Here is a 57,671-nt window from a genome sequence, read left to right as displayed (position 1 = left end):
GTAACCCGCGCCCCTATTGGCGAATTTTACAGTTACTTTTGATTTTCCCTCTATCAATTTTGCCGGAATTTCATACCTTACATCATAAAATTGATCAGGGGTTTTAGCTGCTATCGTTTCTTCCTTAATTAGGTTACCGTCAACATATACGTTAAAAGCTCTTCCTTTATCACCGCTATAGTATCTAGTGGAAATAAAGTTAGTAACGGAAGGATTAACAGCCATGTCATAACTTAGCCAAGCGCCTCCCGCTGACCCACTCCAAGCTTGACGATACTGTTCCCCGCCATAGGAGCCTCCTCCCGTATTTCCTTGGAGGTTATGAGCCAATTCGTGCTGGTCATTCGTGATTTGCACTTCGTCGATCTTGGCAATCGCCTTTTTAGCCGCAGTCTTTCTACCTAGAATATTTTTCTGGAAATTCGGAGAATCCAGTGCGGATAAATAGAAGTAAATCCCGTATCTTTCCTTGTACAAGGAGTAATATGGCGTAAACTTCAAATGATGATCCTCATCCGTTTTCCGCAGCGTGAATTCGAGCTTTCCTTCCGTCTTAACCAAATTGTTTTTGACATTATTGATCCAGTCCTTCACATTCCCATCTTTTATAAGGATATAATCCTTATAGGTAATGCCCGAAGGCAAGTTTGCTTTCTGTGAAGCAAGATGCGGAATCGCGACCATTTGCTCTGTTCCAAGGCCTGCGCTTAGAACAAGTGGGCCATAACTAAATGCTGCCGCTTCAGGATTATCTTGAAGGGTTGTTACCTGTACTTCCAAGGGGAGCGTCAATTCAACAACATCGCCAGTCTTCCACACTCGATTTATGTCTATATATCCGTTAGCTTCCCTTACATTCAAGGATTCCCCGTTGATCGCCACAGCTACTTTTTGGCCCTGTGCAACCCACTCCGGTGATCTGAATTTAATATTAACGGCCTCGGAAGGTGCCGCGTTAATGGTAAACTTGGCTTTATCGCTTTCAGGGATATCAGTCTGCTGTGTTAATTGAAGGCCCTCTTCGGTCCAGTTCACGTTTGAGCTCAAGTACATGTTGACATAGAGATCTTGATCGGTGTGGAAATAGATACTGTCATCGAGCTTACTAAAGCTCTCCATACCACTTCCAGTATCACACCAGAAACTATCGAAGAATGTGGAGAATACTTTAAAATACCCTGTACCCATCGGCTTAAAATACGTACTCATACCGGTTTCCGGATTAATAGAGGCCAAGATCTCATTTTGCAATGTTTTCTCATAGTAATTTGCGTATTTAATATCTCCGGTAAGTCTGAACAACTCTCTGGTGAGCTTTAACATGTTGTAGGAATTACACGTTTCATCGTTTATGTTGTTCCTGTAATTATCCAATTGCCCTGGTTCTCTAAATTGCTCATTCTCGCTGTTCCCACCTGTAATATAGGTATGGTCGTTGACCACCATCTCCCAGAATTTCTCCGCTGCTTTAAGATAGAACGACTCTGCTTCACCTAAGGTCCGATACCGGTTCAAAGCGCCAATAAATTTTGGAATTTGTGTGTTTGCATGCTTATTTGCCAGTATGTCTTGACCCTTAACGATGGGAGTAAACAGGGAATCTTCATCAAACATATGGGCTGCCGTTAAATGATTCGCATTGTTGGTGTATTTATACAGTTCATACAAGGCGTCATTTATACCGCCATATTCTACATTCAGTACTCTTGTATGCGTGGCATCATCCCATGTTTGAGTTCTGTTGTATGTCCAATCTCCGAGCTTACTCGCAATCTGCAAGGCGTCTCCATTTCCTTCGTATTTATAAATATCCACAAGCCCTGCCACAATTTTGTGCATGGTATACCAGGGTACCCAGCTTTGACCTTCGATCTTTCCTTCAATCACATCAAAATGAGTTTCCGGTGTTGCAAAGATATAATCATTTTTGCTTGCATTCTGGCATGCTTTTAATTCACTGATGATGTAATCTATTTTGCTTTTTATTTGGGTGTTCAGCGTTTGATTACCTTTTGTTTGTTTGTATGCCTGTGATAGCGCTGTCATGTAATGCCCCAATGTATGCCCTCTAAGGTAGCTCCAGTTGCCTTCCCAGCCGTTGTAAAGCTCAGCCTTCTTAGGGAGACCAGCTACCGTTCTGAACCCGGACAATAGACGATCCGGATCAAGTTTTAATAAATAATCAACATCTTTATTGAGAGCATTAACATAATAAGGGTCTGTAACCTCTACCTGCTCCAAGTCAAAATTTTTGATTTTTGAAAAATCACCTGAGTATTTATTCGTTTTTACAACCACAGAAAATTCTTTGGTTAAAGTTACTGAGCCGTAAGTGATAGAGGCTCGTACTGTAACCGGAGTATCGGCCCCTGGATCTGTAACCACTCCTGTGTTTGAAATAACATTTGGATTTGAAGTACTCCATGAGATTGTGCTTCCATTTATACCTCGTGTCGGGAAAGTCAGATTTCCTCTCGTTGTCTCAGGCAGAACGATTGCATCTTTGTCTTGCTGTGCAATGACCTTCTCGTCAATTACACCACCTTCCGATTTATAGACATCCCGGACAGCTTCATCTGTCGCAGCAACACTGTAAATCTTGAATTCATCCAGGTTCAGCTTAGAATAGGCCCCGCCATATAAGGGTGAGTTAAAACCTAAATACTTATGATCCGTACTATTTCCCGCAATGCTTCCGCCTTGTTTATTATAGGAAACCTTTTGAGCGAAACCGTTACGGTAAATGACCACATTTTTTGTTGCATTGTCATAGGTGACTGCGATATGAGTCCATTCCCCTACTGGGAAGAATTTGCTCCGATCTCCGGTAACATATGATTCCTGTACGCCAGATCCTGTGGAAAGCTTCAATGGAACGGTATCACTCAGAATGCTTAAATACCATCCTTCTCCCATCCAGTTACCATTTGGCTTGTTCCACATAATCATATGCTCGCCTTGTAACGTAGCATCGGGCTTCACCCAGAAAGACACAGTCAGATTCTGCGGCTGTAATGCCGAAGACGTCCCTAAATCAATATAATTATCCGTTCCGTTAAGTTGTAGAGCTTTACCAACCTTCCCGTCCACATATTTTGCGGTGCCATTTAGTCTCCCTTGAATCCCATTACTGGAGGAATCCGTAATATTATTTTCAAACTTTAAATCCAGTTGCTTTGAAACATCCAACGCTGCTGCATATGCCGGAATTGCGAAAACGGAAAAACCGGACACAGCCGTGGAAACCAATGTTAAGGATATGATATGAGGTGCTGTCCTCCTCATTGCTCTGGTTATACCTTTTAACAGTTTCATTTACATTTCTCCCTCTTTATAAAATATCAAGCAAAATCCGAATAAGCTTGTGTCACAAAGCGATTGAGGATTGCATCTATTTTAGGAAAGCTAGAGATCTGAAATATTCAACTTAATATGCCCTATCCCAATGATGGACTGCTATATCTCGGGATAGGGCATAATTAGAGTTCAGTTGTTCATGCTGCTATATAAGTTGAACTAATAACTTACATGCTAGTCAGCCGTATGAAATGTTCCTACGATCGCTGTTGTTCTCAGACTTCTTAATTGAATTTTTATAGGTAGAAGTCTAATCACAAAGGCGAACGCTCCGCTTCTCCGGAATCATTTCACACTCTTGCCTATAAGTAATTCTTAAATTCAACTTATATAATAACTTATTCGAGAATTTTGGAGGCAACATACGCAAGATCCGTGATATCAATCTTGTTATCGCTGTTCATATCCGCAATCTTCGCCGCTGCCCAGTCTGCGCCAGTGGAATCTTTGCCATAGTGGTAAGCTACAATTGCAAGGTCGCCAACATTGACTTTTCCATCCTTGTTCAGGTCTGCGGACACTTCCTTAATTACCGTTGCCTTGAAGGCATCTACTGCAGTGCCCAGCGCTGCCGTTGCACTGTCCACTTCAGACTGCGTCGCACTTCCTTTGCCTTGGACCGTTTTGGCTGCACTTATGGCATCACCCAAGGCATCCTTGGCTTGCTGCGGATACTGGCCTGGCAATGTGCCTACCACTGCTGCATCATACAGGCTTTGTGCTTTCGTGATCGCGGCGTTCAATGCAGTCTTGTCTACAACCGGCTGCTCCTCACCGCTGACCGAAATGCTCTTGCTGTCAACCGCCGCCTGAATGACGGTTCCCTCCGGAGCCACACCCAGCTTCGCCCCGGTGACTGCGATCGTTCCGGTCGCATTACTTACACCGGCCTTGACCTTGAAGGTCAGCTTCAATACCGGCGTGCTGGCTCCGGTCACTCCTCCAATATTCGCCGTGAACAGCCTTACCTTCCCGGCCGCTTCTTTGTCCTCCTTGACGATCTGGATATTGCTGTCTGAACCTGCCGCGCTCACATAGTCAAATACCTTGGAATCATAAGACAAGGTAATATCCTGGGCGTACACACTTTGTTCCAGGTTGTTCAAGCTGACATCCACCGTAAAGCTGCTTCCAGGCTTCACACTGCTGTCTGCGGAAAGCACCGCTGCGGGTCCTTTAGGTTCAGGTTCAGTGGATGGCCAGACGGGATCTGCCGTGGAGCTGCTGGTGGTTAGATAGATCCGGTCGATGATCAGCCCGGATTCTCTTCCCCAGAAGTTCAGCTCATGCTCGCCCGCTGTAATGTTGAGCGGTGATCCCCCAGGCACTGCCGGCGCGCCGTTGCTGAGATTGACCCATCTGAACTGGCCGCCGCTCACGCCTTCAATCCCGTTGGATGTGAATTGATACTGTTTATCCAATCCCAGGTGCAAGGAGTCCGTTTGGAAGCTATGGCTCTTGGCCAGGACCCAAACGTTATAAGCTCCTGATGTCTTAACGTTGATTTTGTAATTCAGACTGGAGCCGGCGGCAAGGCTGGCCGGATCGGTATTTGGGGTAACATTAGTACCGTCGTCCGGCAGGAACTGCATGGCTTTCGTAGTCTCACCGTCAACCAGCGACCATACATGACCGTTCGCGGTTCCAGATACATAGGCACGGTCTGAGTTCTCTGCCGCGGTCTCCGCCTCAATGGCCACAAAGACAGGGGCATTAACAATTACACTGATTTGCGCAGTTACCGCGTCACCAGATCCTCCCTTATAACTTACCGTTACATTGGTTGTTCCACTGGCTTTGGCGGTTATCGTACCGTTCAATACTTCTGCAATATTCGGATTCGAATTGCTATAGGTTGCTGTTTTGGTTACATCTTCGGTATGTCCGTCAACAAACTCCGCTGTAACTTTAAATGCTGCCGTTTTTCCAGTATCCAGAGCAACTGAAGGCGTGTCTACGGTAAGCTTCTTCACCGTCAGTTCACTGTTCAAGTCTTTTACCTGAAGATGAACTGTATCTGTTTTTCCGCCATAGCTGATCTCGATACTTGTAGTGCCATATCCGACACCGGTTACTACTCCGTTCTTCACACTTACGATACCGCTTTGTGCAGGTGTTGCAACGGCTTGATCCGTAACATCCTTGCTTGTTCCATCTGCATAAATAGCCGTAACCTTGATGTTGGCCGTGTTCGTTCCACCTACGATATCAATCTTTTGTTTATCGATGGAGGCATTGATTGCTGTGAGCTCTTGAGCCGCACTCTTAGGCTCGAACTGCCAATAATCCACCTTAAAGAGATTACCAGTTGATGCTCCTCTGTACACCATGTATAGATCATGGACTCCCGCAGCACCGGAGATAATTGTAGTTTTTGTCTTCCAGCTATTGTCTCCGCCCGTGCCTGAAATCGGAAGTGTCCCAATCAATGTGCCGTCAGCACGGTCAAGACGCAGTTCTATGGTTCCGCCGCTTGAACCGCTTGCCACATTAGCTTTAAACGTTCCGGCGCCTTTATCGCCAAAATCAACTTTGGATACGGCTGTCCAGTCTCCATCATTGATGCTGCTGACATTCAGATTTATGCTGCTTGCCATAGCTCCCGGCTCAGTACTGCTTTCCGTGCTGATTCCTCCGCTCCAGCCTATGGTTTCAGCCTCAACCCTTGTATAAGGATTAAAATTCTTCAATTGCGGAATACCTGCGTAATCACCGGTAATATCCTGAATGACTCCTTTTGCATCAAAGCTTACCTTGTTGATGTGTGCGTTACGGTATCCATGCGGCTGCCCTTTCAATTGTGGAACAGCCCCACTCTCTGCCATTGCTTTTGCCAAGGTCTGGGCGTGGTATGTCATGTACCATTCCCCGTTGAACTCGAACATGGCATGGTGGTTGTTACCTCCTACGCCGAAGAAAGCAGCAGGGTTGGGCAGGATAGTCTTGGCATAGGTGAAGGGACCCATCGGATTGTCGCTTACCATGTAGGCAATCGTTCCAGTAGGTATGTCGGCCGGATGCTGACCGGAGAAGTTCGTACAATAGGAGTAATAGTATTTCCCGTTATATTTGTTGATCCCTGAGTCCTCGAACAGGAATGGTGGATTGATAGGTTTAGCCTTTCCGCCACTAGCGGCCAGATCCAGACTAGTCATATCCGCCCCAAGCTTTGCCACACGCGCTGTACCCGGATCAGCGTCCTTCCCTGCCGGAACACCGCCGCCAAAATATAAATAGCCGCTTCCGTCATCATCAATCAGCACAGCAGGGTCAAACAGCCACGTAACATCGGCTACCCCTGGAGTATTTCTGCTAACGAGAGCTTTTCCAATCGGATCTGTGAACGGTCCGATCGGGCTGTCCGCCGTAAGCACGCCAATGCCGCTTGCGCTATCCGCAAAATAAAGGAAGAATTTCTCCTTGCCATTTACAGTTTTATGTGCAGCTGCCGGCGCCCAGGAATTGTTTGCCCATTTCGCTGCGCCATTTGGTCCGGCTACAGGTATTTCTCCGTGGTCTGTCCAGTTCACCATATCATCGGACGAAACCACTGTAATTTTATTGATCTTGCTATATCCGTTGTCTTTAATTGACCCGTCGGCATTGTACTCAAATATATCATTTGTCATGTACACATAAACTCTGCCATTATAGACCATTGCATAAGGGTCGGCGCCAAACTTCTGCGTAAACAGCGGATTGCCTTTCCCAGGCGTTTTAGCTAGTGCCGGAGTGAGCTCAGCTGCTGCAGCCTCTGCCCTATTTGTAATCGGGCCCGGTATGAATGCACAAGCTAGAGTTAAAGCCATTGTCATTGAAATCGTTAATAGTTTTTTCCACTTCTTCACTGAACAATCTCCACCTTTCATGAATAATTGATAGTAGAACTTGGTTCCAATTGAGAAAGACCGCCACCCTTCACTACTCATCCAGCAAAGACCTCACTTATGACTCTACTTGTTCAAAAGCCTATAGATAATAACTGCGGCTTGAGCTCTTACCGCGGTATCTTTAGGATTGATCTTTCCGCTGTAGCCAAGAATGATCTCTTTCTTGATCAGCTGAGCCAATGGGTTCACTGCATAAGCTGCTACTTCACTAGCATCACTGAAGCGGCTTAAATCGGAGTCTGACTCATCCAGCGCTTTTCCAGCGATCTTCATGGCTCGCGCCGCGACCACCATCATATCCTGTCTGGATATGCTTTTCTTAGGCTCGAACTGGTTATTACCTTTGCCCTGGGCGATGCCTAACTTTTTGGCTATTCCTACCTCCTTGTAATAGTAGTCAGACGGCCCCACATCATTGAAATTGCCGTCTACTTCTGCATCAAGCTTTAATGCCCTGACCAACAAACTGGTAAAATCCGCCCTGCTGACGTTAGCTCCCGGACTAAAGGTAGTTTCTGACGTACCCTTGATGATTCCCGATGAAGCAAGGGCTTCTATCTCCATTTGGGCCCATTCATAGCCTGGAAGATCGTCGAAAGTAGTTTTATAATTGTAGACAGTTGACGTCAACTTCGGGTCCAGCGCCTTCACGGATACCAGCTTAATATTAGCGTTGCCCTGAGCTACCCCCTTGAAGGAAATGGTGCTTAGAGCGGTATTTCCAGACTCCCCTTTCTCCTTTCCTATTTTTGTAAATGCTATAGTCATCTTTCCCTTCTCCACCTTTGGGGGTATAAAAAAACCCTTCAATTTCGTTTCCGCCTTATCCAGCTCAACAATATCTGGATCGAATGTAATCAGAGCTTCATAGGCATAGAGATCCTTCAAGTTGTTGCCATTCACTGTAACTTCCAAGTTCTGGCCCGGGGAAGCGCTTCCTTTATTGTCAGTTAAAGTGAAGCCCGTCTTCTCTTCCGCATAGCCGAAACCAGGAGTCCAGGCAGTCAGGATCAGCGCAATTAGACATGTTACAACCAACATTTTTCCTTTTCTCATCATAATCCTTCTCCTTATAAGCCGGGTTAGCTGATCTAATCATTCCTTCGTTTGCAGACCACGATATATCATTTCTTAGTAAGCCCTATCCGTTAGCGGGATAGGGCTCTTACCTGAACTCAGCTTGTTACGCAGCTCATGGACGAACTAGCAGCATCTTCGCAAGCGAACGAATTGTTCACTTATTCAAGGATCTTGGAGGCAATATACGCAAGATCCGTAATATCAATCTTGTTATCGCTGTTCATATCCGCAATCTTCGCGGCTGCCCAGTCTGCGCCAGTGGAATCTTTGCCATAGTGGTAAGCTACAATTGCAAGGTCGCCAACATTGACTTTTCCATCCTTGTTCAGGTCTGCGGACACTTCCTTAATTACCGCTGCCTTGAAGGCATCTACCGCAGTGCCCAGCGCTGCCGTCGCACTGTCCACTTCAGACTGCGTCGCACTTCCTTTGCCTTGGACTGTTTTGGCTGCACTTATGGCATCACCCAAGGCATCCTTGGCTTGCTGCGGATACTGGCCTGGCAATGCGCCCACGACAGCTGCATCATACAGGCTCTGTGCATTCGTAATCGCGGCTGTCAGCGCTGCCTTGTCTACACCCGGCTGCCCCTGATCGCCTACCGCGATGCTCTTGCTGTCAACCGCCGCCTGGATGACGGTTCCCTCCGGAGCTACACCCAGCTTCGCCCCGGTGACTGCGATCGTTCCGGTCGTATTACTCACACCAGCCTTGACCTTGAAGGTCAGCTTCAATACCGGCGTACTAGCTCCCGACACCCCTCCAATATTCGCCGTGAACAGCCTTACCTTCCCGGCCGCTTCTTTGTCCTCCTTGACGATCTGGATATTGCTGTCCGAACCTGCCGCGCTCACATAGTCAAATACGTTGGAATCATAAGACAACGTAAGGTCTTGAGCATAAACACTTTGTTCCAGGTTGTTCAAGCTGACATCCACCGTAAAGCTGCTTCCAGGCTTCACAAGGCTGTCTGCGGAGAGCACCGCTGCGGGCACTTTAGGCTCAGGCTCAGCGGGTGGCCAGACAGGATCTGCCGTGGAGCTGCTGGTGGTTAGATAGATCCGGTCTATGATAAGTCCGGATTCTCTCCCCCAGAAGTTTAGCTCATGCTCGCCCGCCGTCATGTTCAGCGGTGCGCCCCCAGGCACAGCCGGACCGCCATTGCTGAGGTTGACCCATCTGAACTGGCCGCCGCTCACGCCCTCAATCCCGTTGGATGTGAATTGATACTGATTATCCAGTCCTACGTGCACCGAGTCCGTTTGGTAACTATGACTCTTGGCCAGGACCCAAACGTTATAAGCTCCTGGTGTCTTAACGTTGATTTTGTAATTCAGACTGGAGCCGGCGGCAAGGCTGGCCGGATCGGTATTTGGGGTAACATTAGTACCGTCGTCCGGCAGGAACTGCATGGCTTTCGTAGTCTCACCGTCAACCAGCGACCATACATGACCGTTCGCGGTTCCACGTACATAGGCACGATCTGAGTTCTCTGCCGCTGCCTCCGCCTCAATGGCCACTGCGGCAGAAGTAACAAAATTAATCGTATAAATGACCGTTTGTAAGCCGTCTCTGCTTACAGTTACTGTGGCTTTTCCGGGTACTGACGCCGCTTGGGTTATCGAAATATTCGCCCCAGGATCATTTGGAACCGCTGTCACTTTCGGTGGAGCCGATCCGGCAGGAACATCAAGGGAATAGGTATACGTATTTGGACTGAACCCGTTTACTTGTTTACCGTCTACCTGAAGGCTCTTTAAATTCGTATCAAAATTAGATCCGGTCAACTTGTCATCCAGCTTGAAGTAATCGAAGTCAACATAACCTCCGGTTGTCTTCGTTGCAAAATTGAATAAGGCAAAACGGTACCCCATGAAATGCGGCAATGTGTAGGACATCTGAAGGGTGTTTCCTATAGATGCCCAGTGTTCTCCGTCAAGGCTGTAATAGAACTTAGCCTTATCCGTCCTATTCTTGTAATCCAGCTCAGTCTTTAGGTAGATAATGTTCTGATTCACAGGGATGCTTGCTGCTTCCACTGCCGAGCCTGAGCTGCCATTCACCATAACAACAGATTTCGCTGTGCCGGACATTGTAACCCCGACAAATCCGTAGTTCTTCTGGAATGCGGCAATTCCGGCATAATCCCCGTCCTTCATATGACTGATATCTATTGCGGTTATTCCCGAGCTTTCCGGGCCGAAGGTCCGCTGTGTCAGCGTATTTCTGGCATCAAGAATACTGGTGCTCGTTCTTCCGGTAGTGAGTCTTAAATACCCTGGTCGATCGGTCAGGGACCAGAATCTATTGTCTGGATTATGGTTCCACTGCCATACCAATCCGAGATTGGAGCCGTTGTAGCCCGCTTCCCCGCTTGCATTCTCTGCATGATACGCCCTGGATCTCTCAGCCCGTTGATCGAAATTATCTGATGAGACCCACGATCTGGAAAGCTTGGCGGCGATCCCTGTATCATTGACGTCTCCAAATACAGGCCAACCATCCTGACTCCAGGTTACCGGTATAATGTAGGGAATGCGTCCCACGGCCCCGTAATCCTGGAACAGCATACCGTACCATTGTCCATCGGAGGCCTGAACGATCCCCCCTTGCGCTACCCCGGCGCTGTTTGAATTGCTGCCTGACTTTAAAGCAATCTTCCCTTCATAAGGGCCATCAATCGCATCAGCCCGGTGTACCAATTCTGTTCGAATGCCTCCCGCGGGCCAGGAGATATTGAAGATATAATACTTGCCATTTATTTTATGGATGTGTGAGCCCTCAGCTCCGAGGCCGCCGGAGCCGCCGGGAGCGCTTGCATCTTGAATGATCGTTTTGTTCATTCCGCCTGCTTTGATGGCCGTGGCATCTGAAGTTATCTCAATAACCTTGATAGCTCCGCCACCGTAAACCAGATATACACGTCCGTCATCATCAAACAGCAGTGACATATCATGATAAACGCCACCCGCAAGCTCATACTTTTCCCATGGGCCCTTTTCTATGTCGGTAGTTTGAAAGATATACGTTTTGCCAATATCATTGGAGGCAAACACCACATAATACTTGCCGTTATGGTATCTAATACTGCTGGCCCAGGAGCCTTGCCCATATATGTTTTGCCCATTTGAAAGGGTTTGTTTGTCGGTCTCCGCGAGTCTGTCATATACATAATTGACGATTTCCCAATTCACGAGATCCTTGGATTTCATAATAGGAACACCAGGGTTCATATGCATGGTTGTGCTGGTCATATAATACGTATCCTTCACCCTGATCACATCCACATCAGGTACATCCGCCCATATAAAGGGGTTCTTGGCGGTGTTGACGTCAGCATACGCGGATGTGATTGGCAGAATACTAATTACTAATGCAAACACCAATACAATTGAACATAGCCTTTTATGCATGGATTTGAACTCCTCCCGTTGCTGCTTGATCGCGATAATATAGGCTTTGTTGACCTTCAAGGCGTGTAGACCGATTGTGGCCGCTTCAATAAGAATCCCAGACCTGAATCCTACCGAAATGAAATCTATAAATTCTTCCGCTTAAGCTATTGTTGGAATAGAGAGAAGACGACTTACCTGTAAAACAAACGTTTTGTTGGAAATATTAAGAGAAGAACAGGCTCTAGAACAAGAAAGCCAGTGTATAGTTGAAATGTAGTAAACCGGGGTGAAATATACCGTCAAGACACACAAGAGCATTTCCAAACTAATGGCCGCTAGTTAAGCGGCAGGGGCGAGCTTCTATACCTCCTCTCAAAATTCAAGTACTGGGATCGCTAACACAATCATCCTCAAAGATCCTTTTCTTTACGGATATTGTAGCACTCAGCTAACTGGGTAACGATGTAATTTCTTCTTGGAAAAGTTGCGTTTTTTTACGATAGTACCCACTAACTCATATGGTTCTGCGGGCAAAATTAAACGGCCTTTAATCCCGGGGAACTCAGGACCAAGGCCGTTTAAGACTTTCTTTATGATGCTGTCAGCTTGAGGGGTTCTAATACTTTCGGTTTTCAATTTCCCGTGCGGCTGTCCCCTTCGTAAATACACTCTCGCGGGTCACAATCCGTTTGGGCAGAGTATGACCTGCCATTACCTCCTTCGCGGCCTGAATAAGCTGTGGCCCTAACAGCGGATTACATTCCACCGTACAGTTGAGTTTCCCTAGAAGCATAGCTTGAAAAGCTTCCCTTCCACCATCGACAGATACGATCACGATATCTTCGCCAGGTTTTAGGCCAGCCTCCTCGATTGCCTCAATGGCCCCAAATGCCATATCATCATTGTGAGAATACAGCACCTGTATGTCTTTGCCGTATTTCTGCAAGTATCGGGTCATAATAGCCTTTCCAGACTCGCGTGTGAAATCTCCCGTATCGGAAGCGACAATGTTCATCTCCGGATTTCTTAGTATCATCTCTTCGAAGCCTTTCTTCCGATCAATGGCAGGTGCGGAATTGAGCGTCCCCTGGATCTCAGCAATGTGAATCGGGCCACGAACCAACCGCATCTTATCGAGTACGTATTTGCCGGCTTTACGGCCTTCCTCTGTAAAATTAGAGCCAATAAGGGTCAAGTATAGCGAGGAATCCGTAACATCTACGGAGCGATCCGTAATAATGACGGGGATACCGGCCTCCTTCGCTTCCTTTAGAATCTCATCCCAGCCACTCTCTACAACGGGTGAGAACCCGATCACATCCACCTTACGAGAGATAAAAGAACGAATCGCTTGAATCTGATTCTCCTGCTTCTGCTGCGCATCTTCAAACAGCAATTCCACGTTAGCATGCTTAGCCGCTTCCTTGATCGACTTCGTATTGGCCGCGCGCCATGCGCTCTCCGAACCAACCTGGGAGAAGCCGATAACCAGCGGACGTCCTTGATCCTGTGGAAGCTCCACGGATTCCTGCCCATTTAGCGCAGGCAGAATACTTGCTTCTTCTGTCGCCACCTCCATACTCTGCTCTGACCGGCAACCGCTGATGAACACTAAGACGATAAACAGAAAGCTGATCCGCCTCATCTTCAAAGCTACCTCCCCAAGTACGATCTAAACACTTTCTTACTTGCCTCCAGGTGCATTCAAATTGTCCCTCGTCAGAATCTTTACATCTAATCGGTTAGTGACAGGAAGAGTCTGACCTGAACATGCCGCGGTCAATTGCTGAAGAATAAGATTGCCCCAGGTATCTTCCGATTGGTCGATCGTCGCTGTGATTTGATCATTGCGGATGCCGCTAACTATAGCGGGCGTATTGTTGAACGTGACGGCGAATTGACGTAATCCCTTGGCCTTCCATACAAGAATGGCCGAGGAGCTTGCCTGTGAATCGAAACCAACAAACGCATCAAAATGGGGATGAGCTTCAATCATGTCTTCAATATTTGCAATAGACTGATCCGCATGATCCCCATCTGTGCGCAGCTCCAGCAATTGGACCCCAGAAGACTTGGCTAGGTAATCTTTAAATCCGGCAACCCGCTGACGTATATTGTTGAAACCCATCATCCCGGTTTCCGCAATGACCATACCCTCGCCGCCAAGCAGGTTATCCACGTATTCAGCTATACTCCTTCCGGCTTCATAGTTATCAATGCCGAAATAGGTAAGCCTCTTACTATGTGGTGCGTCATTATCAAAGCAGATGACTTTAATTCCCGCCTCAACCGCTTTGTCGATATAAGGTGTCATGGCATCGGAGTCCACTGGGCTGATCGCGATACCGTCAACCTTCTGTCTAATCAAATTCTCGATGATTCTAATTTGCTGTTCCAGATTCGCCTCATTGGGCGCTTTCACAATCAGTTGTATACCCGCCTCACTTGCGGCCGCTTTAGCACTTTTAGTTACCTGTTTGTATACTGGGTCCGCTGTTGCAAAAATAATAGCCATTGTTAGCCCCGGAACCCTGGTACTGCTGCTTTGCAATTTGATTGTTTGCTTGATTGGTTGCGTACTTGGGACATTCGGGGAGCTGCAGCTGCTTAAACCCAGGGAACACAGAACAGTGAATACCAGTAGATAGCATATTCGGCTATAAGCTGGGCGCATGCGTACAACATCCTTCCTACAAGCAGATTCGAGCCTCTTGATTCCTGTATACCTTGGTAGTCACACCTGTTATTTTTTTGAATACGGAGTTGAAATAATGCGGATCGTTATACCCCACCATAGTCGCGATCTCATAGGATTTGGCACTTGTGGTCTTAAGCAGCTTCATGGCTCTCTTAATCCGTGTCCGAATTAAATAATCAATAAAAGTCTGACCGACCGCATTCGAGAAGATGCTGCTGAAGTGATTTGGACTTACATTAACATACGCGGCAACGGACTGAAGTGAAATATCCGGATTATCAAAATGATTATCAATGTAATCCTTCGCTTTACTGATGATATCACTGTATTTATTCTTGATCCGGTCCCGATATTGAAACACGAGCCTCAGAATGAAAGAGGCCGTTCTCCGCATTTCTTCAAGACTGAAGAGCTCCTGCAGACTTTCCTCCACAGACTCCAATTCCGATATAAACGCATTCACATCACCGCCTGACTCATGAATAAACTGGGTAACAGATATGATCATATCCATGATCATATAATGAGAGTACAACGTATTATGACTATGCCCCTCATCCTGCATATAGCTTAATACGAACTCTTCGATCTTAGAGGAATCACCGCCTTCAAGAAAATCATTCAACTTGCTGCGCTTATAGGAGATTATTCCCTGCAATTCCTTACTATTAATGGGCCGTTTCCGTAAGAAATGCTGGTAGCTTTTCTTCTGATCAGCCTCCGAGAAAGAAATGGAAATCTCCTGAACACGGCTCTTCACTGAACCAATACCAGTATAGATCGTACAGCTCAGCTTCTCCTCCAGCTGCTTTATGTCGCGGATCAGCTTCTCTGCCAGCGATTCAAGCTGTGCCGGGTTGTCTCCTTTAAGAATCCATGCGTGCTGCTTCTTATTCCGCTTTACATGAAGATGATCGGAATACTCTAAGCTGATACTCTGGAATAACGGATCGTGCTCTATGTTAAATATCGAGGAGCTGTCCTCCTCATGTTTGGCTTCAAACTCGAGTAGTGTCACCAGGTAGAAACCGGATATCAGAGGTATTCCAAATTCCTCCGCCATCTGAATCGCATCCGCCGTCGGGATAGAACCTGTACACAGATCAATGAGCATTTGTTCCCGCATAAAATCTATGTTGACGCTAGCTCTAAGCTGAAGCTCTTCGAGCTTACGCTTGTCTCTGCGCTCGCTATCGATCTTATACGATACCCTGTGCAGACTTGTGAGCAGTTCCGCTGAACTTAGGGGCTTCAGGCAGTATTCCTCCACTCCAATTCGCAATGCTTCCCGAGCGTAAGTGAATTCATCATGCCCGCTAAGAATAATAATTTTAACCGCAGGCATCCGCTCCTTCAAGATCTTACTCAGCTGTATACCATCCATGAAGGGCATTTTAATGTCTGTTACTACAATATCTGGAGCAATTCTTTCGATCAACGGCAGTGCCATTTCCCCGTCCGGAGCATCCCCACTAAATACAAAACCTTCGCTTTCCCAGTCAATACGGTCCCTTATTCCTTCTCTTACAAGGATCTCATCGTCCACCAGGAAGACTTTCTTCATCAAATTCCCTCCTTATGGGTATATTCACAATGACCGTGGTACCAACACCCAGCTCACTTTCCAGCTGAAGTCCATAAAGTTCACCGTGATAAAGACGCAGCCTTTGGTGTACGTTGTTAAATCCAAATCCTCCGTCTTGCTTGAGTTCATCCTCGACTTTCTGGTCCAGGTTAGCCTGCAGCTCCTTTAATCGCTCCTGCGTCATTCCCGCTCCGTTATCATGAATGAAGATCCGAATTGCGTCACTTGATATGAAAGAACCGCTGATCCTGATCATGCCTTTGCCTCGTTTGTTCTTGATGCCGTGATACAATGCGTTCTCCACGAGAGGTTGGAGTGTCATCTTCAGGATCAGGCAGTTCAAAATGTCTTCGTCGATCTGAATCTCATAATCGAGAATATCCCTGTAGCGCATTTTTTGAATCGTTAAATAGTTGCCAATATGTTCGATCTCATCCTTGATTGTAATCAAGTCGCGTCCTCTACTGAGGCTGATTCGGAAAAATGTCGTCAGTGCGCGCACAATCTCTATCACTTCTTCACTCTTTCTATTCTCAGCCAACCAAATGATCGAATCCAGCGTATTATATAAAAAGTGTGGATTAATCTGTGCCTGCAGAGTGCGAAGCTCGGCGATTTTAATCAACTCCTGTTCCTTTATACTGTTCTCTATCAAAATTTTGATTTTATCAAGCATCGTATTAAAGCTTAAGCCGAGGTCAGCGATTTCATCCCTTCCCATTTGGCGGACCTTAGCATCAAGAAAGCCCGAAGCAGCCTGACGCATCTTCTTCTTAAGGAAACGAATTGGATGGATTAATTTAGATGAGATGAAGAAATATAAAGTGATTGTAAATACAATGGTGAAGATGACAATGACCCCAATTAATCTTTCAATCCGATAGGCATCCTTCAACACTTCTGAAAGCGGCACTTCCCCGATAATCTTCCAACCCGTCTGTTCAGATGAAGTATACGCAACGAAATGATCCACACCATCCACAACACGGGTGAAATTGCCCACGTCACCTGTCATTAGCTTTGTTTCGTCATCGTCAAAGATCGTGACCTTCCCAGAACGTTCCGGGATGATTATGGGCTGCCCCTTCTCATTCGCTATATAAAAATATCCGTTCTGACCAATTTGCATGTTATTACAAAAATTAGAAATCACCGAAGCATCAAGAGTGATCACCATATACCCAATCACCTCATCGGTGATCTCCTGCTTGACTGTTGATACGATAGAGACAGTAAATTGACCATCATCACTGGAATGATCGAAATAGTCCGGTCTTTGGGACGAGAGAGGAGGGATGATTAATACCTTGTCCGGGTGTTTCATAAGCTCGACAAATACGGGATACGCCGAAAGATCCTGATCGAGCTCGAAGATCCCTTTTCTCTCGCTAATTCCCTTGCCATATAGATTAAACAGCATCATATTGCTGATTCGGTCAGATAACCTGTACGTATCCCGGTATAAACTAAACGTGTTGAGAATATCCTTGGCTTCCTGATACGTTTCATTTTGTATGAGAAGAAAACGCAAAACATTCGGATTCTTACTTATATCCAGAAACTTGCGATTGTCTGAGAATAACGTATCAATATCGTTCTTCAAATGCTCTGCGGTAAGCTGTATCGTTGCAACACTATGTTTCGACACGGTCTCGTAAGACATGTAATAGGTAATCATCCCAACGAGAATCAGCGGAAATGCTGTCAGCAGTACAAACATCGTTAACATTTTCGCGCGTAGGCTTGAAGTGATCCAACCGTACAGTTTCATACCAATAAGAGCCTCGCTTCTGCTTGAGTTCACGTCATGGATCCATGAATCTGATACTTTAAATCATTAAATCATTCTCAGGCAAGATTATAAAGCGCTTTCATTAGAACGACAAGAAATTTTTCTCAATTGTAATAACTCTTGTGATTGCGGGGTGATAAATTACGGAGGTTTGTAACCCTGCCAATATCCGGTCCGGTGACATGATCCCTATGTCACCGGCTGGACATATTCAACTGCATCTATATTTTTAAATTTTATGACAATGGTTATTTTATAGTATAAGAAAGATCATAGCGGGCGAACAAATCAGACATGGCCCTCTTGGCTTCGTCTTCATCGGGTCCCATCACATAAAGCTCGTAGTTATGGTGCTCCGATAAAGAGACGAAAACACCCAATATACTCTTGGCATCAATGATGATTTTCCCGAATTTCAGTACACAAGAAGATTTAAATTGGTTAGCAGTTTTAGAGATTTCCCAGCCGATTTCGGTTGTATTATTCATCCGTTACCCCGCCTCCTAAAATGCTGTGGTCAACAGCCGGATCATATAACCCTTCGATTATGCGGCTGCACTGCTCTTTTTCTTGCGTGAGATAAACACCTTCTGGAGCAAGATGAACATGAGCAGGAGCAAGCCAATCGCAATCTTGGTCCACCAGGAGCTAAGTGTACCCTGGAACATAATTAAAGTCTGGATGATCCCTTGAATAAGAACACCAAAGATCGTTCCGGCTACATAACCAGTTCCGCCGGTCAGCAGCGTTCCACCGATGACAACCGCGGCGATCGTATCAAGCTCTATACCCACTGCATGAAGCCCGTATCCGGACAGCATGTAAAAGGTAAAGACAACTCCGGCAAGCGAAGAGCAGAAGCCGCTGAGTGTATACACAAGGATTTTGGTTCTGGCAACAGGAAGGCCCATCAGCAAGGACGATTGTTCACTGCCGCCGAGCGCGTACACATTGCGGCCGAATCTGGTGTAATGCGCGATGTAAATAGCTGCCGCCACTACAACCAGCGCAATAATGACGCTAATGGAGATATAATTTTTACCGAATAAATAGACTTTGGTCTGTGACATGAATTTATACCATTCGTTGTCGATGGTGATACTTTCGATGCTAATTAGGTAGCATAGACCTCTGGCTAAGAACATGCCGGCAAGTGTAACTATAAATGGCTGAAGTTTAAAATACTGAATCAAACTCCCCATAACCCAGCCGAAGAAGCTGCCGACAAACAATACAAACGGAATGACCAGCATTGGCGACCAATGATGATTCTGAACAAGGGTTGCCGACAGCATCGTCGTGAAGGCGATCATGGAACCCACGGATAAATCAATTCCTCCTGTAAGAATAACGAAGGTCATGCCTACCGCCGTGATTAGCAAGAAGGAGTTATCAATAAGAAGATTCAGAAATACCTGCAGCGAGAAAAAACCGTTATATTCTATGGAACCTGCCGCAAACATAACAATAAATAACGCAACAGTTACGAGGATGGGAAAGTAACGTCTATCAACTTTTAGGATATTCATGCCGATACCCCCTGTTTGGCGGTTTCATTTCTTTTTCTGCGCCTTGCGGCGAATACGGCCCCGAAAGCTTCCGATTGAATTAAGCAGACAATTAACACGACTATGGATTTAACAACAAGCGTAACTTCCGGAGGTACGCCCATCGAATAAATTGAAGTGGTCAAGGTTTGAATGATTAGTGCTCCTATGATTGTACCTGACAGATAAAAGCGTCCGCCGTTCAGGGAATTACCTCCGATGACTACAGCCAGTATAGCGTCGAGCTCATACCACAACCCAGCATTGTTGCCATCTGCACTCGATACGTTAGAGCTAAGAACAAGACCCGCGATACCACTCAGGAACGAACACAGCAAATAAACGATAAAGATAATTAGCCCGGAGCGGATACCCGCAAGGCGGCTTGCCGTCGGGTTCGTGCCTACCGACTCAATAAACAACCCAACCGCTGTCTTCCGGGTCAACACGGCTGCAATAACGAAGAAGAAAGCAATAATGTAGATGGAGAACGGCAGCCCGAACAAATAACCTGCTCCGATAAAGGAGTACGGCTTCGAGGAAATCGTCAGGATTTGACCATCCGTAATCAACTGCGCTACCCCGCGTCCCGCTACCATCAGAATCAACGTTGCAACGATCGGCTGTATGCCCAGCACACTGACGAGTAGACCGTTCCAGGCACCGGCAACGAGAGCCAGCACCAGAGAAATACCCAGAGCGGAGAACAGCACGCTCATGCTCGACCCGTCACCCTGGCTAAGGATTAGACAAGCCATTGCCCCGGTAATGGATACCACCGAGCCTACGGATAGATCAATCCCTTTGGTAGCGATGACAAAAGTCATTCCGATCGAGATCAGCACTAGAGGCGCGGCACGGTTCAGAATATCAATCAAGCTACCGAACAGGTGACCATCTTGTATAGTTATCGTAAAAAAGTCATGATTGTGAATTAAATTGGCCAAGAGTAAGACGGCCAAGGTAACTAGCGGCCAAAACAACTTATTTTTCATTGGGAATCCCTCCTGCGATCGCTTTCATAATGTCCTGTTGACTGACATTATGGTTATCCATCTCGGCAATTTTGTGGCGGTCACGCAGGATGGCAATTCTGTGGCTAGTACGCACAACCTCTTCAAGCTCGGAGGAAATGAACAGAATCGACATTCCCTTCTGGCACAATCTGCCCATCTGCTTCATAATCTCTGCTTTAGCTCCTACATCAATTCCCCGTGTCGGTTCATCGAGAATCAGCAGGTCCGGATTCGTAAGCAGCCATCTGCCTAGAATAACCTTTTGCTGGTTACCACCACTCAAATTTTTGATCAGTGTTTCCGGTCCAGGGGCCTTGATATTTAGCAGCTTAATATACTCGTCTGCAAATTCTGTCTGTTTCTTCTTCGGTAAATACTTGAATATACCCAGCGAGGCCTGCATGGCCAAGATTATATTTTCACGGATCGTAAGATCCTCAATAATCGCTTCCGACTTCCGATTCTCCGGGCAGAAAGCAATACCGTGATCAATGGCTGTACGGGGTGATTTCAAGTTCACCGATTTGCCTTTGATCGTAAGCTCCCCTTGATCGGCGCGGTCTGCTCCGAACAGAATCCGGGCAATCTCAGTCCGGCCTGAGCCTAGCAGCCCGGCAAGGCTTAGAATCTCTCCGGGGTACAGCTTGAGATCAAACCGTTCAATCGAGCCTTTCCGTGCAAGCCGCATAGTCTCCAGGAAAGGTGTAACATTGCTATTGCTTGTATGTGAATCCGGCAGCTCCTGAACCTCTTCCATCTGATCCATAGCTTTACCGATCATTTTCGAGACCAGTTCCATGCGGGACAATTCTTCAGCTTTATATTCCCCGACAAACTCTCCATTGCGTAAAATGGTGATTCTATCGGACATTTCGTACACCTGATCCAGGAAATGAGTCACGAACAAAATTGCCAAGCCTTCCGATTTCAATTTGCGCATAACTTTAAAGAGCTCACTCACCTCGTTCGCATCAAGGCTCGAGGTCGGTTCATCGAGGATCAGAACTTTTGCCGATATATTTAATGCTCTTGCTATAGCTACCATCTGTTGAATCGCTACCGAGTAATCTCCGAGCTGTTTCGTCGGATCAATGTCAACATTCAGCCGTTTAAGAAGTTCCTTGGAGTGAGCGTTCATTTCCTTCCAATTGATTCGGCCTCTCTTCATCGGCTCACGCCCAATGAAAATATTCTCCGAAACCGTTAAGTTAGTACATAGATTAACCTCTTGATACACGGTGCTGATTCCGAGTTCTTGCGCTTCGAGCGGGCTTTGCGCCCGAATTTCCTTGTCATCCAGCCAGATTTCGCCAGCATCAATCGAGTACACACCCGTTAACACCTTAATGAGTGTAGATTTGCCTGCACCATTCTGACCCATCAATGCATGTATCTCTCCAGGGAACATGCGTAAGCTTACGTTAGTAAGTGCTTTAACACCGGGGAAATGTTTGTTTATCCGGTTCATGAGTAAACGAGGTTTCTTCTCTTCCATTAATGGTGCCCTCCTATCATGTTTGTAGAAATAAAGAGAAGCCCATCCGAGACAATGCTTAAGGCAGTACTGCTGGCCCAGCCTCAACCAATGGACGGCTTCTCATTCTAGTAAATTCGGATTACAGATTTCGCAGGATTAGTACTGACGGTTCGGCAGCTCTTTCTCAGCTGTATCTTGCGGGAACACGCCTTCGTTGGTCAGAATGCGTTTTTCTACCTCTTTACCGGCTACAATGTCCTTCGCAATTTGCATCAATTGAGGACCCATCAGCGGGTTGCACTCGATAATTACGTTAATCTTGCCGTCCTTCATGGCTTGGAATGCGTCCTTGATGCCGTCCATGGAAATGATCTTGATATCTACACCTGGCTTGATGCCTGCTTCCTCTAGAGCTTGAATAGCTCCAAGCGCCATATCGTCATTATGGGCAAATAGAACATCCATCTTGGTATTTTCAGCCTTTGCGGATTTGATAAACGCTTCCATAACTTCCTTGCCTTTGGCCCGTGTGAAATCACCGGTCTGGGACTTCACAATCTTCAGATTCGGGTTCTCCTTAATGATTTCCTCAAAGCCTTCCTTACGATCAATTGCCGGTGCGGAACCGGTAGTACCCTGCAATTCCACAATATTCACCGGACCTTGATGGTCCTTCATTTCTTCCAGAAGCCATTTGCCGGCACGTCGTCCTTCTTCTACGAAGTCTGAGCCAAGGAATGATTGATAGAGCGATGTATCCTTGGAATCAACAGCCCGGTCAGTAAGGATGACTGGAATACCGGCATCCTTCGCTTCCTTAAGTACGGTGTCCCAACCGGATTCTACAACCGGCGAGAAGGCGATGACATCTACCTTTTGGGCGATAAAGCTCCGAATCGCTTTAATTTGGTTTTCTTGTTTTTGCTGAGCGTCCGAGAACTTGAGATCGATACCAGCTTCCTTCGCTGAATCCTGGATGGATTTGGTATTGGCTGTCCTCCATCCGCTCTCTGCGCCTACTTGAGCAAAGCCGAGTGTAATCGTCTTGTCCGTCTTCCCTGAATCCCCAGTTCCTGTCGTTGTAGCGGAGCTTGCCTTGTTTCCGGTATCCGTGTTCCCACAAGCTGAGATAAGAAGCATCGTTACGGTCATCAGAAGTATGGCACTAGACTTAAACATATTTTTCATTTGACTACCCCTCCTTATTTTCACCACATGGTCAGGTGTTATCTTGATTTTATAGGCAATATACCTGGGTCTAAATGGAATTCAATACGTATTTATTGAGGTTATTTTTGAGAAAATAATGATCCTGCGCTTTGAAGTTATGATTTATTCCGGAGTTATTTTGATTTCTTATGATTTCTTGGCATCATAAAAAAACAACCCTTTCGGGTGAGTACCCGAAAGGGTTGCTGTTGTGTGGACTAGACCTCTTCATGGCTAAGGCGAAACTATTGTCTCATCCGGTGCGATATCTTATCACAAGAACCGATATCATGAACCCAAATCGATAACAATCACTGATTATTCCCAATCCAATTGCGCAATTAAATCCGGCCAAGTGACAAGATTTACGCAAGGTGCATCCTGCATTACACCCTCACTGTATTTTTTCTGAAAAAGAAATACCGGCTCTCCCTTCTTATCATCAACTAATCTAAAGTCACACCAGTCGTAATCATATACATTGTTTAGCACGGCAAAGCGCTTGGTGTTAAGATCATAAAAAACAACCTCTGTAACATCTGGAATTCGATCTTCTGAAACAAAAACAACATAGTTATCATTAGCTGTCAAAAAGCGATGGAAATTATACGGTCTAATATTAAAACAAAGCGTATGATCTAGTGTTTGCCAATGCACTCTCCATAGTTCCCCACCTTGATAATCTTCTTCAAGAAGAAGTCCGTCATGATCGGCATCAGTGATTTTAACGAAATACAAATAATTCGCCGTAATGTAAACATCATTGATGTCAAAATCTCCGTAAGGAGTAATTTTACGAATCTGCCCATCAGTTATGTTCACCGACCAAATTGATGTAACCCGAAATTTATTTTCTATGTCCTCTATTTTATTTCCTTTAAAATCCTCGGTTTTAATTCTTGTCTTTGTTAAGAAGTATGTGCCTTCGTGTTCATCAAGAATATGAATTTCTTCGTTGGGCGAAGCAGTTATTATTGTTTGAAACATTTTCAAATCAGATAATTTCATTTATATACCTCCTTAAGGGGCTAGTACGTATTACATAGATTATTATCTAAATGCGGGTGAAAAAGACCCTGAGGTTGCCGCCATCAAGTTCTCAGACTTATTGAATAACTACATAAAACAAGAACGCTTTTTTGCTATCAGTTGAAGAGAGTAGGTAGTATACGAATGAATTTTTTTTATCTTCCCTCACATAGAATGTCGATTTGTACTCTATAAATTGTACTAATGAGGCGAACATGGTTTTTGCCGCATTTAAGTTAAACCTTTTAGTTTAATCACAATATTGAGAGAACCTTATCTCCGACTTCAATGTCTTCGATAGGTTTCTCCCCTTCGTTAGTTATAAACTTGATTCAGAGAAAAAAAGAAAGTGGCAACTATTTTAGCTACCACCTTTCAGAGCATATTAGATCAATTCTCTCTCAAATTACTAACGATCTTACTCACTTCTTCTCGCACTAAACTGTACGGATCATTTTCAAGTAACCAAATTGCGTCTTCAAGTAATCCTGATGAAGTTTCATTTAAAATTCTTAAACTCACTAATCTGATCATGTCATCTTCATCTCTTATTTTTTGGAATGCTATCTTTGAGGCCAAATCTGAATCAAGATGTACCAGCGAAAGTAAAGCTCTTCTTTGTACGTATTTATTGGAATCATTTGTTAACAACAGAACATACTTCAACCAACCTTTTTCCCTTTTCCTCCCAATAAGTTCTGCCATTTGCCATCTCGCTCCGGTAAGAGGAAACGAGATACTTGCTTTAATTAAACATTCTGTTTCAGTTGGCCCCAATTCCTCTTCACAAAAATCTAACAATGATTCATTTTCATGATCTAAAGCTAAAACTTCTAAAATAGGCTTCACTAGCATGTCCTTTTTTTGTGAGTTACTTTTTAATATCATGACTGCTTCTTGAGTAAGAGAGATTAAATTATCCCATTCAATGTATAAAGTCTCATCGATAGTTGTACATTGATTGTCATATATATCAGCTTTTATCCCTGACCAGTCCCAAAAATCAGCTAACTTATTTTGTAAGGATGTAATGATTCGCAATAGTTAAGGTCATCTCCTTTAAGGTAAATAGATTGACGGATCAACAGGGTAACCGTGGATGTTGCCTTTACTATCTATGTGTACTCTAATACCCGTTTCCCCGTTTGGACCTATCGGCTTTCCTGTGTCCCAGACTCTAACATTTCCGGTCTTGCTAGTACGAGTTCCTTTTAACCAAGCCTTTTGTGTTAGCTCAACTCCATTTTGTCCCTTTGGCCATGCCGTTTTATTGGAATCAAAATTATTATGCCCCTGTATATGTTTTCCTTGCTTTCCTGCATCTACCGATGGTGCTCCATTTACCACGGATACCTTACCTTGGTTAGGAATAACATCGCAAGGTCCAATATTATGAACCCAAATGCCTAAGTCACTTACAAAATAGGTATGGAACTCCGCAACAGTAAAGTTGTATACCTTGACCTTTTCTTCATGCCTAACAATCTTGATGTTATCAATCTTCAAGGTATTCCCGTTACTCTGCTGTAACTTATCCCCCACCTGCAAGTCAGCCGCTAACACCCAACCTTTACCTTCAACCCAAAACGGATGATTGTCGGTTGTCTCAATGACTTGGTCACCTACCGTAAGTTCATAGATGATTTCCTTATCATTTCGATACAGATGCGTGACTTCCTTGTAAGCCTGTTTACCAGTCTCTTCATCCTTTGAGAGAACCTTATCTCCGACCTCAATGTCTTCGATATTCTTCTCCCCTTCGTCTGTTTTAATCTTAGTGCCGGCAACAAAGCAATTACAACTATTAGCTTTAGTTTTAGATTTAGTTTTAGAGACTACGTTTGCAACAAACTTTTTAAATATTGCAGTTACATTAACACTTACAGCCGTCCAGGTTGTACTTGAAAGCGGCTTTGACATTACATAGTCATAATAATAAACATCTTTAGGAAACATATTCCAAAAATTATATTGGCGATTTCCTTGAGGGTCAGAAGTAAACTTAAGTCCATTATCATATCTATATTCCCCTAAATAACGACCATTAACCAAGTAAGGCATACCTTTAGGGATTTGATAGTCATCCATATAATATTTCTCAGGATCATTACTACTACACTGTCCAGGATGCGCATTTCTCCCATCAGCAGATGTACACCAATGTCCTGTGGGATCGACTGAAATTAATGGATTATTCTCCACATACGTATACAAATTCAAACTCAGGGGATTTGTAATATCACCCTCATACGTATCCTCAGCTATAAACCTTCCCATTCCTGGATCGTACCACCGCGCCCTCAGATACTGAAGTCCGGTAGCCTCATCCCAGTATTCCCCAGAATATCTGAAGATATTGGGAACCGTTTCTTTGGTGTTTTCCGGGTTCCCCCAGACGTCATAGGTATAACTGTTGAGTTCGGTTCCTTTGCTGTCGGTTAGCCCGATCACATCTCCATGGCCATTGAATTGATAGTACTGCATGGCGCCTGTAACCTTGTCTTTACGAGCCCATAATTGCCCTCCCAAATCATATACATAAACGTATAAGAGTTTAGGTGATCCGTCTGGTTTGACTTCTGCCTCGGCAATTAATTTGGCTTCTTCATCATAATAGTAACGAATGAGCTTATCTTTTTCCTTACGTTCATATAATAGACCATCTCCATTATACCGGTAAGAAACTTCTTTCCCTTCTCCCTTTACCCCTGTTAGACGATCTAGGCTGTCGAATGTATACTCTGCATTCTGCATGCCCGTGATTTTGGAGCCTTCTACATTAATTCGATTTCCTTTGTTATCGTAGCTGTAAGTTCTAGTGCTCTCTGTGGTGCTTTCCTTCTGGATACGATTCAACGGATCATAATCGAAAGAGTCTGTTATTTGGTTCTGGGTACGGCTAATAATATTCTTATTGTTATCGTATTGATAATTGAACTGCTGCTTTTGATTACCGCCCTGTACTACAGATACACCTGACAAATCATATCCTTTATAGTTAAAAGCAACCCCTGTACCACTGACAGTTGTTTGTCTCTTTAGTAATTTGTTTGATCCGTATTCAAACGATATCTTGTCTCCTGGCGTGGCCGCCAATGAGGCAGCTGTTCCACTCTTGCTGGACACTTCAAGATCCTTGACCCTATTTAGCTCGTCCAAATTACCCTGGACCTGTGTTGCAGACCCATTAGGAGACACCAAGGTGTAACCTGTCCGTACTTGCGTGTTATAGCTATATTCAATTTTTGTTCCATCCGGATATGTTAAGGTTGTTAAGGAACCATCCGTTGGATCGTAGGTATATCTTGTTGTGCCTTGGGCATCCTGCATTGTGGTCCGGCGTCCAGAGAAATCATAAGTATAATTTATTGTAGTTTCTGGTGCCTTAATTTGAGTCAAATGATTATCGCTATCGTACTGGTATTCTTTGGTTTTCCCGGAGAAATCCACAAACTTGGTGATATTTCCTCGAGTATCATAATAATACTTTCTGGATTGATTGCCTTGATTAATGTGTAGTATTTCCCGTCCTAATTCATCGTACTGCTTATTAATCTCAGACCGATCTGGAAGCTGAATTTTGGTTAGGTTGCCAGAAAGGCTGTACGTATACTTGGTAGTCTGCTGTTTGGGATCGGTTACTGATATTGTTCTTCCTAATCCGTCATACCCATAAATAGTTTGCTGGTTCTTCCCGTCCGTAACCGAGATAACATCACCAACCAGATTGTATCCCCGTTTCTCTAGAACGGTGTTCGTCTCATTATTAGATTCCTCTATAGATACAGTCTGGCCGAGAAGATCATAAGTCTCCTTCTTCTTGTATCCCGATGCATCTGTATTGGTTGTAGTCCGATTAATTAGATCATAGTCAACCAGATCCTTCGAACCATCTGCATAATTAGTTTGAACCAAGCGATCCAAGGAATCGTATTTGTAACTGGTCTTGTTGCCTTCTGCATCGATAAACTCCTCGGTATTGCCTTCGGTATCATAAAAGTACTGGAATACAGCATCATCCTGCACTTCTTGGGCAAGAAACCCTACAGGATTATATTTGTTAATCGTAACTAAACCGCTAGGATCCGTACTTGTCACTGTATTCAAGTTGTCATCATAAATGACTTTTTCAGTAGAACCATCACTGTAGCTGGTTTGGACTATACGTCCGATTTTATCGTATTGATATGACGTCTTATGCCCTGCTTCGTCAACCCCCAATGAAAGAGCCCCTGTCGGGAAGTACTCATATTGCCTCGATACCGTTGATGAAGAGTTATCAATTCCCGTTACCTGAGTAGACTCCTTTGTAACGAGATGATGTCCATAAGGTGATTCATAGGATTGTCTTGTGGATATTGTCCTGGAATCATCCTTCACCTCAACAACAACCGGGTTTCCATAGCTATCATATTGATAATTAGTCTGGGATAAAAGCTTGTTAACTGAGCCCGTTTCAGAAATTGACGATTGCTTAAGTCCTCCAAGCGAATCATAAGCATTCGTTTCGACTCTGAATTGATTGTCAGCAATCTTGGTTTTCACTGTACTAGGCTGATTCCAGAAGTATGGCTCGGCTGATTTTTGGTAGTCATAAGTAGTCTCTTGACCGGTACTTTGCTTTAACGATACTATAAGCCCGTTCTCATCATATTTGTATTCTCCGGTTACTGACTCAGAGCTCTTTCCGTTTTGAATATAGTAGTCATCCACTTTTATTGGAATATTTCTTTTGGATGAATCATAAGTCAGCTTCTCAACTGACGCAGCCTGATCTCCTTCGGTTCGGTATTCATCAAGAAAGTGGATATCTGGCTGTGTTGCACCGTCAAATGATTTTCGAAGCTGGAACGTTTGCTTGGCATGCGGTCCTTCAATGGTTGTAACCCATTTTGCATCCTTCCCGAAACTTGTTAAGTCCTCGTTGGTGTAGTTAAATGATCTCTTATGAACTATAACATCCCCGTTCAAAGCCGCATATGCATCTTGGCGCTTAGTCGTTTTAAATACGAACCGTGTTGCATAGCTGCCGATCGTCTTTAGAGATGGGGCATAATCAAAATCCGTTATTGAAGATGTGGGAGATACAATACGTGTCAGAAGCGCCGAATTATCCCAGGATTGCTGATCCAATTGACCAACCAAACTGGCTAAAAAGTTAAAGCGCGCTTCAGGCAATTTGTAAAAATATTTGGTATCTTTCCCAAGGGCATCCGTTACTTTCGTCAGAACCGGACGGTCTTCATCCATAACATGCGTATATACCTTAACAAGCTCTGTACCCGTCTGTTTTACGGTTACTTGCGTATCTGTATAAGTGAAAGCAAGCTCGTTCCCATCACTATTTTTCACCTTTGTGAGGACATTTCCAATTCCCTGCTTGGTATAACTGAATTCCACCCGGTTATTATAATCATCCTGAATCAGAATCAAATATCCAGCATCATCAAAATAATAGTTGGGCCCATTTAGAACTGCGAGTTTGTACTTACTTGTTCTTCCATTAACGACTGCGCTTGTATCATCAGCGAGTTTCAGATTCTTATACTTGTAGCCCTGCAAGGTTAGATCAGTTAGTATACGATATGTGCCGATTCCCGGAAAATACAGGAATCTTCGGCTGTCACGTGTCATAATGTAAGGCTGATCCCATCTCCATCCTCTGCCTAGCTGCGAATCAGCCTCCTCTCTTCGTGTCCCAGCTTCATTCTTGTAAATATCGCCACTGAGCTTTACGGAAATATCATTATTAGCTTTGGAGCTGTCATATACCCGGTTTAAGGAGAATGGTATTGAACCAGGCAAGGTAAAATCGGTATAACGGACAGTTAGATCTCCTGTGGCTACGGATACCGAATCGCTCCCATAACTCTCCACATATGGAGATAAGGGCTGATCTACAGGCAAGTGGTCAACTGCAGCTTGGTCGTAATCTGCCTGTGCAGCCAGAGAACTAGGGCGGTTTAAGAGCAACGCGGAGCTAGTCTCTAACTTATTTACTTGCACTTGAGGATCATTGGTTTTTGTTCCGTTTTTACTAATAATAGTTTTATAGGCACTTAAATCTCCGCCTGATTGATCTAGCGCTGTATAAATTTGAAATAACGAGTAGCCTTCGGCAAGCTGTTGGTCTAACCATGACTCCTCTTTATGGAACTTCTCCAAAATTCTTGATAGAGTTACAATCTCCTCTTTCCTGTTCCCATTCGAACTTAAAGCTTGCTGTCCATCCGTTGCTGCATTTGCTATTGTCCCTAAACCAGTAAAAGTAATGGATAGGCACAGAATGGTTACTAGTATACGTTTTAGCATTTGATCACCTCTGGACTAAAAAGGATATACTTGCTTCGTTTTTTTCTTTAAATTGCCGTTCGCATCGTATTCAAACAGAATAACGTCCCCAGTCGGGAATATCACCTTAGTTAATCTTCCCGCAGGGCTGTAATCATAAGTAGCATTTGGAGTTACTTTCAAGATCGCTGCCGCTAGAAATAACTGTAATGCCTTACCACTCTTCTCTTGGACTTTTACATAATATTTAGTTCCAGCTAGTAAATCAGCCTCAATAAAGACAATATCATTGCCATAAACTTTCTCATCACTGTTGCTCGCGGCCAGAGCGTTTTGCAGTTTAGGATCACTAAAAATAGTAATTCCGGGTTTCTGGTCTGAGTTGTTATTTTCTTTAGCCGCAATACGATATTTTCCCGTTTGAGCTGGCGTAAACAAATAATAGCCGTTTTTGCCAGCATCCTTTGAGACGTTTAGAGGCTGGTTCTCGTATAACTTCTCAAATACAAACTCCGAAGCATCCTCAAATTTAAACATCCGATAAGGACCCGCAAATGAAACTGGGTTGGTCGAGCTTACTTTAACCGTAATTTTACCGCCGGCAGGAACCACATACTCCCCAGTCGAATGAACACCTTCCTTAAATAGGGAGCCATCAGCTTTTATAATCGTGTAATCATAGTATTGATTAGTACTGGCATCTGTCTTAAGCTGAGCATCGTAGCTGCTAACATTTGCGAATGTAATAGATTCGCCTGTCTTCAACAGCTTCTTTAGGAATGCAGGTTCTGTGATGGATTCAGCTTCTACGGGTTTGACATATTGTAGAGTTACAGGTTCCGATGATACCGCTGTGACTACGGCCGAACTTCCAGCTGGGATGGAGATGTTACTATCCATATTTAGCCCCATTTTTGTAACTTCTCCTTTTGACGAGTATATTACGTAATCAAACAAGGAAGAGTTGGTGCCACTTTTCTTCGTTAACACTTGATTTTTGGCATCTGGATTCGTAAAGATATAACTCTCGTTTGTTTTTATTGTTTTCTCTAAATAGGAGCTATCCGGTGCCGATGAAGCTAGAAAGGAAGTAAAGACCGCTCCGAACGTGGTTGGATGCAAATAGTTGGCTGTTACCTTAATCGTATATCCGGCAGGGATAATAACGATGTTGAACTTGACTGGGTCCTGAGAGTGGACAGTACCATCTGGCTTTATGATTACATATGAAAAGTCATTTATATTCTGAATCGCGTCAGAGTACAAATAATCAACCTTGTCGCTTATATTCTTATAATAATAGGATTGCCCTTGTTTCAAAGTCACTCTGGTCATCGCTGGGTGGTTGGCCAGTTCCACAGTAATTGTTTCTGTGTAGTTAAAAGTAACCGGGTTGTCAGACTGTCCCGTGACAATCAGGAAACCCTGTGCAGGAATTGAGATTGTTCTTACTTTCTCGTTAAAACCTCTATTTTCTACCATTCCTTCGGATGTATACGAAACATAATCATATGCCCCCTCTGTAGCTTGAGCATCATTAGCAATGGATATGGTTTTGCTTCCCGTATTTCTGAACACATACGATTCTCCAGATCGGACTAATTGGTGGGAAATTGCTTCACCAGGCTTATCACGCCAAGAGAATAGTCTATATGCAACTCCAAAGGTAACTGGGACATCGGTTACGGTCGTAACAACTATTCTGTTTCCCTTAGAAACAAGCGGATTGTTATAAGTATTAGCCTGCTTACCCTGTTGAGTGCCATCGGGATAATACTCGACCCAATCGAACCGGCTATCCTTCGATGCAGTACTATCGAGTGTACGTTGATAATCACTTATATTTGTAAATTCATAACTCTCTCCCTTGGAAAGCGTTATTCTGAAAAAAGCCGGTTCGTTGCTTGGTTCAGCTGAGAAGTCATCCGTATAATCAAAAGTAACAGGTGGGCCTGATACAACACTTATTATGGAATATCCGCCAGCAGGCAGATTTGGAGTTATTTTGCTATCAAAGCCTTTGGAGTAGTAACTGCCGTCCGCCTTATAAACCACATAATCATATAAACTTCCTACCAATCTTGCATTATTATTAACTGGATTTGTTAGCGACCCGTTGTTACGAAACAAATAGGATTGCCCAGGCGATAATGTTATCCTGCTTATGGCATCGCCGTTAACAGGACTCCCGGCAAACGAACGGTAAGGTCCCCCAAAGGTGACGGGATTGTCTGTACGCAAAGTAATAACAATACGGTTGCCTGGGGCAAAAGATGGCTTTACAGCGGTATTCGTGCCCCGTGAAAGTTCAGTTCCGTCTGGTTTATAAATTACGTAATCAAACTTATCATTTGGCGTCCCATCGTTTTCAATTGCATCAGGTAATTTACCTATATTTGTAAATTGGTAACTTTCTCCTTTATGAAGTTGCACACTCTCAAAAGCAGGTTCTGCTATTTCTTGCCCAACAGCATTTTTATAATAGGTTCCTATAACAACAGGCAGATCTGATTTTCCGGTAACTACTATATTTTCTCCTGAGTTAGGAGAGCTTGATAGATTCGAATACGTTTCAAGATTTGATGATTTAACACTTCCATCCTTTTTATAAATTGCATAACTAAGCCGCTTTCCGTTACTTGAAGTTGCGTCCGTCATGATACGTAGATCACCTACTCCCGCATTAGAAATCTGGTAGCTCTCACCACGCCCTAATGTTTTCCTTAACAATGCAGGCTCGGCTGAGTAACTATAAGTTACATCAGCAGGAACTTTAAGATTGACTTGAGAATTAAGCGCTGTAATTATTAAAGTGCCACCATTCGCTGGTATAACAGGTGTGAGAGTTGCTGAATCCATATCAATGTATGTGGCTTTTCCATTAGCTGAATATCCTGCATAATCAAACAGAATTCCGTTCTTAACACTTCCATTTGTATATACTGATCTACCCGCTGGAGTTGGATTCACAAATTCAAGACTTTCCCCTGGAGAAATGACCATCTCGATCTTATCAACAGCCTGAGCTTCAATCTGGCTCTGCAAATTGTCAGTTTCCTCTAAAGATGTTGAAGAATCAACAGATGTACCAGGTAAATCGGGATCTGGACTGTTATTCTCCTCGGTAACTGCAGGAATCTGATCATTTTCCACATTTGGGGAAGTATCCATTAGTTCAGCTTGCACTGTGACCCTAGGAAATGACGATAAGACCAAACATAAAATGAGCAAAAAAACACTAAGACACCTTTTAAAATTCATCTTTTCCCCTCCAATGTTATGTAAAGGTATAGTTCCCAATATACACCATAAAGGGTAAATCAAAGACTATAAATATGTATATAGCCCTATTTATTCCAAAATTCGACTTTTTGTTTTGTTATCAGTACTTTTCAGCATTGTTTTATCTGCAATAGCTATTACTGTCTTACTTGCCACAATGCAAAAAGGGGCTAAAGGACTCGTTGACATTTCACTTTCTTACTCCATGTGATTTAGTTTTAAAATTTGCATACCTATCTTTAAATAACAAAAACCCGGGATTTCCATCCCGGGCTATTCTCAGTTGACAGCTTCACTAATCATCTTGCCGCCTTCATCTAATTTTGTAATGTAGTCAAGTGATTAAGGTAATCTTTTTTTGTTTCTTCTCTTTTTCCTACTCAATCGCATTCTTCTTTGTAAAGGACTCCACTCTAACACAACCATATTTAAAATTAATAAACCAAGTACACAACTGACTAATAGCATTTTAGAAGTAGAATAACTATACCCATTGGCAAATGAGAAAAGGTTCAATAAATTTATTTGATCCATACTTGTGCTTATCATCCAATAGGCCCAATAAACTAATGCAATCAAGTAACCTATTGAAGTAGATGATAACAAATTGGCAAATGTCATTCCCAAGCTCCCTACAAAAAGCGAACCTGGTACCACAATACAGAGCATATCAAGATAATGAATTCTGTTGCTATCTCCCTCTTCCAACATCAAAGTCAAACCCGCATTCGTTAGTAACACACTAATCCAAAGCGAAGCAGCTAAAATCAACATCATAATAAAAAATCGGATAAATAGGGAACTTGCTCGCTTACGCCTTCCTAAATAGACAACCTCATCTGCATGATACATCTGTTCAAAAAGCATGATATCGCTAAACAACACAATACCTATTAATGGCACATAAATTTCAGATAAATTGATAACATCTATCCGTGTTGGTGTATAAAAAACAAATGGGATTAATATAACAAAAAAAGCACAGATGAACCATTTGATTGGAGCATATATGATTTTAAACTCATACAGTATACTTTTCCAAACTTTCATATCATTACTCCCGATTCCAGAATTGAGTTTTATTAGTTTTCCATACACCGCAACTTAAGACTAGTAGAACGAAAAATAAAACCAGATAAAGTAAACGATGGGAAATAATACTCCAATCCAAAGGCAACGATAATCCGTCATCATTACGTATTATATATTGAAACCAATTTATATCATTATCATGTGTACCGGTAAACGCCTTCATCGTAATATTATAAATAATATAAATTAAACAAATAGGGACAGTCACAAGCTCATTAGAAGAAAGCAAATAAATCAAAATAATAAACATGGTTATAAATAATAACGATGGAAGAATATAGACGATGATATCTTTAAAAATAGTAATTACATCTATTTCCCAGCCCCCCCTATGTAAATTAATGCATAACCATATGTTCAAGATCATACCAATTCCAGCTATCATCGAAATGTATACAATAAAACACCCCATGTACCTACTGGTTACATAACGAAATGCATCTATCGGTTTTATACGAATCAATTCAGACATTTGATATCTTCGATCTTTAGCAAATAAGAAAGCAAATAGTGGTATGGCTAATAACGACGCCACAACTTGAGTTCGATCGGCATAAATCATCGAAATTTTCTCTGCAAATGAGTTTCCCTTAAGCTCTTGCAGTATATTGTTATTAATCTGTTCAGGGGTCCCTATCTTTTCGGTTGCTCTTTGAATGCGCTTATTCATAAAATCCCTCAGTCTTGGAGAATTCACTTGCCTAGTGAAGCTTTCTAAAACCTCATCCATTGTCATTGAATTATTGTATTCGGTATCAATCCATTTCCGTACAAGACGATAATCCGTTGAATTCCCTCCAAAATCCTCGACAGAAAGATTATCAAAACTATCTTGAAGCACTTTCTTAGCCTCAGATGTATCGCGTTCTACATACAAGTAGGCATGCCGTCCCGAAGAGCTTATTGCTTCAATATCCTGCTGATTCTTGACAGGATAATGAATAAGATATATCGAAAATTCACTATAAACAAATATTAAAAAAATTGCAGTTATAGTAAGCAAGATTGGGTTTTTAACCTGCTGCTTTATCTCAAAGCCCACTAGTTTCCATGTCCTCATTGACGATCGCTTCCTTCTTCCAGCAGAAGCATGTAAGCATCCTCTATACTGGGTTCTACTTCAATACTCGATGTATTTGGTCTAATTCTCGAAAGAATCCGCACCTCAATCGAATTTTCAAAATATTGACTAGAAATAACAGTGTATTTACGTTTCATCTCGTCCAATTCTTTAACATTTTGCAGCGAACAGGACCACACCGCACCTTTCCCTCTTTTGATAAGTTCTTTTAACTCACCGCTATAGGCAACTTCACTACGGTTTAACACAGCAACTTGTTGACAAGTTACCGCTATATCCTCAACTATATGTGAGGACAACAACACCGTATGGTTTTTGGAGTAATCGCTTAACAAGTTTCGAATCGAAATTCTCTCCAATGGATCAACACCCGCTGTTGGTTCATCAACAATCAGTACTTGCGGCTCGTGTAAAATTGCTTGAGCAATGCCTAATCTTCGTCTCATTCCACCTGAAAGTTGTTTTACTTTCTTAGTCCGTTCATTAAAAAGGTTAACTTCCATCAGAACTTCATCAATTCTGCGAGCACGTCTCTTATCATCCATTAAGTACAAGATTCCCATATAATCCAAAGCCTCATCAATTCGTAAATTGGGATAGAAATTAAACTCTTGTGGTAGATACCCTATGAGAGCTTTAATTTTGGGGATATTCTTTTTGTTTAAAGTTATATTACAGATTTCAACCGAGCCACTTGTGGGTGCTAGCAATGTGGATAGGATTCTCATGAAAGTCGTTTTGCCCGCGCCATTTCGTCCAAGCAATCCAAACATACCCTGAGGGATTACCAGATCCATATTATGAAGTACATTAATCTTAGTACGATAGGATTTTGTTAAATGCTGTACAATGATCGACATCAAATAATCTCCCCTTATAACAATTCAATATGAGGTAATACACATTAGTAACAATACAATTTCTTACAAATAAATATACTAAAGAACCAAATTACAAAATATTACAAACCTCATGATTTTGTTTTTTTGTTGCCTAAATTAGAAAAACCCGGGATCACCATCCCGGGCCACTCTCAACGCTTCGTCTTATAAAACTCATGGTACAGCTTCATCAGCGCCCGCTTCTCAATCCGCGACACGTAGCTGCGGCTGATGCCAAGCTCCTTGGCAATCTCACGCTGGGTCCGCTCCTCACCGCCTTGATCAAGGCCGAACCTTCCACGAATCACTTCCTGCTCCCGCTCATCGAGAATATCGAGGTTTTGGTAGATCTTGCTCTTCTCCATCTTGAGCTGCACCCGCTCTACCACGTCATCATTCTCGGAACCGAGGATATCGATCAGAGTGATTTCATTGCCTTCCTTATCCGTTCCAATCGGGTCATGCAGGGAGACATCTTTCCTTGTCTTCTTCAAAGAACGCAAATGCATAAGAATCTCATTTTCTATACAACGAGCCGCGAACGTGGCCAGCTTGGTTCCTTTGCCGAGCCGGAAACTCTCAATGGCTTTGATCAAACCGATCGTACCGATGGAGATCAGGTCCTCCAGATCTTCGCCGGTGTTATCGAATTTTTTGACAATATGGGCTACAAGCCTAAGGTTATGCTCAATCAGAATGTTGCGGCTGACGGGATCTCCCTCTGCCATACGCTGGAGATGCTTCGCTTCCTCTTCTTCAGTTAACGGCTGTGGAAAAGCGTTATTCTTGACATAAGACACGAGCAAGCTCAACTGTTTGATGAATAAAGCAATTGCGGTAAACAATCCGGGCAATGGTGCCACCTCCTGCATAAATGCATGCAACCTCTATGGGGTCACTTCATTGTATGTGGGCGGCCGCCCAGTCGTGCCTGTACGGGGAAAAAGAAAAGCAACGGTGCTGACGCAGCTGCATTTTCCCTTTCGTGAAGCCACCCCCATTCATCAACACATTGATGGTATATCAACTTCTTCGCATAAAAAAGCAGCTGCTTCCCAGGCCCCCTAAGGAGCAGGCCGCAGCCGCTTTTCAACGATACTCCACTATCCTACCTCCACCTTATCCTCTATATACCACTGTGCCTGGGTGCGGAACATATGGGCATAAGTCCCGTTTGCATTTATCAGCTCCAGATGATGCCCCTGCTCGACCAGTCTGCCGTCCTTCAGGACGAGGATACGGTCAGCCATGCGGCAGCTGCCGAGCCGGTGGGAGATGAAGATGGCGGTCTTGCCTTCGGATAGAGAAACGAAGCGCTCGAACACGGCAGCTTCCGCCATCGGGTCCAGCGCGGCGGTCGGCTCGTCCAGCACGACAACCTCGGCATCGCGCAGAAACGCCCGGCTGAGCGCAATCTTTTGCCACTGGCCTTGAGACAGCTCCTGTCCTTCGCCAAAGGCATGGCCGAGCTCCGCATCATATCCACCGGGAAGCATCTCCGCGATCTGATCGGCTTGCCCTTTGTGGGCGGCATTCATCAGCCGCGATTCATCGTGCATCCCTTCCAGGCTGCCAAGCCCTATATTCTCGCGAAGCGTGAACTGGTAACAGACATAATCCTGAAAAGTCGCACTTATGTGTTCACGGAACTTAACCGGGTCTATCTCCCGGATATCCACCCCGCCATACCGGACCTTTCCCTCCGCCGGGGTATACAGGCCAAGCAGGCATTTGATCAGGGTGCTCTTGCCAGCCCCGTTATCTCCAACAATGGCAACCTTCTCGCCGGGCCGGATATGCAGGGAGATATTATGCAATATCCAACCTTGGCTGTTCGGATATTTGAAACTGAGCCCGCTCACTTCAATTCCCCGGTCCGTCAGCCCCTGGTATTCCTGGTATTCCTCCCGCTTCTCCTCCTCCGGAAGATCCAGGTATTCATAGATATTGCCCACATAAAGCGCGCTTTCATATATAGAAGAGAGCCGGTTCGTGATGATAAAAAGATACCCCTGAGTACTTGACATGGCCTGTACCAGGGCGACATAAGCGCCAATCGTCAGTCTGCCCAGCGAGCTGGCCCAGATCAGGAAGACGATCCCCGCGCCCTGAAGCAGCCGGGACATCCCGTCCACACGGAATACAGACCAGGCAGCGCGCTTCTGCAGGGCAATCTGTTCACGGGCGTTCTGCCAATAATAGTTCTGAACCTTATCAAATAAATAAGAAGAGAGATTAAAGATGCGGAGTTCTTTCGCGGACTCGCGGCGGGTCATTAGGCCGATCAAATAGTTGATTTTGCGGACTGCGGCCGTCTGCTGGAATATCTGGTTGAATCTGAGCTTGCCGATCCGCAGGTGAATCCACAGACTCGGCACCATCACGAGGAGCAGTCCGGTCCCTAGCAGCCAGTGAAATTGATACAACACGAACAGGAACCCTGTAATGGATAACGCCGATTGGGCAATATGCAGAGCGGCCTCAACAAATCCAATTCCCTTGTCACCGCTTAAGCTCTGGGCCCGTTCATATTTATCATAATAGTCAGGTGAATCGAAATAGACCAGAGGCAGCTTGGAGGATTTCATAGCGATTTCCCGGTCAAAATGATAATTTATTTTCAACTTTAGATGGATCAGGACCAACTGGTACACGGGCTGCAAGCCCAGCGAGAGCAGCTGGAGTGCGAGTACGCCCCCCAGCCATGCAAGGGCTGCCGCGATTCCCGGGGAAGTATGTCCGATCAGCCTAGTTACCTCGTCGACCAGATTCTTGGTCGCATAAATATCAAGGACGGGAAGAGCGGCCGTTGCCACATTAATGGCGACAGCCAGACTTATATATAGTGGGGCGGTTCTCCACATGGTCCCTGTTAATCTCCCTAACATGTGCAGGACAGTGCGGGACTGGTGCAGCCAATCAAGGAATTGCGGCCTAGGAGTAGGGTGATCTTCCATCGCACGCCTCCTTAAGAAGCCTTGCGTTTCTTGTTTGAACGGTGGCCAGCCTCTGCAGCAGATGAACCTTTGTCAATCAGCATGCGGAAGGCTACATCTGTGCCAGTGATACCTTTATACATCACATTCATTTGCGGATCGAGCAGGTAGCTGAACGGTATGCCCGGAAGCGACAGCTCCTGGAACTTCTCAGGAGGTAATGGTACAACCGGTAAGGACAAGCCATGGGCTTCCCGCACATGACGCGCATATTCCGCTTCGCCTTCAATCACCAGAACAAAGTGGTAGTTGTTGTATTTACCTGCAAGCTCATTCAAGATAGGATAGACCGTTTTGCAAGTTGAGCAGAAGGAAGACGTGAACAGTACAATGCTTCCCTTCTTCTGCTGATCTGTCCAGCTGACAGGATGTCCCTCGGTATTCCCCACAGCCAGAGAATAGAAAGGGCGGCCCACCTCAATTCCTTCATGGCTTAAAGGGAGGTCCTTAGGAATCATATGATACATTTGCTGGTTAACCGTCGTAAGCCGTTTCATCAACTGTAGAATAATACCTGACATCACAATGACAACTCCCCATAAAACGGTATAAGATAGCATAAATGCATTATTCAATCCCGTTCACTCCTTATTCAGCGTCATATTAGACCGGCTGCCAGTTTTTCCGGAAATCCAGATAAGCCATAACCAGAGCATAGACGAGGAACAAACCCGTGCTCAGCAGCAGATACAGAGGTAGACCCGCCGCTCCCCACAGCGGAAGATCCCGTGTTCCCGTCATCAGATAAACCGTCATTCCTATGAGCAAGAGCAATTTAATCACAGCCCCCCAACCAAACCGGTCTGGAACTGCTAGTCCAAAGCAGTTGCAAGCCACTTCCTGTTTCAGCAGCATGGAGCGTATATTTACGGCCATAAATATGCAGAGAAAAATAAGCGAGCCGATACAGACTATAACTTTTATATATTCAAACCAAAGCCCGACACTTAGGACGATCTCGCCAACAGGAAGAGCAAATGCCAGGGAACTAGCCCACCGTCCCTTTCCCATAATAACCTCAACCATTGAGGTAAAAGACTTCATTGAGACCAGCTTCAGCCCCCCTGATAACAACCAGGTGACAATCAGAAATGAATGAACCAAAGTGTAAATCAAAGGCAAGACCTCCTCACTTAGGAAAAAAGAGGGGCGATAACACGCCACCTCTCTTTTCTATAATAGTTATGAACAATCGCTGAATACCGCTTAACGATACTCTATGTGATGCTCTCGTAACACATACGAGTTAGCACTAACTCTGCCTGATCAGGATGACTTAAGCGCAGCAGCCATCAGCATAGTAACCTCCAAAATTGTTCCAACTGTAGTGGGTTCTGTAGTAGTACACCCCGTTAGCATAACAAGAAGCGGAGCCGCAGTATGGTTGCTGTGCTTGCATATCAATTCACCTCCTTTGTTTAGGTTTGTTTTTTCGTCTCTTAGGCACAGCAGCCGTCGGAATAGTAGCCTCTCAGCGTATCCCAACTGTAATGGGTTTTGGAATACCATACGCCGCCTGCATAGCAGGAGCCAGAGCCACAATAAGCTGGATGCATATAAATTCACCTCCTTTCATAAAAAGCACTATGTAAGCGCTTTTATGCATAATATAGCATGATTATATTGATTTGGGAATATATAAAATTAAATATTTTAGTATTTTTGTTAATTTTTACATAATACTATTTTTATCTATTTTTTTTGCCCTTTTCTATCATTATTCGCATAACAAAAAAAGCCCTCTTCAAGAAAACTGGAGAGCTTATGCCTTTTGTCCTTCTTAAATTGCGGTAAACAATCCGGGCAATGGTGCCACCTCCTGCATAAATGCATGCAACCTCTGTGGGGTCACTTCACTGCATGTGGGCGGCCGCCCAGTCGTGCCTGTACGGGGAAAAAGAAAGGCTGCATTATCTGGCATAATGTGTTTTTATTTCTAATGGTCCCCTTTTCTCAACGGTCAAGGCCTGTGCTTTTGAAACTTATACATCGGTATAATCTACGCGAATTCCCGATAAGTGTGCCGAACTCCCCTTCACTCTCACTCACCAAACTGCTCTGATCTTTTTTCTCCCCTGCCTTCAAGGAAACAACAAGAACTCCCCTTCACACGGAGAGCTCGCTCAAATTTATTATTCAAAAGTATTCATCGTTACTGTCTGTCCCTCATCACATAGCGTTGTCTCTCATTCTCCCGAAAAAGGCTGCATCATTCGCCCAAACAAGCTTGCAGCAGTACTGGCACCGACCGGGCTGCATAAGACAGCGGCCACTCAGAGTCTAACCGTCCTAAAGCTCCAGTGTACCTGCTCCCCGAACCTTTACTGTTACAGGGTGCTGCTCTGCCTGCTTGTCAGAAAAGAACCACGTCCGGCCCTGCTTCACAGCGATGAATAAGCCATGTTCGTCGCCCAGGGGCCTGAAGCCTTCATTTCCTTCCCTCCAATGCGGGAAGCCTTTCTCATTCAGCTCCCGCACGCATCCCGCTACGTCCTCCCGTACGATGCCGATCTCACTGATTTCAAGCAGAGAATGGGAACCGAAGGGCTTGTCCGAAGCATTCCCTAAATTATGCCTTGCAATGAATTCCCCAATATTGCCGGCCGGGTCCTCAAAGTATATGGCATTCGCATTCCAGCCTGGAAAATCCGCCTCGTCCTCCCCGCCGCTGAGGCTTAGGTTCCACTTACGGGCAAGCCATTGCTTGGCTTCGGCAAGCTGATTCTCAGGAATGTTCACGGCAAAATGATAGAAGGGTTCACCTTCGTCCGGTTCTGCTTGCTCAAAAGTAAGGAGAGTATCGCCCACCTGAACAGAGAAATACCGCTCAGTCTGAGCTGTAATGCCCAGTTCCAGTACGTTAGAATAGAATGTCTTTAACTGTTCCAATCTTGCTGTCTTCAGTTTCAGTTCTTCCATCCGCATATCGATTCCTCCTGCCTGACAGAGTAATAATGTAACCCCACCTATTCAGCATAGTCATTTTAGTTTGTCTGGGAGTACTCTGGCCGAAAAATCCGTATCTTCCGTCCCATAGAAGAGGCTACTCTCCCATTATAACTCCATATCTACAAGAAAACGGCCCATTTCCTGAGGAACGGACCGTACCTGTAATATAACCGAATCTATGGCTTAGGCTCCCGGCTCTTCTGCGCGGACCCCGCCGCCCCCCAGCCACTTCCGGATTTGCTCCTCATTCATCGGTTTGCCGTAATAGTACCCCTGCATGATTCTGCAGCCCAGAGAGTTTAGAAATTCCGATTGTTCTATCGTCTCCACCCCCTCTGCGACCAGCTCTAGATTGAGCTGCTGCCCCAAGGTAATGATAGCCTGGATAATCGCCTTTTTCGATCCTGATTCATATTCCCGGATGAACAGCTGGTCAATCTTAAGGGTGTCAATCGGCAGTTTATCGAGCGAACCGAGTGAGGAATACCCGGAGCCAAAGTCGTCCATCGCGATCTTGATCCCCAGTTCCCGCAGCTCAATTAATTGGCGGATCGTTCCCTGAATATCTGAGATTAAGATGGATTCCGTAATTTCCACTTCAAGATATCTGGCGGCGAGCCCCGTTTTGGCCAAAGTCGCCTGCACCATTTCGAGCAGATTCTGGCTTTCAAATACCCGTACAGACAAATTAACGGATACACACTGTGGTTCAAGCCCCTCATCCTGCCACAGCTTGTTCTGGCGGCAGGCCTCCTCCATAATCCAACGGGTCATGGGAATAATGAGGCCGGTCTCTTCTGCAATCGGAATGAATTCAGCTGGCGAGATGATGCCAAGCTCCGGATGCCCCCACCTGATCAAGGCCTCCATTCCGGCCGCCTTGCCTGATAATGCATCCCACTTGGGCTGATAGAGCACGAAGAACTCCCCGTTATGTACAGCTCTGCGCAGATCGTTCTCCAACCCGAGCTTGCGGATGATGCCAGTATCCAGAGACTTATCAAAAACCCGGTAGCGGTTCTTCCCCTCTTCCTTGGCTTTGTACATAGCTGTGTCCGCCGCCTTGAGCAGCGAGTGACGGTCTGTTCCATGCTGGGGACTAAGGCTGATGCCGATGCTGCTGGTAATGTAGAGCTCATAACCGTCCAGGACAAATGGCTGCTTGATCTCATCCAGCAGCTTCTGTGCCCAAGCCTCGGCTTCCTCTTTTCCCGCACCACACAAGGCTGCCAGGAACTCGTCCCCACCAAGCCGGAATATTTCGCTCCCTTGCAGGACACGCTTCAGCCTGTCCCCAACCGAGCGGACCAGCATATCTCCGAAATCGTGCCCAAGTGTATCGTTCACATTCTTGAAACGGTCCAGGTCAATGAACAGCAGGGCCATCCGGTTATCCTCTGATTGAAAGTCCTGTGCGTCGAAGAATTGGTTCATTTTATAGCGGTTCGGCAGGCTGGTCAGCTCATCCGTGTACGCCATTCCCTTCATCGCATGGCGTTCAAAGTACACAGCAATTGAAGAAATAGATAGAATCACAAGAATAGCCGCAGACACACAGACCATCAGGATCAGCTTAATATGCATCTCAGACATTTCTTCTGGGGCTCCGCTTATAACGTTCACAGGGAGGCTTGATGAGAAAATAACTGCTTTAACCCCTGTATAATGCATTCCACAAATCGCGAGTCCCATTATTAAGGAAGAAAGCCATTTCATCATGCTGGCACCTGACCGGTTTCTGAACTTCAGAAACAGGAACAGGGAAGCGTACGAAGCGGTTAAAGCAATGGCAGAGGAAATCCCCCAATACACCGGGTCGTAGCTGATTCTGCCGCCCATCTGCATGGCAGCTATTCCCGTATAATGCATGACTACAATGCCGCTTCCCATGAAGAACCCGCCAATAGCCAGATGCAACAGCCGGACTTGGACAGGCAGAGTTATCCGGAATGCGATATAGGAAGCTAAAATCATGGAAAAAAGCGAAAGAAGGGTAATAAGAACGTCATAAGTTATTTTGATATTCAGACTGTATGCCAGCATCCCGATAAAATGAATCGACCACACACCGCAGCCCATTACGCATGAACCCGCCAGCAGCCACCCAAGCTGGGAGCGGCCTTTGGCATTAGTAATTTTGGCAGCCAGAGTCAGTGCGGAATGAGACGAGAAAACCGCAATAACAAATGACAGAAGCACCATCCAATAGTTGTAATGTCCCTGAAGAATATTATGATGCATCCATCATCACCACCATTATAAAAATTTGCTTTGAACCAGACGTATGATCGACAGTGATTCTTTTGTCCACTTCATATAGATATCTTTTTTATCGGTTATTTAAGATTCGAAATTAACGTTTCATCAAGTCTTCATAATGGTCCTGAAGAAGCATGAAAACCGGCGGCTGATGACATAAAAAAGACCCCCGGCGGTGGCGATGCCGGAGGTCTTGTACTGTGCTCCTTGACTTTAATCGAACTTGTAAGTCCAGAATTTCTCATTCCCGAATCTGTCGATAATTTCTTTATCTTTCAGCGTTTTGCTGCCTAGAAGCTCCGCCGCTTGGAACTGCGAGCGGTGGGATTGAATCGATTTCATCTTCGCTTCCAGGAATTCGGACACATCCTGAGTAACGTCAGGATAACCAAGAACCTCCTGGCAATTCCTAGAGAACGCCAGGCAGAGCACCTTTGGCCGCTCCTGTTCAGGAAGGCTTCCTACTACCCGGACCACTGCGGCACCGGTGGCATCATGATCAGGGTGAACACTGTATCCAGGGTAGAACGTGAATATGAGGGACGGGCGAAGCTCCTGAATCAAATCCATAATCCGGCTGTCCAGCAGATCCTGGTCCTCAAATTCAATCGTTTTATCATGGAAGCCCATCATTCGCAGGTCCTGAATGCCAATCGCTGCACATGATTCCTGAAGCTCCTTCTTGCGAATCTCCGGCAGGGTTACCCGGTTCGCAAATGGGGGAATTCCCATATTGCGGCCCATCTCACCCAGAGTGAGACAAGCATATGTAACCTGAGCCCCGCTTGAGATTTGCTTGGCGAGTGTGCCAGATAGACCGAACGCCTCATCATCCGGATGAGGGAGTACAACTAATATCCGTTTATGCATCTTGATTCCCTCCTCCAAATGGCTCCCGGCTTAGCTGCAGGGCCACAACCAGCTTGCCTTGAGCGTCATGTCCCGCAAGGATAAGCCGGTCCGAATCTTTCTCATCCCACATGTTGAGCCCTTCCGCATACAACCAGCCCTTCTCCATCTTCAACCCGACCCGGTATACGCCGGTTCCTGCAATGGTACCGGTTGAGAAGCGTATTAGAGCATTAGATATGAAGTTAGCCGCCGGATGCTTGGAGCTGTCATAGTGGGACGCATACGCACCTGTGGTCATTTCCAGATGGACATAAACATCCTGGTCTTTAAACGAATCAATTCTATGCTGTACAGCTTCAATATCAATAATCTGCATAAACCTTTCTCCCCTGCCTCATAATTTCTGTTTGGACAGATCCACGGCCTTGACCGGGCCGTCCATAATTACGGAATAAATATAGCATACTCCTTGCAGCTTAAAAAAACGAGAGGAACACAATAACTTTGCGCATAGCTTCCAAGGCTCTGTTCGAGGTATTTTATTAAGTATTGCATGAAATTGGCGTTATTTGTCAACCATTACCGATTGAGCGGCCTATTCACCAGTGTATATATTTAAAGATCTTGACGATAAAGGAGGAACAAATGTATGGCGTCATACAACAAGGATAAAGTGCTGGAGAGCTTCCCGCACCATGGATTCTTTGGACATCCTAAAGGGTTATTCACCTTATTCTTCACAGAGTTCTGGGAACGGTTCTCCTATTACGGCATGAGAGCCATTTTGGTCTATTACCTGTACTATGAGGTAACCCGGGGTGGGCTCGGACTGGATCAGAGCAGCGCTCTAGCCATCGTGTCGATTTACGGTTCACTTGTATACATGTCTGGAGTTATTGGCGGCTGGCTGGCGGATCGGCTGCTGGGAACCTCCCGCGCCGTATTTTATGGCGGGATACTGATTATGCTCGGCCACATCGTACTTGCCGCTCCCGGAAGCATAACGATGTTCTTCGTCTCCATGGTCTTTATCGTACTTGGTACAGGCCTGCTTAAGCCCAATGTATCGGCCACTGTCGGGGAAATCTACAGTGAACAGGATACGCGCCGCGACTCCGGATTCAGCATTTTCTATATGGGGATCAACCTCGGCAGCTTCTCCGCGCCGCTGATTGTAGGTACGCTGGGCATGGAATACAACTTTCACCTTGGGTTCGGACTTGCCGCGGCAGGTATGCTGCTTGGTTTGATTGTATTCCTGACAACCCGAAAGCGCAGCCTCGGTCTTGCGGGAACGATTGTCCCGAACCCGATGACCCCCCAAGAGACAAAGAAAGTGCTTATGGTTATTGGGATTGCTGCAGCAGTCACTGCCGTTATTGCAACCGCTGGCATGAAATCAGGGTGGTTCACATTCCAGGCGTTTATTCAGCTTATCGGGGTTCTCGGGATTCTCATCCCAATCATTTACTTTATCGTCATGTACCGCAGCCCCAAAACTACTCCGGTGGAACGTTCAAGAGTGCTGGCCTATATTCCTTTGTTCATTGCCTCCGTCATGTTCTGGGCGATTCAGGAACAAGGGGCATCCATCCTTGCCAATTATGCGGATAAACGGACAGAGCTCGACTTTGCGGGCATTCATCTTGCCCCGGCCTGGTTCCAATCACTTAACCCGCTCTTTATTATTACCTTGGCGCCAGTCTTCGCCTGGTTCTGGATGAAGCTGGGCAAGCGCCAGCCGTCCATTCCAGTGAAATTCTCACTTGGCCTGCTGTTTGCTGGGCTCTCATTCCTGGTCATTCTTCTGCCGGCCTATCTCGGTGGCAAGAATTCACTCGTGAATCCGCTCTGGCTTGTGCTGAGCTATTTCATTGTTGTTATTGGTGAGCTGTGTCTATCTCCTGTCGGCTTATCCGCAACGACCAAGCTTGCTCCAGCTGCTTTTTCCGCCCAGACCATGAGCTTGTGGTTCCTATCGAATGCGGCAGGACAAGCGATAAATGCGCAAATCGTCAAATTTTACACTCCTGAGACCGAGATGGCTTACTTTGGGGTTATCGGAGGGGCTGCTATTCTGCTTGGTGTCATTCTCTATCTGCTGTCACCTAAAATTCAGGGATTCATGAAAGGCGTCGAGTAGCGGGCAGCCCAAATGCTGCTTCCGCTCCAGCCATCAGGGTAACCGTACCATTCCGATAAGGCTCGCTCTTCATAGTATAGACATATACTAGGAAGGGGGAGATGAATATGGAGGCATATTATAACTGTTTGCGGAACAAGAACAAGAAAGTGCGCCTACTCACCATGGACGGCCAGCAATATCAGGGGACTATTGTCGATGTAGACTACAACAATGTCTACTTAAGACCCGACCGTGGCGGTTCTGTCCGCACATCGGCCTTTTATCCATACGGTTATGGCTACGGAAATGAGATCTTAACCTTAAGCTTGTTCACCCTGCTGGCTATCGCTCTAATTTAAGCACTTCTTTCTGCTGCAAAAATAAACAAACAAGAGAAAGCCCTCCTCAAGGCTTTCTCTTGTATTTTTCTTTAACAGTATCTTTTATTTGTTATAAATCCGGTAAATGATTACAGCCGTCTCGGCACGTGTGGTCTGGCTGAGCGGGTTAAGGTGATGTCCGTCACCGTTCACAATACCACTCTTCACGAGAGCTGCCACACTATCCGCCGCGAACCCGGACACCTGCTCGGCGTCCTGGAAGCTGTTCAACTCAGCAGCTGAACTGGCTGGCAGCGTTGTACCCGCAAGAACCATTGCCCTCGCCGCAAGTGTCATCATCTCCTGCCGGGTGATTGGGCTAAGCGGATCGAACTGGTTGTTCTCTTTCCCCTTGGCAATACCCAGCTGCTTCGCAATTCCAACGGCTTCATAATAATAAGCCGAAGAATTCACATCTGCGAAATTCCCCTCTGTCTTGGCCGAGAGCCCCAGAGCATTAACCAGCATAACCAGAAAGTCTGCCCGGCGAACCTGGTCCCCAGGATTAAACGTGGTGTCACTGGTGCCTTTGACAATTCCTTTAGATGCAAGGACTTCAATATCATGCTTAGCCCAGCTGAATTTTGCGATATCCCCAAAGGTTTTAGTCACATAAGCAACTGCATATTGACCGAATTGTGTTGTTGTAAAAATAACTTTGCCGGAAGCGGCATCATACCGCGCATTCGGTACTGGATTCAGTCTGCCTTGTGGGTCTAAATACAACACGGTAATATGCTCATCGCTGGCGGCTTCCGCTGCCGAAGGCTGATAAGGAAATCTCACCCGCACAGCTGCATCCGGATTGTTCCAGGCAACCGGCTGGCCTCCAATCAGCAGAGCCAGTTCAAGAGCAGGATGCTCTCCAATCGCTTTGACAGCTGAAGCAGCAAGTTTTGTTTTGTCAGCTGGCATAATTCTCAGCTCAATTTGGCTGTTGGCGCTCACCTCAGCAGGCCTAATCATATTGTCCTGGATAAGGATACTGCCATATTCAGTGACCAATTCAAGCTTAACCATCTTCTTCCCTGTAAAGTAGGAGGCTGGCAGCTGAACTCCATAGCCTTTTTGTCCGTGAACAGACGGCACCTCTGCGATTATCGTAACTTTAGAAGAAGTGCTGCTGCCAGCGTCTTTAATGGCCTGGTTCAAGCCTTCCGTGGTCACCACGGCCACGGCAATTCCCGTTACAGGATCAAGAGTCGGGGCTGATAGTTTCAAAATACCCTTGCCATCGGTTGTTCCTGGCGCACTACCTCCTGTGTTTCCTGTACTGCCCCCCTTGTTACCTCCCTGGTTTCCACCGTTGCTTCCTCCAGTATTTCCGCCTGGATTTCCGCCTGGATTTCCGCCGTTGTTCCCTCCGTTATTGCCATCCGTACCACCACCTGCTTTGGTCACATAAGTGTAAGGGGCGACAAAGCTGTCGGCTAACCCATCCTTCACCGCCACCGCACGGATTACAACAATTCCGGATACTTGGAATGGTCCTTCATACAGCGTTCCATTCTTTGCACTCGGCAGAGTTCCATCGGTTGTGTAGTAGATGCGCGCACCCTCTACGCCAGTCATTAAAGATACGGTCTGAGGCTTATCATAACTACCCGCCTTAAGGGAAGCAGCTGGAATTTTTGTTCTTACCTGTTCCGGTTTAACCACTTCATCTGTGGGCACAATGGTGAACCAATCCAGATTGAAGCCGTCTCCTTGATCGAGAAGGCGTACGGTCTTGGTGCCTTCCTTCATCGTCACGAGGTGAGAAGCCTCAGTATAATTGCCCCATCCTCCTGTCGATCCAAGCTGGAGTGTTCCTGCAGAACCCCCGTCTACCGACAAGTTGACCGATACCCCGCTCTGCGGAGTTGCATAGCGGTAAGTAACCTTGTAGTTCCCTGTTGCGCTTGCCGGGATGTTGACCAGATAATCCAGCTTGCTGCCACGGTTCAAGTAACCCACGTTCGTGTATTCCGAATTGGTCTGGATCGCGTTCCGGTCAGCGTCGAAGTAGCTCTCCGCCTCCACCTTGACCATACCGTCCTGACCTGGAGTGTGTGCGGTTGTTTCTTCAAAAGCCAGCTTGGTGATCTCGAATCCAGCCGTATTGGCACTGAGTCTCAGCTTCTGCTCCCCGGATTTCAAGGCAACCGTCTTACGGATCCTGATCCATGTGTTCAAATCCCCTGTGGACGGAATATCGAACTTGGCAAGAACCGTGCCGTCCTCCGCTTTCAGATTAAAGGCGTTCATGCCTCCGTTCTTGGTTGCAAGTTCTACCGTTACGGTGTAATCTCCGCCCTTTTGAACAGTAATCGGATAGTCAACCCAGTCCCCGGCATCGAAGCTGGTTAACTTTTTGCTTCCTGACGGGCCTTCAACAGCGCTAATGCCTGTTGCGGAAATGTAATCTCCGGCTTGGGCCGTGCCTGGTAAAGATATAGCCTGCGCGCCCGGGTTAGTCAGCACAAGAGGCCCGATCTGGAACCAGTCCAGATGGATATACGCTTCCTTCAGGGACAGCCTCAAGGTGTGACTTCCTTCCTGCAGCTTAATCAGGTCTGTAACGGTCTTCCAATCGTTAGGCCCTTCAGAGCCGGTTAATACGGTTGTTAGAACAGGCTCATTTGTACCATCAGCGGTCCATACAGCCGTCGGTGACTTTCCTTCCGAAGCATAACGGTACGTAAGTTGATACTGACCGTCTGCCGGCACCTTTACCTTGTACTCCAGCCATGCCTCCGGTGCTGATTTTGTTACGGAGGTAAGCTGGTTGGCATCTTGGTGCTGAATAAGGATACCCGATGATTGGTCGGCATTCTCGGCCTGAATCTTCTTCGGCAGCGTATTATCCAGGTCTGCCTTAGTTAATCTGAGATCCGAGAGAGCATAGTTGTGTCCGCCTGCAGAAAGTATCAGCTTCTGTTCACCTGCTGGCAAATCTAATCTGACTCTGAGGTAACGGAAATCCCCGGGTCCATATACCGCTTCCGTTACGGAAGCCTTGGCTGGAGCTGTACCAGTAGGCGCCGATCGGCCTGCCGGGGCTCCTGCGGTTTCGCCTGCTGGCGCCGATTCGTCCGCCGATCCGCCTGCCGGGGCTCCTGCGGCATCGCCCGCTGGCGCCGATCCATCCGCTGGCGCTCCTGCGGCATCGCCTGCTGGCTGCTCGGAAGCCTTGCTGTTCTCCCGAATAATTACAGGAGCCCCATCGCCGACTTTTGCAGACAGGGAAGCATCCTCCAGACTTCCCGCATAACCCAGATCCAAATCGTAGCTGCCCGCTTGTTTCACATGAAGATTGTACTTAAATTCCGCGGACCCCGCCGTAGAATTACCATCACCGTCTACATTCAGGTGATCAACAATTCCCGTATTCTTATCCGCCTTAAATTGCCCTGTGGCCTCATCGAAATCTGCCGCAGGATAGGAACCCGGAGCAGTCTTCCCTTGTTCAGAGCGGTGCCACCGGTATGTCGCCACCGATTTGGCCGGAACGACGGCTGAAATCTGCTTCCCGTCACTAAGCAGCTTGACCGGTTGATCATCTGCAGTCTGATTAATAACCACCGTCACAATGGTTTTGCCGTCCGGACTCTTAAACGCAACGTTGGTCACGGTACTGCTGCTGCCATAGTTACTGTCAATCCGCACATAACCCGGTTCAACAAATTTCATAAACTGGCCCATCAGGTAATATTCCGGTGCAAGCCAGTAATTGTTGCGGTCTGCAGAGTCCTGGATGATCGGGGTCGGGTCCGGTGTCCCTACCCATTGATGGGACTTTATATCACTGTCGAGCATCACTACCCAGGAATTATAGCTGCGGGCCCAATTGCGGAAGTACTGGGCGATCCGGTCAGCACCTTGCGTTCCCCACACAGCCCGTTCGGTCAGATACACGTTCTTATCCGGGTACAGATCGTGGAGCCTGCTCATTTCCGACAGATCCCCGCCATAATCGTGGAATGCCGTACCATCAACTGCTCCGGCCATCTGTTCATCAGCCAAAATATGAACCGAATACGCGGAAGTGTCGCTCGGATTGTGGTCGAAAATCCACAGCTTCGTATCCTCAAACCCGGCTGCATCAAGCTTGCTGCGAAGCAACACAGCCAGCCGTCCCTGCTGATCCCAAGGCATATGTGTACTCGGATATTCAATCTCAAGCAGCGGCTCATTCTGCATAGTAAGGGCATCGATGTTAATTCCCAAAGCCTTGTAAGCCTGAACATATTTTACGAAGTAATCGGCAAGTACAGGGAGATACTCTTCCTTCACCTGGCCCTTGATCATACTGTCCGTTGTCTTCATCCACCCTGGCGGGCTCCAAGATGATGCAAAAAACTTAACATCCGGATTGATCTTTTGGATCTCTTTTATAGTATCAATGATGTGATAGTCGATATCCTTTTGGATCGAGAAATGGGTAAGACCCGGGTCCGTCTGACCCGCCGGAAGATCATCATAAGAATAGAACGGTTTACCTGTGAAGTCGGCGGTTCCAATGGTTAGCCGAACCAGACTCATCCCGGCCCCTTCTGTCTTGCTGAACAGCTTCATCAGCACTTCCTTGCGCTTCGCTTCCGACATGAGCCACAGGTTGCCTATCGTTGACTCTTCCATTGAGGAGCCTATTCCAACCACTGATTGATAGGTTTGGTCCGGATCAATCGTAATTTCCGTCCCCTTTGCCTGATTTGGCTGGACGATATCGGCATTAGGCTGCTGTTCGAGCTTCTTGTCTCCATCCTTGTATAAGGAATCATAATACCATTTGTTGTCACCCGGATTACGCTCATTTGTGATCCAGCTCTCAACGGCGCCAGCCTCAACAACTACCGGTGTCACCCCGTCCGTTCCACCACCTCCCGGATCACCACCGTTATCCGGCGCCGCCTCCCCAGTCCAGGTGAAGCTGAACCAGTTCAAATTCATGGAACCGCCAGTAAACTGCAGTTTTAGCTTCTGTTTACCGTCTTTGGGCAGGGATACATTTTCAATGGATGCTGTCTGCCAATCCTGATAACTGCCTGTTTTGGACATGGACAATGTGCCTCTTGTTTTGCCTGTACCATCAATAATTTTAAGTCCCGTTGAATCTGTCCATGAGCTGTAACGGAAATCCACCTTATAAGTGCCGCTCTGGGCATCCACATCATATTCAAGCCAATCTCCAGCATCAATGTAGGAGATATTCCTGGTACCCCCAGTATCCTGGGAATCCTCTGTCTGTATGCCGCTCTGGGCAGTGAAGTTCTCCGCTTCAATCTTGCCCGGGATCTTCTGGCTGTGATCTGGTTCCTCAGGTGCTGAAGGAAGGGTTGGGGTAGGCTGATTTCTGGTAAGGCCATATCCCGCTTGGAAAAGAAATTGTGATGCGTCTCCCCCTGGATAAGCGTTTAAGCTGAATGGCCAGCGCATGGGCAGCTTCCCGGTAAAGTCCTTGCTGCCGAACAAGACATCGGCCACACCCTGCCCTTCCGTACCCGGGAGCCATGCGGCAATAAGACCGGCCCAGTCTCCCATCTGGTTCGTAATCGTCATGGGTCGTCCTGAGACCAGAACTACGACAATCGGAATGTCAGGATTACCGCTGCGGATATTTGCCAGTGTGTTCAAATCCTCGGCATCCAGATTAAGACTCGCAGCGTCGCCATTCGTCTCCGCGTAAGGCTTCTCCCCGATGACAGCAATGGCCACATCTTGACCGGCTGCTCCCCGGCCATGCTTGTTATAGATTACTGTCCTGGACGAGCCCGCCGCATCTTGGATTCCCTTCAGGATGGTTGTACCCGGTGTGATATCCCCGGCACTGCCCTGCCAAGTTATCGACCAGCCGCCGGACTGAAGCCCGATATCATCCGCGCTCTTCCCGGCAACCAGAATCTTCTTCATCGATGGCAGCTGGGACAGAATCGGCGATTGGCCGCCCCCGCCATTAGCTACCTTGTCATTCTTAAGCAGAACCAATGATTTCTGAACCGCTTCTCTGGCTACGGAACGGGAACTGCTTGAGCCGAAGGCGCCGGCAAGATCCGGATCAGCTTTAGGATGTTCAAACACCCCGGATTCGAACTTCACCTGAAGAATCCGCGATACCGCATCATCCAGCCGTTTCTCTGAAATAGCCCCTTCCTGGACCAGCTCCTTCAGATCAACGATGACCTCCTTCCACTTATCCGGCTCCATAATCATATCAACACCGGCATTCACCGCTACGCGGACCTGATTCTTCAGACCGCTGACCGCCTTGCCGTCCCAGTCCCGGGTAATCTGGTCCACCGCATTATAGTCGGAAATGACGAATCCCTTGAAGCCCAGCTCACCCTTGAGCTTATCAGTCAGCAGACGCTGATTGGCATGCATCTTAATGCCCTGAATACTGTGGTAAGAAGCCATAACCGTCTTAACCCCGGCTTTGACTGCCGCTTCATACACCTCCTTCTCCAGGTTCCAAATCTGCTCTTCGGTATAAGCTGTTATATTCCCCTGATTTGTACCATTATCCGTGTAGCCTTCCCCCGCGAAATGCTTGGCGGTAGCCACTACTTTCCCCGGATCTTTCAGTCCACCTGGTTTCTCACCCTGTAGGCCTTGAATATAAGCGGCCCCAAGCTCCGTAGATAGAGCCGGACTGTCCCCGAAGCCTTCATAGGTGCGTCCCCAACGGGGATTCTTCACAACCGCAAGTGTAGGTGCGAACGTCCAGTTCACCCCGGTGGCCTGCATCTCCGCAGCGGAAGCAGCGCCAATTTTTTTCACCAGCCCCGGGTCCCTTGTTGCTCCAAGACCGATATTATGGGGAAATAGCGTAGCCCCAATCACGTTGTTATGTCCATGCAGGCCATCCACCCCGTAGAGCAGCGGAATGCCCAGCGGAGTCGACAATGCCCCGTCCTGGTAGCTGTTATACAGCGCTGTCCACTTCTCCTGTGTGCTGGAGGTCTGTTTGCCTTCAGGGAACGAACCCCCTCCGCTGAGCACAGAACCCAGATAATAGTCTTTTACATCTTCGGGTGTAACTGAAGCCCGCTCGGCCTGCACCATCTGGCCAACCTTTTCATCCAGTGACATCCGGTTCAGCAGATCCGCAACCCGTTCTGGAATACTTTCCCCCGGATTCAGATAGGCGGGCAGACGGTTTGCCGCCGCTGTGGGTGCCCCGAGCACAGCTGGCAAGGGCAGCAATCCCAGGATAAGACTGAAGGCGGTTAGACCTGACAGCCATATTGACAACTTCCGTTTCTTCATCGGCTACAACTCCTCCTTAAATATCAACTAAGCATCAGTGCTTAAGAGCACTGAAGAACGGCTACTCCGCCGTCACGTTCATCTCAGCAGCATGATCAATCACCTCAGAGAAGGCTTGCGGAGTCAGCCCTCCGGCAGCCAGCTGCTGAAGCGCGTCATAATAGACCTTCTGCGGCTCGGACCGGAATTTATCCTGGGTGACCGTACCGCTGAAAGACCGGGCATTACTGAATATCTTCATCAGATCCTTCTGAACAGCTGACTCCCGGCCCGTCAGGAACCGGTCATAATTCTGCGCCGGGAAAGTGACCCCGTTCTGCCAGACCTCCCTGGCCCATCCTTCCGGACGAAACATCCATTTCAGGAAACGCATTGCTTCCTCCTTATGTAACGAACGGTTGGATACCGCATAACCGCCCCCGAACCAGGAAGGAAGGTCATGCCTGCTTCCCCTTCCCCCCGTGAGGGCCGGGAGAGCAAACGCCCCGATCTGGTCGCGGACCTGCTCAGGGAACGCCGGGTCGGCGGCCATGCCCATCTCCCAATCGCCCATCATGAACATGGCTGCCCGGCCATGGCCAAACATGCTCCTTGCCATGCCATAATCCAGATTCAAATCGCCGGAGCCGAAGGCCCCCTCTTCAATCCAAGTCTGCATTTTATGGGCGGCTTGACGTACTTCTGGCACCCGGAAGGTTCGGCTTCGTTCCAGCGCATCGGCGTTGGCCTCCCAGGTTCCGCTTATGCGGTGAACCATGGTGTCGAACCAGATGCCAGAGCTCCAAGGCTCCCGTTCATCCATGGCAATCGGCACAATTCCTTTAGACTTGAAAGCACGAACCGCCTTCAGCAGTTCATCTTCTGTGCCAGGGACTTGAAGCCCTGAATCCGCAAACATCTTTTTGTTGTAATAGATCACCCAGAAGTCCGTGTTCCGCGGGAACCCGTATAACTTCCCGCCCGAACTGAAGCTATCCAGTGCGCCTGGCAGGAAGCCAAGCTCAAGCAGCTCATCTCTGCTGAATTCCATCAGCGCATGATTATTAATCAGCGGTTCGAGGTAGTTCATGTTGCCCCAGGCCGAGAAAATATCCGGCAGCTTATTCGCCGCGTTGTACAGCTTGATCTTGTCCTGGTACAGGGTATCCGGTGCCTGGGTCTCCACCTTGATCTCAATGCCCGGGTTCTCCCGCATATATTGATCGATCAGCTTCTGTTCGATCAGCCCCTGTCCGGCCTGGCGGTTCGAGTTATTTGTGAAAAATGTCAGCGTCACCCCTTCTCCATGCTCTCCGGATTTGACATCGCTCTTGTCCTCGATTGCCGACTGCCTTTGTACGGGGCCGCTGCTCTCCAAAGGCGAGGTGCCCTCACAGCCCCAAGTCCCCAGGACCACAGCCAGAATCAGAATCAGAATCAAGCTCAGTACAAAAGTTCTCCTGCTGTCCATCCACATCCACTTCATCACAGACCATCTTCTCTTCACTTTTTTGTTTCCTACCTCATTGTAGGTCGCGACCTTAAAAGGGGTTAGCCGTCATAATTCAGAATTTCTTGTTTGTTTTTCAGGTTCAAGAAAAACTCCTGCACATGAGAACACAGCACTTTTGAGATGCGAAGAACCCAAGATGACCATTTTTCAGGAGTTGTTGTTCATTTTTTAGATCTTAGGGTTACATTTCCTGGACTGGTACTTTTTGCCCTTGTTTAGGGCAGGCCTTCTTTTCTATAGTATTTAGTAATTTTATGAGAGAATTTAACTAAGGGGATGCACTTTGCCGCAATGTCGCCAAAATGGTATTTGAACCTTTCTATCCAGCGTAAGCTTCTGCTCTCCTTCGTTCCGCTGATGCTGATCACCATCAGTTTTACTGGGTTTTTATCCTATCGTATCGCCGCAAATGAAATCGCTTCCAAAATGCAGGTGGAACAAGCCAGCATGGCTAAATCGGTGATGGATCATCTGGATTATATTACTCAGGACGCCATTCATATTTCCGATTACTTGTATCTGTCACCCGATATTCAGGCGCTTCTTTCATCCAGGACGCCTAATGGCGGATATGTGTCCAATACCGGCCTGTTCAATTCGATCAGCAGACTGATGGTTACCAGGCCTTACTTTCAATTTCTGACCATCTATTCCGAGCACTTTCCTCC

34 protein-coding genes (2 of these 34 only partly in view) are annotated in these 57,671 nt (G+C 46.2%); 3 read left to right on the top strand and 31 right to left on the bottom strand.

The window, feature by feature from the left end:
* From BN6628_RS07465 to BN6628_RS07325, 29 genes are all read right to left on the bottom strand, one after another.
* Nucleotides 1–3,315, bottom strand: the 5' portion of a protein-coding gene (locus tag BN6628_RS07465; protein ID WP_082926834.1) for a beta-L-arabinofuranosidase domain-containing protein. 1,167 nt of this gene lie to the left of the window's left edge; the window shows 3,315 of its 4,482 coding nt (coding positions 1–3,315); it begins with the start codon at nt 3,313–3,315; its stop codon lies off the left edge, out of view.
* Between the two features lie 380 nt (nt 3,316–3,695).
* On the bottom strand, nt 3,696–7,172 hold the full coding sequence (locus tag BN6628_RS26905; RefSeq protein ID WP_316245820.1) for a carbohydrate-binding protein: 3,477 nt from the start codon (nt 7,170–7,172) through the stop codon (nt 3,696–3,698).
* Nucleotides 7,173–7,310: 138 nt separating this feature from the next.
* Nucleotides 7,311–8,306: an S-layer homology domain-containing protein gene (locus BN6628_RS07455; RefSeq protein ID WP_082926833.1), complete on the bottom strand. Its 996-nt coding sequence runs from the start codon at nt 8,304–8,306 to the stop codon at nt 7,311–7,313.
* Between the two features lie 179 nt (nt 8,307–8,485).
* On the bottom strand, nt 8,486–11,740 hold the full coding sequence (locus tag BN6628_RS26900; protein ID WP_068616075.1) for a family 43 glycosylhydrolase: 3,255 nt from the start codon (nt 11,738–11,740) through the stop codon (nt 8,486–8,488).
* Between the two features lie 598 nt (nt 11,741–12,338).
* On the bottom strand, nt 12,339–13,367 hold the full coding sequence (locus BN6628_RS07445; RefSeq protein WP_204249275.1) for an ABC transporter substrate-binding protein: 1,029 nt from the start codon (nt 13,365–13,367) through the stop codon (nt 12,339–12,341).
* Between the two features lie 39 nt (nt 13,368–13,406).
* Nucleotides 13,407–14,237: a substrate-binding domain-containing protein gene (locus BN6628_RS07440; RefSeq protein ID WP_157692464.1), complete on the bottom strand. Its 831-nt coding sequence runs from the start codon at nt 14,235–14,237 to the stop codon at nt 13,407–13,409.
* A gap of 175 nt (nt 14,238–14,412) precedes the next feature.
* Nucleotides 14,413–15,984 carry a response regulator gene (locus BN6628_RS07435; protein ID WP_068616071.1) on the bottom strand — a complete coding sequence of 524 codons (1,572 nt, stop codon included), beginning with the start codon at nt 15,982–15,984 and terminating at the stop codon, nt 14,413–14,415.
* Nucleotides 15,956–17,776, bottom strand: coding sequence for a cache domain-containing sensor histidine kinase (locus BN6628_RS07430; protein WP_068616069.1), 1,821 nt, complete (start codon nt 17,774–17,776; stop codon nt 15,956–15,958). Before BN6628_RS07430 ends, BN6628_RS07435 begins: the two co-directional genes overlap by 29 nt.
* Nucleotides 17,777–18,045: 269 nt before the next feature.
* A complete protein-coding gene (locus BN6628_RS07425) occupies nt 18,046–18,285 on the bottom strand; it encodes an HPr family phosphocarrier protein (RefSeq protein ID WP_068616067.1) in 240 nt (79 codons plus the stop codon).
* A 57-nt stretch (nt 18,286–18,342) separates the two neighbouring features.
* The gene (gene yjfF, locus BN6628_RS07420) at nt 18,343–19,326 is read right to left on the bottom strand and encodes a galactofuranose ABC transporter, permease protein YjfF (RefSeq protein ID WP_068616065.1); all 984 of its coding nucleotides are present in this window, start codon (nt 19,324–19,326) and stop codon (nt 18,343–18,345) included.
* A complete protein-coding gene (locus tag BN6628_RS07415; protein WP_068616063.1) occupies nt 19,323–20,339 on the bottom strand; it encodes an ABC transporter permease in 1,017 nt (338 codons plus the stop codon). Before BN6628_RS07415 ends, yjfF begins: the two co-directional genes overlap by 4 nt.
* Complete coding sequence (locus BN6628_RS07410; protein ID WP_068616061.1) at nt 20,329–21,855, bottom strand: sugar ABC transporter ATP-binding protein; 1,527 nt, start codon at nt 21,853–21,855, stop codon at nt 20,329–20,331. The genes BN6628_RS07415 and BN6628_RS07410 overlap by 11 nt, the downstream gene beginning before the upstream one ends.
* A 138-nt stretch (nt 21,856–21,993) precedes the next feature.
* A complete protein-coding gene (locus BN6628_RS07405; protein ID WP_068616059.1) occupies nt 21,994–23,025 on the bottom strand; it encodes an ABC transporter substrate-binding protein in 1,032 nt (343 codons plus the stop codon).
* A 339-nt stretch (nt 23,026–23,364) separates the two neighbouring features.
* Nucleotides 23,365–24,054, bottom strand: coding sequence for a hypothetical protein (locus BN6628_RS07400; protein WP_068616058.1), 690 nt, complete (start codon nt 24,052–24,054; stop codon nt 23,365–23,367).
* Nucleotides 24,055–24,465: 411 nt separating this feature from the next.
* Nucleotides 24,466–25,116: a HEAT repeat domain-containing protein gene (locus tag BN6628_RS07395; protein ID WP_068616056.1), complete on the bottom strand. Its 651-nt coding sequence runs from the start codon at nt 25,114–25,116 to the stop codon at nt 24,466–24,468.
* 18 nt (nt 25,117–25,134) lie between these two features.
* Nucleotides 25,135–30,387, bottom strand: coding sequence for a polymorphic toxin-type HINT domain-containing protein (locus BN6628_RS07390; RefSeq protein WP_082926832.1), 5,253 nt, complete (start codon nt 30,385–30,387; stop codon nt 25,135–25,137).
* Nucleotides 30,388–30,402: 15 nt separating this feature from the next.
* Entirely contained in the window at nt 30,403–33,627 is a 3,225-nt protein-coding gene (locus BN6628_RS07385; RefSeq protein ID WP_148449265.1) for an RHS repeat protein, read from the bottom strand.
* 363 nt (nt 33,628–33,990) lie between these two features.
* A complete protein-coding gene (locus tag BN6628_RS07380) occupies nt 33,991–34,698 on the bottom strand; it encodes a hypothetical protein (protein WP_068616050.1) in 708 nt (235 codons plus the stop codon).
* A gap of 4 nt (nt 34,699–34,702) precedes the next feature.
* Nucleotides 34,703–35,800: an ABC transporter permease gene (locus BN6628_RS07375; RefSeq protein ID WP_068616049.1), complete on the bottom strand. Its 1,098-nt coding sequence runs from the start codon at nt 35,798–35,800 to the stop codon at nt 34,703–34,705.
* A complete protein-coding gene (locus tag BN6628_RS07370; protein WP_068616047.1) occupies nt 35,797–36,681 on the bottom strand; it encodes an ABC transporter ATP-binding protein in 885 nt (294 codons plus the stop codon). The genes BN6628_RS07375 and BN6628_RS07370 overlap by 4 nt, the downstream gene beginning before the upstream one ends.
* Before the next feature lie 173 nt (nt 36,682–36,854).
* On the bottom strand, nt 36,855–37,556 hold the full coding sequence (gene sigK / locus BN6628_RS07365; protein ID WP_068616045.1) for an RNA polymerase sporulation sigma factor SigK: 702 nt from the start codon (nt 37,554–37,556) through the stop codon (nt 36,855–36,857).
* A 249-nt stretch (nt 37,557–37,805) separates the two neighbouring features.
* Entirely contained in the window at nt 37,806–39,659 is a 1,854-nt protein-coding gene (locus tag BN6628_RS07355) for an ABC transporter ATP-binding protein (RefSeq protein ID WP_082926831.1), read from the bottom strand.
* A gap of 11 nt (nt 39,660–39,670) precedes the next feature.
* Nucleotides 39,671–40,273, bottom strand: coding sequence for a TlpA family protein disulfide reductase (locus BN6628_RS07350; protein ID WP_068616041.1), 603 nt, complete (start codon nt 40,271–40,273; stop codon nt 39,671–39,673).
* 28 nt (nt 40,274–40,301) lie between these two features.
* The gene (locus BN6628_RS07345; protein WP_068616040.1) at nt 40,302–40,814 is read right to left on the bottom strand and encodes a MauE/DoxX family redox-associated membrane protein; all 513 of its coding nucleotides are present in this window, start codon (nt 40,812–40,814) and stop codon (nt 40,302–40,304) included.
* 160 nt (nt 40,815–40,974) lie between these two features.
* Nucleotides 40,975–41,097 carry a hypothetical protein gene (locus BN6628_RS26810; RefSeq protein WP_262363148.1) on the bottom strand — a complete coding sequence of 41 codons (123 nt, stop codon included), beginning with the start codon at nt 41,095–41,097 and terminating at the stop codon, nt 40,975–40,977.
* An 890-nt stretch (nt 41,098–41,987) separates the two neighbouring features.
* A complete protein-coding gene (locus BN6628_RS07340) occupies nt 41,988–42,623 on the bottom strand; it encodes a VOC family protein (protein WP_068616038.1) in 636 nt (211 codons plus the stop codon).
* A gap of 207 nt (nt 42,624–42,830) precedes the next feature.
* Nucleotides 42,831–44,888 (bottom strand): bifunctional diguanylate cyclase/phosphodiesterase, encoded by a 2,058-nt coding sequence (locus tag BN6628_RS07335; protein ID WP_068616036.1) that lies wholly within the window; start codon nt 44,886–44,888, stop codon nt 42,831–42,833.
* Between the two features lie 231 nt (nt 44,889–45,119).
* Entirely contained in the window at nt 45,120–45,776 is a 657-nt protein-coding gene (bshB2, locus tag BN6628_RS07330) for a bacillithiol biosynthesis deacetylase BshB2 (RefSeq protein WP_068616034.1), read from the bottom strand.
* Nucleotides 45,769–46,134 carry a YojF family protein gene (locus tag BN6628_RS07325; protein ID WP_068616032.1) on the bottom strand — a complete coding sequence of 122 codons (366 nt, stop codon included), beginning with the start codon at nt 46,132–46,134 and terminating at the stop codon, nt 45,769–45,771. Before BN6628_RS07325 ends, bshB2 begins: the two co-directional genes overlap by 8 nt.
* Before the next feature lie 273 nt (nt 46,135–46,407).
* Between BN6628_RS07325 and BN6628_RS07320 the strand changes: the two genes are divergently transcribed.
* Complete coding sequence (locus BN6628_RS07320; protein WP_068616030.1) at nt 46,408–47,901, top strand: peptide MFS transporter; 1,494 nt, start codon at nt 46,408–46,410, stop codon at nt 47,899–47,901.
* Nucleotides 47,902–48,008: 107 nt separating this feature from the next.
* A complete protein-coding gene (locus tag BN6628_RS07315) occupies nt 48,009–48,242 on the top strand; it encodes a hypothetical protein (RefSeq protein WP_068616028.1) in 234 nt (77 codons plus the stop codon).
* An 84-nt stretch (nt 48,243–48,326) separates the two neighbouring features.
* Here the strand turns inward: BN6628_RS07315 and BN6628_RS07310 are convergent, their stop codons facing one another.
* Nucleotides 48,327–55,511 (bottom strand): glycoside hydrolase family 3 N-terminal domain-containing protein, encoded by a 7,185-nt coding sequence (locus tag BN6628_RS07310; protein ID WP_068616026.1) that lies wholly within the window; start codon nt 55,509–55,511, stop codon nt 48,327–48,329.
* Nucleotides 55,512–55,572: 61 nt separating this feature from the next.
* Nucleotides 55,573–56,997 carry an ABC transporter substrate-binding protein gene (locus tag BN6628_RS07305; protein WP_148449264.1) on the bottom strand — a complete coding sequence of 475 codons (1,425 nt, stop codon included), beginning with the start codon at nt 56,995–56,997 and terminating at the stop codon, nt 55,573–55,575.
* A 297-nt stretch (nt 56,998–57,294) separates the two neighbouring features.
* On the opposite strand from BN6628_RS07305, the gene BN6628_RS07300 reads away from it, so the two are divergent.
* A protein-coding gene (locus BN6628_RS07300) for a cache domain-containing sensor histidine kinase (protein ID WP_068616023.1) crosses the window boundary here: on the top strand, nt 57,295–57,671 show its 5' portion. It continues 1,420 nt past the right edge of the window; the window shows 377 of its 1,797 coding nt (coding positions 1–377); the start codon lies at nt 57,295–57,297; the stop codon falls past the right edge of the window.

This window comes from Paenibacillus tuaregi, from assembly GCF_900086655.1.
Lineage (GTDB): Bacteria > Bacillota > Bacilli > Paenibacillales > Paenibacillaceae > Fontibacillus > Fontibacillus tuaregi.
Note: the sequence above shows the minus strand (reverse complement) of the source record. Positions and strands in the feature narration are given on the sequence as shown.

Coding starts and splice junctions, on each gene's coding strand:
- BN6628_RS07355 (WP_082926831.1), bottom strand. CDS start 39,659: ATGGAAGATCACCCTACTCCTAGGCCGCAATTCCTTGATTGGCTGCAC.
- bshB2 (WP_068616034.1), bottom strand. CDS start 45,776: ATGCATAAACGGATATTAGTTGTACTCCCTCATCCGGATGATGAGGCG.
- BN6628_RS07435 (WP_068616071.1), bottom strand. CDS start 15,984: ATGAAGAAAGTCTTCCTGGTGGACGATGAGATCCTTGTAAGAGAAGGA.
- BN6628_RS07405 (WP_068616059.1), bottom strand. CDS start 23,025: ATGAAAAATATGTTTAAGTCTAGTGCCATACTTCTGATGACCGTAACG.
- BN6628_RS07335 (WP_068616036.1), bottom strand. CDS start 44,888: ATGCATCATAATATTCTTCAGGGACATTACAACTATTGGATGGTGCTT.
- BN6628_RS07410 (WP_068616061.1), bottom strand. CDS start 21,855: ATGGAAGAGAAGAAACCTCGTTTACTCATGAACCGGATAAACAAACAT.
- BN6628_RS26905 (WP_316245820.1), bottom strand. CDS start 7,172: ATGACAATGGCTTTAACTCTAGCTTGTGCATTCATACCGGGCCCGATT.
- BN6628_RS07415 (WP_068616063.1), bottom strand. CDS start 20,339: ATGAAAAATAAGTTGTTTTGGCCGCTAGTTACCTTGGCCGTCTTACTC.
- BN6628_RS07455 (WP_082926833.1), bottom strand. CDS start 8,306: ATGATGAGAAAAGGAAAAATGTTGGTTGTAACATGTCTAATTGCGCTG.
- BN6628_RS07425 (WP_068616067.1), bottom strand. CDS start 18,285: ATGAATAATACAACCGAAATCGGCTGGGAAATCTCTAAAACTGCTAAC.
- BN6628_RS07430 (WP_068616069.1), bottom strand. CDS start 17,776: ATGAAACTGTACGGTTGGATCACTTCAAGCCTACGCGCGAAAATGTTA.
- yjfF (WP_068616065.1), bottom strand. CDS start 19,326: ATGAATATCCTAAAAGTTGATAGACGTTACTTTCCCATCCTCGTAACT.
- BN6628_RS07310 (WP_068616026.1), bottom strand. CDS start 55,511: ATGAAGAAACGGAAGTTGTCAATATGGCTGTCAGGTCTAACCGCCTTC.
- BN6628_RS07370 (WP_068616047.1), bottom strand. CDS start 36,681: ATGTCGATCATTGTACAGCATTTAACAAAATCCTATCGTACTAAGATT.
- BN6628_RS07400 (WP_068616058.1), bottom strand. CDS start 24,054: ATGAAATTATCTGATTTGAAAATGTTTCAAACAATAATAACTGCTTCG.
- BN6628_RS07325 (WP_068616032.1), bottom strand. CDS start 46,134: ATGCAGATTATTGATATTGAAGCTGTACAGCATAGAATTGATTCGTTT.
- BN6628_RS26900 (WP_068616075.1), bottom strand. CDS start 11,740: ATGCATAAAAGGCTATGTTCAATTGTATTGGTGTTTGCATTAGTAATT.
- BN6628_RS07315 (WP_068616028.1), top strand. CDS start 48,009: ATGGAGGCATATTATAACTGTTTGCGGAACAAGAACAAGAAAGTGCGC.
- BN6628_RS07440 (WP_157692464.1), bottom strand. CDS start 14,237: ATGGCTATTATTTTTGCAACAGCGGACCCAGTATACAAACAGGTAACT.
- BN6628_RS07380 (WP_068616050.1), bottom strand. CDS start 34,698: ATGAAAGTTTGGAAAAGTATACTGTATGAGTTTAAAATCATATATGCT.
- BN6628_RS07375 (WP_068616049.1), bottom strand. CDS start 35,800: ATGAGGACATGGAAACTAGTGGGCTTTGAGATAAAGCAGCAGGTTAAA.
- BN6628_RS26810 (WP_262363148.1), bottom strand. CDS start 41,097: ATGCAAGCACAGCAACCATACTGCGGCTCCGCTTCTTGTTATGCTAAC.
- BN6628_RS07320 (WP_068616030.1), top strand. CDS start 46,408: ATGGCGTCATACAACAAGGATAAAGTGCTGGAGAGCTTCCCGCACCAT.
- BN6628_RS07340 (WP_068616038.1), bottom strand. CDS start 42,623: ATGCGGATGGAAGAACTGAAACTGAAGACAGCAAGATTGGAACAGTTA.
- BN6628_RS07385 (WP_148449265.1), bottom strand. CDS start 33,627: ATGAATTTTAAAAGGTGTCTTAGTGTTTTTTTGCTCATTTTATGTTTG.
- BN6628_RS07445 (WP_204249275.1), bottom strand. CDS start 13,367: ATGAGGCGGATCAGCTTTCTGTTTATCGTCTTAGTGTTCATCAGCGGT.
- BN6628_RS07390 (WP_082926832.1), bottom strand. CDS start 30,387: ATGCTAAAACGTATACTAGTAACCATTCTGTGCCTATCCATTACTTTT.